Genomic DNA, 56,967 nt, shown 5'->3' with positions numbered 1-56,967 from the left:
TCTTCTTCCTCCGCCCGCGTGACATCGCCACGTATGTGGCGTCCGGTGCCCTCGACGTCGGCATCACGGGCCGGGACCTGCTGCTGGACGTCCAACAGCCTGCCCGCGAGATCGAGCAGCTCGGCTTCGGCGCATCGACGTTCCGGTTCGCCGGCCCTCCGGGTCGGTTCCGCACGGTCGAAGACCTCGACGGCGTCCGCGTCGCGTCTGCGTATCCGGGCCTCGTCGGAGCGTTCCTGCGCGATCACGGGGTCTCCGCCGAGCTGGTGCAGCTCGACGGCGCGGTCGAGTCCGCCGTGCGTCTGGGCGTGGCGGATGCCGTGGCCGACGTGGTGTCGACCGGCACCACGCTCCGCCAGGCGGGTCTGGAGATCTTCGGCCCCGTCATCCTCGAATCCGAGGCGGTGCTGATCAGCCGGCCCGGCGATGCCGAGGGCACGGAGACGCTATTGCGCCGGCTCCGCGGCGTCATGGTGGCGCGCCGATACGTCCTTCTGGACTACGACCTGCCGACCGAGCTCGTCGACCAGGCCGTGGCGATCGCGCCCGGCCGCGAATCGCCGACGATCTCGCCGCTGAGAGACCCCGCGTGGGTCGCCGTCCGCGTCATGATCCCGCGGCGCCGCGTGAACCAGGTCATGGACGATCTCTACGCGCTCGGCGCCCGCGCGATCCTGGTCACCGCCATCCACGCGGCGAGGCTGTGATGACGCTCGCAAGCCGTGTGATCCCGTGCCTCGACGTCGCAGGCGGACGGGTGGTCAAAGGCGTCAACTTCGAGAACCTGCGCGACATGGGCGACCCGGTCGAGCTCGCACGTCACTACGCGGCGCAAGGGGCTGATGAGATCACGTTCCTCGACGTGACCGCGACGGTCGATGAGCGCGCGACGACCTACGAGGTCGTCCAGCGCACGGCGGAGCAGGTGTTCGTGCCGCTCACCGTCGGCGGCGGAGTGCGCACCGTCGACGACGTCTCGCGCCTGCTCTCGGTCGGCGCCGACAAGGTCGGGGTGAACTCCGCAGCGATCGCCAGGCCTGACCTCATCGGCGAGATCGCCGATCGCTTCGGCGCCCAGGTGCTCGTGCTGTCGCTCGACGTCAAGCGCGCGTCGACCACGCCGTCCGGTTTCGTCGTCACCACGCACGGCGGCCGCACGGAGACGACCCTCGACGCACTGGAATGGGCGCGCGAGGCCGTTGAACGCGGCGCGGGCGAGCTGCTGGTGAACTCGATCGACGCCGACGGCACGCGAGACGGCTTCGATCTCGAGCTCGTCCGGCTGATGCGCGAGGTCGCGGCCGTGCCGGTGATCGCGTCCGGCGGAGCGGGTGCCGTGGAGCACTTCGCGCCAGCCATCGCGGCAGGTGCGGATGCCGTGCTCGCCGCCAGCGTGTTCCACACGGGCGCGCTCACCGTGGGCGACGTCAAGGACGCGCTGCGTGCGGAAGGGGTGCTGGTCAGATGAGCGACGTGGAGGATCGCATCTCCCTGGTCGCGTTCAACTCCGACGGGCTGGCACCGGTCATCGTGCAGCAGTGGGACACGCGCGAGGTGCTCATGCTGGCGTGGATGGATGCCGAGGCGCTGCGCCGCACCCTGACCACCGGCAGGGCCGTCTACTGGTCTCGCTCACGCCAGGAGTACTGGCGGAAGGGCGACACCTCGGGCCACATCCAGGTGGTGCGCGAGGCGCGGCTCGACTGCGACGGCGATGCGATCCTGCTGCGGGTGGATCAGACCGGTCCCGCCTGCCACACCGGCACGAGGACCTGCTTCGACACCACCGATCTCGGCGCCGTCGACGGAGGCGCATCCACATGAGCCTCGCCCAGCGCGGACGGTCGATCGCGGTGTCCGGGTTCCTCCTCGGGGGAGCCGCCGGCATCATCTCGTCGACGCAGACGTGGCTCACCGTGCAGCGCGCCGACGCCGGCGCGGAGATCCTCGTGCCTGGTGCATCGGCCCTGCCGCTGCTCGCGCCGCTGAGTCTCGCCGTGCTCGCGCTCGGCGCGGCCCTCGCCATCGTCGGACCGGTGCTCCGTCTCGTGTTCGGGGTCCTCGCCGCCGCGGCGGCGCTCTTCCTCGGATGGACGACGCTCCAGGTGCTGATCGCCGCGCCACTCGGAACCGTCGCGCCCACCGTGACCGAGACGACAGGGCTCGCCGGAGACACGGCTCTGCACGACGTCGTCGCCGCGATCGTGCCCTCGGCGTGGCCGGCGATCGCGCTGGCAGGGTGGGTCGTCCTGCTCGGAGCGTCCATCGTCACCGTTCTGACCTGGCGCGGCTGGAAGCGCGGCGGGCGCCGCTACCGCACCGACGCCGGGCCGGCGCCGCGGCGCTCCGGTCCCGTCGATCCCGTCGATTCCTGGGACGACCTGTCACGCGGAACCGATCCGACTCGCTGACCCCGATAGACTGGGGACGTCCATCACGCCGTCCCCGGAGGAGAACATGACCAACTCGATCGCTGACCCCGGCCACGGACACTCGCCTGCAGCCTGGACGGCCGTGATCATCATGCTCCTCGGCTTCACCCTCGGCACGGTGTTCTACTGCCTCGAGATGCCCGCGCTCGTGTGGGCCTCCGTCGTCCTGATCCCGGTCGGCGCTCTGGTGGGCTGGATCCTTGCGAAGGCCGGTTACGGCGTGAAGGGCCCCAAGTACCAGCCGAAGGGCCACTAGTGGTGCTCGCCGACCTGACGGCCGGCGCAGTCGCAGACGCTGAGCGCCGCGCGCTCTCCCGGCCGCTCGCGGTCGTGGAGCGCGACGCCCTGGCGCGTCCGGCCGCGAAAGATGCGCTGTCGTTCCTCGCACCGGCCGAGCGGGTCAAGATCATCGCCGAGGTCAAGCGCGCCAGCCCGTCACGCGGAGCTCTCGCCGAGATCCCCGATCCCGCGCTGCAGGCGTCGCTGTACGAGACCGGGGGTGCGTCCGCGATCAGCGTCCTCACCGAGGAGCGCCGGTTCGGGGGCAGCCTCGCCGATCTCGAAGCGGTCACCGCGCGCGTCTCACTGCCGGTGTTGCGCAAGGACTTCATCGCCACCCGCTATCAAGTCCTCGAGGCGCGGGCCGCAGGCGCGGACCTCGTGCTCCTCATCGTCGCCGGCCTCGAGCCCGACGTGCTGCGGGACCTGTACGCGTTCATCCTGGAGCTCGGCATGACCCCCCTGGTCGAGACGCACTCGGCGGAGGAGCTCGACGTCGCGATCGACCTCGGCGCCTCCCTCATCGGCGTCAACGCACGCGACCTCACCACGCTGGAACTCGACCGCGATCTGTTCGGCCGCCTCGTCGACCGCATTCCCAGCACTGCGGTGAAGATCGCGGAGTCGGCCGTGCTGACACCCGCCGACGTGGCGCGCTACCGGTCGGCCGGCGCCGACGTCGTGCTCATCGGCGAGGCGCTCGTGACGGGCGACCCCGTCGCGACGCTCACGAGTTTCCTGGAGGTCTGAGTGAGTCTGCGAGACCAGCACGGTCCGCTGTTCGGCGACTACGGCGGCCGCTACATGCCGGAGTCCCTCATCGCGGCCATCGACGAGCTCACGGTCGCGTACACCGAGGCGATCGCCGACCCCGCGTTCCGCCAGGAGCTCAGCCGCCTGCTGAGCTCCTACGCCGGTCGCCCGTCGCCCCTCACGGAGGTGCCGCGGTTCGCCGAGCACGCCGGTGGCGCACGCGTGTTCCTCAAGCGCGAGGACCTCAACCACACCGGATCACACAAGATCAACAATGTGCTCGGCCAGGCTCTGCTGACCAAGCGCCTGGGAAAGACGCGCGTCATCGCCGAGACGGGTGCGGGCCAGCACGGCGTTGCCACGGCCACCGCGGCAGCGCTGTTCGGGCTCGACTGCACCATCTACATGGGCGAGGTCGACACGGAGCGTCAGGCCCTCAACGTCGCTCGCATGCGCCTGCTCGGCGCGGAGGTCGTCGCCGTGACCTCCGGCTCGCGCACGCTCAAGGACGCGATCAACGACGCCTACCGCGACTGGGTCGCCTCGGTCGAGACGACGAACTACATCTTCGGCACGGCCGCGGGGCCGCACCCGTTCCCCGCCATGGTGCGCGACTTCCAGAAGATCATCGGCGAAGAGGCGCGTCAGCAGCTGCTCGACGAGGTGGGTCGCCTTCCCGATGCCGTGGTCGCCTGCGTCGGCGGCGGGTCGAACGCCATCGGCATGTTCGACGCCTTCCTCGACGACGAGGGCGTCAAGCTCTACGGCGTCGAGGCGGCCGGCGACGGCGTGGACACCGACAGGCATGCCGCGTCGATCGAACGGGGGCGTCCCGGCATCCTGCACGGAGCGAAGACGTACGTCCTGCAGGACGAGGACGGCCAGACGATCGAGTCGCACTCGATCTCCGCAGGCCTCGATTACCCCGGAGTGGGCCCGGAGCACTCGTGGCTCGCCGACATCGGCCGCGCCGAGTACATCCCCGCCACCGATGACGAGGCCATGCAGGCGCTGCGCCTGCTCAGCCGCACCGAGGGCATCATCCCGGCCGTCGAGTCGGCGCACGCCCTCGCCGGCGCGATCCGGATCGGTCGCGAGCTGGGGCCGGATGCCGTGCTCGCCGTGTGCCTGTCCGGACGCGGCGACAAGGACATGGACACCGCCGCGCGGTACTTCCACCTGTACGACGAGGAGGCGCGCGCATGAGCCGCGTCGAAGAGGCGATCGCCGCCGCCCACGCCGCCGGACGGACCGCTTTCGTGGGGTACCTGCCCGTCGGGTTCCCCGATCTGGAGACGAGCATCCAGGCCGCCATCACTCTCGCGAACAACGGCGTCGACATCATCGAGCTGGGTCCGCCGTACAGCGACCCGGTCATGGACGGCGCCGTCATCCAGGAGGCGACCACGGCAGCGCTCGCGCGCGGCTTCCGCATGAAGGACCTCTTCACCGCGGTGCGAGCCATCACACAGGCCGTGGACGTCCCCGTGCTCGTCATGACGTACTGGAACCCGGTCTTCCAGTACGGCGTCGACCGCTACGCCGACGATCTCCTCGCGGCGGGTGGCGCCGGCCTCATCACGCCGGACATCACGCCGGATGTCGCGGGGGAGTGGATCGCAGCCAGCGAACGCACCGGCCTCGACCGCATCTTCCTCGCAGCGCCCACGTCGACCGATGAGCGACTAGACCTCGTGGTTTCGGCATCCACCGGCTTCGTCTACACGGTCTCGACCATGGGCATCACGGGGGAGCGCGCGGAGCTCGACCGCGCCGCGCGCACGCTGGTCGGACGCCTGCGTGAGCACGGAGCGGCCCGCGCGTGCGTCGGCATCGGCATCTCCACCGCCGAGCAGATCGCCGGCGTGTCCGAGTACGCCGACGGCGCGATCGTCGGCACCGCCCTGGTGCGCGCCCTCCGCGACGGAGGGCTGGAGGCCCTCGCAGACGTCACCCGAACCCTGGCCGCCGGCACGTCGTCGGCGAGCCCCGTACACGAGAACTAGAATCGCACTCATGTCCCTCGCGCTTCACAGCACCGTCACCGGCGTGCTCGCCAGCATCCCGAGCCCTCCCGTCTCCTATATCGACCTCGGGGCGTTCCGGATCCACTTCTACGCGCTCTGCATCATCGCCGGCATCATCGTCGCCGTGCTCATGACGAACCACCGCCTGACGAAGCGCGGAGCGGAGCGCTGGGTCGTGATCGACATCGCGATCCTCGCGGTGCCGCTGGCCATCATCGGCGCACGCATCTTCCACGTGCTGACGCACCCGAACTTCTACTTCGGGCCGGACAAGAACACGTGGAACCCCTTCCAGCCCGGCTCCGTGTGGGCGATCTGGGAAGGCGGCATCGCGATCTTCGGCGCGCTCATCGGCGGCGCCGTCGGCGCCTACCTCGGATGCCGCTGGACCGGCATCCGCTTCTGGACGTTCGCCGACGCCCTGGCCCCCGGCCTCCTGCTCGCGCAGGCGATGGGGCGCTTCGGCAACTGGTTCAACCACGAGCTCTTCGGACTGCCGACCGATCTGCCGTGGGGGCTCGAGATCGAGTCCACCAACTCGGCGTTCCCGCCCGGCCTCCCTGAAGGGACGCTGTTCCACCCCACATTCCTCTATGAGGTGATCTGGAACGGGATCGGCGTTCTCGTGCTGCTGTGGCTCGGTCGCAAGGTGTACTTCCAGTGGGGCCGCCTCTTCGCGGTCTACCTGATCTGGTACAGCGCCGGCCGCATCGTGTGGGAGTCGATCCGCATCGATCCGAGTGAGATCATCCTCGGCCTCCGCAGCAACGTCTGGGCGGCGATCATCGGCGTCGTCGTCGGTGTCGTCATCCTCATCGTGCAGCATCGTCGTCACCTCGGGATCGAGCCGTCGCCGTATCGGCCCGGTCGCGGCCGGAACGTCGCAGACGCTGATGTAGAATCGCAGGACAATACCTCCGATTTCGTGGACGTGAGCGAGCCTCCGTCCGATGAGATCCCCGCAGGAGCCAGCGCCACAAGCACCGCTCCCACGGACGCGTGAGGCTCCCGATCGCCTCCGCCACCGTGAGGACCCCACTGCAATAGCCCGGCCAATGACGTCCCCGGGTCATCCGAAGATCTGAGGACGGTACAGGTGTATTTTCAGCCTCCGTACGGCGCGTCCGGCGCCTACCCCCCGAAGCAGGGAATGTACAACCCCGCGTTCGAGAAGGACGCATGCGGCCTCGCCATGGTCGCGACCCTGCGCGGTGAAGCCGGACACGACATCATCGCCCTCGCGCTCGAGGCGCTGAGAAATCTGGAGCACCGGGGAGCGATCGGCTCCGACGCCGGCACCGGAGACGGAGCGGGCATCCTCACGCAGATGCCGGACGCCTTCCTCCGCGCCGTCTGCGACTTCGACCTCCCGCCGCTGGGGGAGTACGCCGCCGGACTCGCCTTCCTCCCGCGCGACTCCGGAGAACGACGCCAGCAGAAGGCGGGCATCGAAAAGATCGCGCGCGAAGAGGGCCTGCGCGTCCTCGGATGGCGCGAGGTGCCGACCGCGAACGAGAACCTCGGCAAGCTCGCCGACGAGGCCCGTCCCGCTTTCGAGCAGCTGTTCGTGAGCGCCGGCGGAACCACGCACGCCGATGCACCCCTGACCGGCATCGCCCTCGATCGTGTCGCGTACCGCCTGCGCAAGCGCGCGGGACACGAGCTCGGCGCCTACTTCGTCACACTCTCCAGCCGCACGCTCGGCTACAAGGGCATGGTGACGACGCTGCAGCTCGAGCCGTTCTACCCCGACCTGCAGGACGAGCGGTTCGCCTCCGAGCTGGCCGTCGTGCACTCCCGTTACTCGACCAACACGTTCCCGTCGTGGCCGCTCGCGCAGCCGTTGCGCATGCTCGCCCACAACGGCGAGATCAACACGGTGGGCGGCAACCGCAACTGGATGCGCGCCCGCCAGTCGCAGCTCGAGTCGGAGCTGCTCGGCGACATGGCGCCGCTGCTGCCGATCTGCACGGAAGGCGCCAGCGACTCGGCATCCTTCGACGAGGTGCTCGAGCTCCTCACCCTCACCGGACGCAGCCTTCCGCACGCCATCATGATGATGGTCCCCGAAGCGTACGAGAAGCAGTCGGACATCTCACCCGAGCTGCGCGCGTTCTACGAGTACCACGCCAACCAGATGGAGCCGTGGGACGGTCCGGCCGCACTGATCTTCACCGACGGCACACTCGTCGGAGCCACGCTCGACCGCAACGGACTCCGCCCCGGCCGTTGGACCGAGACCACCGACGGGCTGATCGTGATCGGCTCGGAGACGGGTGTGCTCACCTTCGAGCCCGAGCGCATCAAGCGTCGCGGCCGACTCCAGCCCGGGAAGATGTTCCTCGTCGACACCGCACAGCGGCGCATCATCGAAGACGAGGAGATCAAGAACGAGCTTGCTCACCTGCACCCCTGGCAGGAGTGGCTCGACGCAGGATCGGTCCGGCTCGCAGACCTTCCGGAGCGCGAGCACATCGTGCATCCGCCCGCGTCGATCACCCGTCGTCAGCGGACCTTCGGGTACACCGAAGAAGAGGTGCGGCTCCTTCTCACGCCCATGGGTCAGAACGGCGTGGAGCCGCTCGGCGCCATGGGCTCGGACACCCCGATCGCCGTGCTGAGCAAGCGGCCGCGCCTGCTGTTCGACTACTTCACACAGCAGTTCGCGCAGGTGACGAATCCTCCACTGGATTCGATCCGCGAGGAGGTCGTGACGAGCCTCAAGCTGGGTCTCGGCCCCGAGCGGAACCTGCTGAGCTGGGGCCCGGAGCACACGCGCACGGTGTCGCTCGACTTCCCGGTCATCGACAACGATGAACTGGCGAAGATCCGGCACATCGACAAGGCGCTGCCCGGACGGTTCAGCGTCACGATCAAGGGCCTCTACCACTTCGACGCCGGCCCCCACACGCTCGCGGAGCGCCTGACCGAGATGTGCGCCGAGGTCGATGAGGCCATCGAGCGCGGCGCGGAGTTCATCATCCTGTCGGACCGCGACTCGAACAAGGACCTCACGCCGATCCCGTCGCTCCTCATGCTCTCGGCCGTGCATCACCATCTGATCCGCCGCGAGAACCGCATGAAGGTGGGTCTGATCGTCGAGGCCGGAGACGTCCGCGAAGTGCACCACGTCGCGACCCTCATCGGCTACGGCGCCTCCGCGATCAACCCGTATCTGGCGATGGAGACCGTCGAGCACCTGGTGCGCACCGGCTACATCACGGGCATCAGTCCCGAGAAGGCCGTGCGCAACCTGATCTACGCGCTCGGCAAGGGCGTGCTGAAGATCATGTCGAAGATGGGCATCTCCACGGTCTCGTCGTACGCCGGCGCGCAGGTCTTCGAGGCCGTCGGGCTGAGCCAGGAGTTCATCGACACGTACTTCACCCGCACCGAGTCGAAGCTCGGCGGGATCGGCATCGAGGAAATCTTCGCCGAGAATCAGGCGAGGCACGACTACGCGTACCCGGAGGACGCCGCCGCGCGTGCCCACGAACGGCTGTGGACCGGTGGCGAGTACCAGTGGCGCCGCGACGGCTCGCCGCACCTGTTCAATCCGGAGACGGTGTTCAAGCTCCAGCATTCGACCCGCGAGCGACGCTACGACATCTTCAGGCAGTACACGAAGCTCGTGGACGACCAGGCTGCCGAGCTGAAGACCCTGCGCGGGCTGTTCCGCCTGCGCACGGGCACGCGCAAGCCTGTTCCCCTCGACGAGGTCGAGCCGGTGTCGTCGATCGTGAAGCGGTTCTCCACGGGTGCCATGAGCTATGGCTCGATCTCGAAAGAGGCGCACGAGACCCTCGCGATCGCCATGAACCGGATCGGCGGCAAGTCGAACACCGGCGAGGGCGGCGAGGATCCCGACCGGCTCGTCGACCCCGAGCGGCGGAGCGCGATCAAGCAGGTCGCGTCGGGTCGCTTCGGCGTCACGAGCCTCTACCTCACCGAGGCCGACGACATCCAGATCAAGCTGGCGCAGGGTGCCAAGCCCGGCGAGGGCGGGCAGCTTCCGCCGCAGAAGGTGTATCCGTGGGTCGCGCGCACGCGCGGCGGCACCCCTGGAGTCGGTCTCATCTCGCCGCCTCCTCATCACGACATCTACTCGATCGAGGATCTCAAGCAGCTCATCTTCGATCTGAAGAGGGCGAACCCCGGTGCGCGCATCCACACCAAGCTCGTCAGCCAGTCGGGCATCGGCGCGGTCTCGGCCGGTGTCGCCAAGGCTCTCAGCGATGTGATCCTCGTGTCGGGCCACGATGGGGGCACCGGGGCGAGCCCGCTCAACTCCCTCAAGCACGCCGGCACACCGTGGGAGCTCGGCCTCGCCGAGACCCAGCAGACGCTCATGCTCAACGGCATGCGAGACCGCGTCGTCGTGCAGGTCGACGGTCAGCTCAAGACGGGCCGCGACGTCATCATCGGCGCGCTGCTCGGCGCGGAGGAGTTCGGTTTCGCGACCGCGCCCCTCGTCGTCAGCGGATGCATCATGATGCGCGTGTGCCATCTCGACACCTGCCCGGTCGGCGTCGCGACGCAGAATCCGGTGCTCCGGGAGCGCTTCACGGGCAAGCCGGAGTTCGTGGTGAACTTCATGGAGTTCATCGCGGAGGAAGTGCGCGAACTGCTCGCCGAGCTCGGATTCCGCTCCCTCGACGAGATCATCGGGCGCTCGGACCTCATCGAGGTCGACGCGGCTGTCGCGCACTGGAAGGCACAGGGACTCGACCTGTCGCCGATCCTCGAAGGCCCGGCGTCCCCGGCGGGGGAGCCGCGCCGGAGCCGGCGCGCCCAGGACCACGAGCTCGAGAAGCACTTCGACGTGCAGCTCATCGACGTGGCGAAGGATGCTCTGCTCAACGGCGACCCCGTCGTGGTCGAGCTGCCGATCGCCAACACCGAGCGAGCGGTGGGGACGATGCTCGGCCACCAGGTCACCGCGCGCTACGGTGCTGCCGGCCTGCCGCGTGAGACCATCGACGTCACGCTTCGGGGAACGGCCGGACAGTCGCTCGGAGCCTTCCTTCCTTCGGGGATCATCCTCCGGCTCGAGGGCGATGCGAACGACTACGTCGGCAAGGGCCTCTCCGGCGGAGACATCACGATCCGCCCGCCGCGCGGAGCGACGATCCGGCCGCACGAGAACGTGATCGCCGGCAACGTCATCGGCTACGGCGCCACGTCGGGGACGATGTTCATCTCCGGCATCGTCGGCGAGCGTTTCCTGGTGCGCAACTCCGGTGCGACCGCGGTCGTCGAGGGCGTGGGCGACCACGCGCTCGAGTACATGACCGGCGGTGTCGCGGTGATCCTCGGTCCGACGGGGCGCAACCTGGGTGCAGGCATGTCCGGGGGAGTGGCGTACGTCCGCGGCCTCGAGACGGCCAAGGTGAACGCCCAGTCGCTCGGCAGCGGCGAGCTGCTGCTCGAGCCGCTGGACCGCGCCGACCTCGAGGTGCTGCGGAGCCTCATCTCCGAGCACGTCGAGCGCACATCCTCGCCGCTGGGCGCGGAGATCCTCGAGCGGTTCGACGAGACCGCGTCCGAGTTCGTCAAGGTCCTCCCGCGCGACTACGCCGCCGTGCGCAGCATGCGCGAGGAGGCCGTGGCCGAGGGGATCGATCCCGACGGCGACATCGTGTGGAACCGCATCCTGGAGGTGACCGGTGGCTGATCCCAAAGGTTTTCTGAAGGTCACCGAGCGTGAGCTTCCCGCGCGCAGGCCGGTGCCGGTGCGCATCATGGACTGGAAAGAGGTGTACGAGCCCGGCGACCAGGCCGTGCTCCGCCGTCAGGCCAGCCGCTGCATGGACTGCGGTGTGCCGTTCTGCCACCAGGGGTGTCCACTGGGCAACCTCATCCCGGAGTGGAACGACCTCACGTGGCGCGGCGAGGGCCGCGCGGCGATCGAGCGCCTGCACGCGACGAACAACTTCCCCGAGTTCACCGGGAGGCTGTGTCCTGCTCCCTGCGAGAGCGCGTGCGTGCTCGGCATCAACCAGCCGGCCGTGACGATCAAGCAGATCGAGGTCTCGATCATCGACGAGGCGTTCGCGAAGGGCTGGGTCGAGCCGCAGCCGCCTGAGCGGCTCACCGGGAAGACGGTCGCCGTCGTCGGCTCCGGCCCGGCGGGACTCGCCGCAGCCCAGCAGCTCACCCGAGCGGGTCACACGGTCGCGGTGTTCGAGCGTGATGACCGCATCGGCGGTCTCCTGCGCTACGGCATCCCGGACTTCAAGATGGAGAAGACGCAGCTCGAGGCGCGCCTCCGCCAGATGCAGGAGGAGGGGACTCGCTTCCGCGCCGGTGTCGAGATCGGCAAGGACATCTCGTGGGCCGACCTGCGCGCGCGGTACGACGCCGTCGTGATCGCGACGGGTTCGACGGTTCCTCGCGATCTGCCGATCCCCGGCCGTGACCTCCACGGCGTGCATTTCGCCATGGAGTACCTCGTCGAGTCCAACCGTGCCGTCGCTGGCGACACGGTTCCCGACCAGATCACCGCCGCGGGGAAGCACGTCGTGGTGATCGGTGGTGGTGACACCGGTGCCGACTGCATCGGCACCGCGCACCGCCAGGGTGCGCTCAGCGTGACGAACCTCGCCATCGGCCGCCAGCCGAGCACGGAGCGGCCGCCCCACCAGCCGTGGCCGATGACGCCGACCGTCTTCGAGGTGTCGTCCGCTCACGAAGAGGGCGGTGAGCGCGTGTTCCTCGCCTCCACGGTCGAGTTCCTCGGGAACGAGGTCGGCGAGGTGCGTGCGCTGCGCGTCGCGGAGACCGAGTACGTCGATGGCCGCCGCGTCCCGAAGAGCGGGACCGAGCGGGAGATCCCGGCCGATCTCGTGCTGATCGCCATGGGCTTCACCGGCCCGGAGCAGCACGGATTCACCGATGATGTCCGTCCGCAGTTCACCGACCGGGGCAACTTCCAGCGCGACTCGTCCTACGAGTCGACGATCCCCGGCGTGTTCGTCGCCGGCGATGCCGGCCGCGGCCAGTCGCTCATCGTGTGGGCTATCGCCGAAGGGCGCGCGGCTGCGGCGAACGTGGATCGCTTCCTGATGGGGGAGACGGTGCTTCCCGAGCCGGTGCGTCCCACGGATGTCGCGATCGGGCTCCAGCCCGCGTAGGCTGAGCCAGGCACCGTCGCCTGATTTCTATCCCCCTCTACCCTGGAGAATCTGTTGAGACGCGCGAAAATCGTCGCCACCCTGGGACCAGCCACGTCCACGTACGAGACCGTGCGGGCCATCATCGAGGCCGGAGTGGATGTCGCCCGACTGAACCTCAGCCACGGTGACTACTCCGTGCACGACGCGAACTACGCCAACGTGCGTCGCGCCGCCGAGGACACGGGCCGTGCCGTTGCGGTTCTCGTCGACCTGCAGGGGCCGAAGATCCGTCTCGGGCGGTTCGAGGACGGCCCGTACGAACTCGCCGTCGGCGACACCTTCAAGATCACGACCGAGGACATCATCGGGAACCGGGAGATCTGCGGCACCACCTTCAAGGGCCTCCCGCAGGATGTGAAGCCGGGCGACTTCCTGCTCATCGACGACGGCAAGGTCCGCGTCGAGGTCGTCGAGACCGACGGCGTGACCGTCACGACGCGCGTCGTCGTCGCCGGCGCCGTCTCGAACAACAAGGGCATCAACCTGCCAGGAGTGGCCGTCAACGTGCCCGCCCTGAGCGAGAAGGACGAGGAAGACCTGCGCTGGGGCCTGCGGACCGGCGCCGACCTCATCGCGCTGTCGTTCGTGCGCAACGCCGCCGATGTCACGCGCGTGCACGAGATCATGTCGGAAGAGGGCGTGAAGATCCCCGTCATCGCCAAGATCGAGAAGCCGCAGGCGGTGGACGCGCTGGAGGAGATCGTCGACGCGTTCGACGGCATCATGGTCGCCCGTGGCGACCTCGGCGTCGAGCTCCCGCTGGAGGCCGTCCCGATCGTGCAGAAGCGCGCCGTCGAGCTCGCTCGCCGCAACGCCAAGCCCGTGATCGTCGCGACGCAGATGCTCGAGTCGATGATCTCGAGCCCGGTGCCGACTCGCGCGGAGACCTCGGACGTCGCCAACGCCGTGCTCGACGGCGCCGACGCCGTGATGCTGTCCGGCGAGACGAGCGTGGGGGAGTACCCCGTCGTCGTGGTCGAGACGATGGCCCGCATCATCGAATCGACCGAGGAGCACGGTCTGGAGCGCATCCCACCGCTCACCACCAAGCCACGGACCCAGGGCGGCGCGATCACGCTCGCCGCGCTCGAGGTCGCCGAGTTCGTCGAGGCGAAGTTCCTCTGCGTCTTCACGCAGTCCGGCGACTCGGCACGGCGCCTGTCGCGCCTGCGCTCGCGCATCCCCATGCTCGCCTTCACACCGGAGCCCGGCATCCGCCGCCGCATGGCGCTCACCTGGGGTCTCCGCTCGACGCTCGTCGAGATGGTGCAGCACACCGACCTGATGTATCACCAGGTCGACGAGTACCTTCTCGAGAACGGACTAGCGGCCGAGGGTGACAAGGTCGTCGTCATCTCCGGCTCGCCTCCTGGGATCATCGGCTCGACCAACGACCTGCGCGTGCACAAGGTCGGTGACGCCGTCCGCGGTGCTGCTCCGATCTACAAGACGGGGGTCTGAGGTCTCGTACGGTGCGCCGCGCTCTTCTGGGGTGCGGCGCACCGTCGTATCCGGACTCGGGAGGTCCGGGCATGCACCCCGGGTACGGTAGGGTCGTTCAGGGCCGGCGTGGCGGAATGGCAGACGCGGAGCACTCAAAATGCTTTGTCCGAGAGGGCGTGTGGGTTCGAGTCCCACCGCCGGCACCATACGAGAAGTCGCGGCGACGACGTCACGGGCGCGCCGCGCCCTCACCGCGTCGCCGAACTGCGTCCGATAGAATGAATCCGTGACCGAGCAAGAACAGGCTGAGCCCACGGCATCCGCACCCCGACGCGTCGTCGTCGCAGAAGACGAGTCGCTGATCCGTCTCGACATCGTCGAGATCCTCCGCGACAACGGCTTCGATGTGGTCGGCGAGGCAGGTGACGGCGAGACTGCCGTCGCGCTCGCGACCGAACTGCGTCCCGACCTCGTCATCATGGACGTGAAGATGCCTCAGCTCGACGGCATCAGCGCCGCTGAGAAACTGCACAAGGGCAACATCGCTCCGGTCGTCCTGCTCACCGCATTCAGCCAGAAGGAGCTGGTCGAGCGGGCGAGCGAGGCCGGCGCCCTCGCATACGTCGTCAAGCCCTTCACGCCCAACGACCTCCTCCCCGCGATCGAGATCGCGCTGGCGCGGCACGAGCAGATCATCACGCTCGAGGCCGAGGTCGCCGACATGGTCGAGCGCTTCGAGACCCGCAAGCTCGTCGACCGCGCGAAGGGTCTGCTGAACGAGAAGATGGGGCTCAGCGAGCCCGAGGCGTTCCGCTGGATCCAGAAGGCGTCGATGGACCGCCGCCTCACGATGCAGGACGTCGCCAAGGCGATCATCGAGCAGCTCGCGCCCAAGAAGTAGTCGTGCGTCCGCTCGGCGCGGAGCACCTTCTGCGCCCCGTGCAGGGCGGAGACGGTGCGGTTCCCGCGCGAGCGCACACGTCCAACCGTGAGCATCTCGCTCCCTGGGATCCGCTGCGGTCCCCAGCGGATCCTCGTCTCGTGGGCTCTCAGGCGTCCTGAGGGAGATCCTTGATCATGTTGGTGATGCGGATCGTCGAGCATCGCCGGCCCTGATCATCGGTCACCACGATCTCGTGCACCGTGATGCTGCGACCGAGATGCACAGGTGTGCAGACTCCGGTCACGAAGCCGGAGGTCGCCGACCGCGTGTGCGTCGCGTTGATGTCCACCCCGACCGCGAGCCGTCCAGGCCCGGCGTGGAGATTGGCTGCCATGGAGCCGAGCGACTCGCCAAGCACGACATAGGCGCCTCCGTGCATCAGGCCGACGGGCTGGGTGTTGCCTTCGACGGGCATGGTCGCCACGCAGCGCTCGAGGCTGAACTCGGTGAATCGCATGCCCATCTTCTCGGCGAGGGCACCCATTCCGCGGGCCGTCGCCCATTCGAGTCCTTCGCTCATCGCGACGTCGCTCATGCATCCTCCTCAGCGGGTGTCTGTCGTCCTCGTTAGGCTGACAGGGTGACGGACTCCGCAAAGCCTACCCTCATGGTCGTCGACGGCCACTCTCTCGCCTACCGGGCCTTCTTCGCCCTGCCGGTGGACAACTTCACCACCAAGGACAACCAGCACACGAACGCCATCTACGGCTTCCTCTCGATGCTGGTGAACCTCATCAAGGCCGAGAAGCCGACGCACATGGCGATCGCCTTCGACACGTCGCGGCACTCCTTCCGCACAGACGAGTACCCGGAGTACAAGGCGACGAGATCCGAGACGCCGCAGGAGTTCAAGGGGCAGATCCCGCTCCTGCAGGACTGCCTCGCGGCCATGTCGATCCCCGTGCTCACGAAGGAGGGCTTCGAGGCAGACGACATCCTCGCGACCCTCTCGACGCAGGGGGCCGCACAGGGGTACGACGTGCTCGTCGTATCGGGAGACCGCGACACGATCCAGCTCGTCACCGACGAGATCACCCTTCTCTACCCGTCGGTCCAGGGTGTGTCGCAGCTCAAGCGCTACGATCCGACGACCGTGATGGAGCGCTACGGCGTGCGCCCGGAGCAGTACCCCGACATCGCCGCGCTGGTGGGCGAGACGAGCGACAACCTCCCCGGCGTGCCCAAGGTGGGCGAGAAGACCGCGGTCAAGTGGCTGAGGCAGTTCGGCTCCCTCGACGAACTGCTGTCAAGGGCCGACGAGATCAAAGGCGTGGTGGGCGGCAATCTTCGCGAGCACATCGACGACGTCCGGCGCAATCGCAAGCTGAACCGTCTGCTCACCGACATCGAGCTGCCCGTCGGTCCGGGCGATCTCGGCGTGCAGCCGATCGACGCGCAGGCGGTCCGTGACATCTTCGCGCGACTCGAGTTCCGCACTCTGCTCCCGCGCGTTTTCGAGGCGGTCGGCGCCGGCGAGGTCGCCGACGACCCCGCGTCGGTCGTCGAGCTGCCGGTACCGGCTGAGGTCCCCGCGGCCGAGTTGGCGGAGTGGGCGGCGACGCGGTCCGGCGACGTCGCACTTCGGATCACGACCGTCGGCGGCCTGCCCGCGCGCATCGGCGCCGCCACCGAGTCCGAGCTCCGCGAGGTCGACTGGAACGACGAGACGGCCGCGGCTCTGCGGGAGTGGCTCGAGTCCGACCACCCCAAGGTGCTTCACGACGCCAAGCCGCAGGTGAAGGCCCTCCTTCGCGATGGCGTGCGCCTCGGTGGCCTCGCCTACGACACCAGCCTGGCCGGCTGGCTGCTGCGGCCGAGCTTCCCCGACAAGACGCTCAGCGACCTGGTGCAGCGGTACCTCGGCGAGAAGCTGCCCGAGGCCGATCCCTCGCAACTCGTCCCCGAGACGGAGGGGGCGACCCCGTCGCAGGAGGCGTGGTTCGCCCTCCGAGTCGCGACCGCTCTCCGCGACGACCTGCCCGCGGACGTCGCGAGAGTCCTGACCGACATCGAGCTGCCCACTCTCGTCACGCTCGCCGATATGGAGGTCGCCGGCGTCACCGTGTCGCACGATGTGCTGTCGACGTTCTCGGCGGAGCTGGGCGCGCGTGCGGACGGGCTCGCGCAGGAGGCCTTCGCCCTCGTGGGGAGGGAGTTCAACCTCGGCTCGCCCAAGCAGTTGCAGGAGGTGCTCTTCGACGACCTGCAGCTTCCCAAGACGCGGAAGACGAAGACCGGGTACTCCACGGATGCCGCGGTGCTGGCCGATCTTCAGGAGAGCCACCCGCATCCCTTCCTCGGCCTGCTTCTCCAGCACCGGGAGGCGACGAAGCTGCGTCAGATCATCGAGTCCCTCGACACGGCGATCGGCGCCGACCGCCGGATCCGGACGACCTACGTGCAGACCGGGAGCCAGACCGGGCGCCTGTCGAGCACCGATCCGAACCTGCAGAACATCCCGGTGCGCACGGAGGAGTCCCGCCGCATCCGCAGCGCGTTCCAGGTGGGAGAGGGGTACGAATCCCTGCTCACGGCGGATTATTCGCAGATCGAGATGCGCATCATGGCGCATCTCTCCGGCGACGAGGGCTTGATCGAAGCGTTCAACAGCGGTGAGGATCTGCATCGCTTCGTCGGTGCGCGGGTCTTCGGCGTCGCCCCGGCCGACGTGACGCCTGCCATGCGAACGAAGGTCAAGGCGATGTCGTACGGTCTCGTGTACGGGCTCTCGGCCTTCGGGCTCTCCAAGCAGCTTCGCATCGAGCAGGCCGAAGCCAAGCAGCTCATGGTCGAGTACTTCGCGCGATTCGGCGCCGTGCGCGACTATCTGCGAGCGTCGGTGATGAAGGCCAAGGAGGTCGGCTACACCGAGACGATCTTCGGACGACGCCGCCCGTTCCCCGACCTCTCTAGCCCCAACCGGGTTCTCCGCGAGAACGCGGAGCGCGCCGCCCTCAACGCTCCCATCCAGGGCAGCGCCGCCGACATCATGAAGATCGCGCTCTTCCACATCCACGACGACCTCCGCGCCGAGGGGCTGCGCTCACGCGTGCTGCTCCAGATCCACGACGAGCTCGTGGTGGAGGTCGCTCCGGGGGAGTGGGATGCCGCAGAGAGGATCGTGCGCACGCGCATGGGCGATGCCGCAGAGCTCTCGGTGCCGCTCGATGTGCAGGTCGGTCGCGGTCAGGACTGGAACGAGGCCGCCCACTGAGCGACGCGTGCTCGAACGTGCCGCAGCCCCAGAGCGGTGCACCAATATGATGCGACGGATGCCGCGGGCTAGGCTGGAGCGATGACTTCCGTACCTCGCACTCCGTCTGCCATCGACAAGGTCGCCGAGGCCTGGGTCGACAAGCTCACCGTCCTCGCACCGACCCTGGGCACGTACATCGGACGCACCGAGGTGAACGACCGCTTCGGCGACCTCAGCCCCGAAGGGCACGAGGAGATCGCCTCGGCGACACGCGCCACCGTCGCGGAGCTGACGGCCCTCGAGCCCGTCGACGCCATCGATGAGGTGACGAAGACCGACCTGCTGTCGGAGCTGACGCTCGACCTGGAGCTGCACGAGGCCGGCTGGCACCTGCGGGACCTGAACGTCATCGCCTCCGCCGCGCAAGACGTCCGCTCGGCGTTCGACCTCATGCCCACGGCGACCGCCGACGACTGGAGCGTCATCGCCACACGCCTGGCTGCGGTCCCTGATGCGCTCCGCGGGTACATCGAGACCCTGCGCGCAGGCATTGCAGCAGGCGTCACACCGGCCCGCAGGCAGGTGACGGAGGTGGCCACTCAGATCGACCGGTACACCGCCGACGACGGCTTCTTCGCCGCCTTCGTCGCGCACGCCGCCCCCGACGAGGGGAACCTCCCCGCCTCGCTCGCTCGCACGCTGGCCGACAACTCGGCCGCGGCACGGGTCGCCTACGACGGGTTGCGTCGTTTCCTCGCCGAGGAGCTCGCACCCGTCGCATCCGAAGACGATGCGGTCGGACGCGAGCTGTATGCCCTCAATTCCCGCCGTTTCCTGGGCGCCACCATCGATCTCGATGAGACGTACGAGTGGGGTCGTGACGAGCTGCAGCGCATGATCGCTGAGCAGACCGCGATCGCGAACGAGATCCTGCCAGGGGCGAGCGTCGAGGAGGCGGTGGCCCATCTGGAGGCGGATGCGTCCCGCAAGCTCGTGGGCACCGACGCTCTGCAGCGGTGGATGCAGGAGACCAGCGATCGGGCGGTGGCGGAGCTCGGAGCGACGCACTTCGACATCCCCGACGAGATCCGCACGCTGGAGTGCATGATCGCGCCGACTCAGGAAGGCGGGATCTACTACACCGCCCCGACGGATGACTTCTCCCGCCCTGGGCGCATGTGGTGGTCCGTCCCTGAGGGCGTGAACGAGTTCGACACGTGGCGCGAGCTCACGACCGTGTATCACGAGGGCGTGCCGGGGCATCACCTGCAGATCGCCCAGGCCGTGTACAACCGGGCCGAATTGAACTCCTGGCGTCGCCTTCTCGCCGGCACGTCCGGCCACGCGGAGGGCTGGGCTCTCTACGCCGAGCGCCTCATGGAGCAGCTGGGGTACCTCGACGATCCGGGCGACCGCCTCGGGATGCTCGATGGCCAGCGCATGCGTGCGGCCCGCGTGGTGCTCGACATCGGCGTGCACCTCGGCAAGCCGCGTCTCGAGGGTGACGGTGTGTGGGACGCTCCGTATGCGCTGGAGTTCATGCGCCGCAACGTGAACATGCCCGATCAGTTCGTGCAGTTCGAAGTGAACCGCTACCTCGGGTGGCCGGGCCAGGCGCCCTCGTACAAGGTCGGCCAGCGCATCTGGGAGCAGGTGCGCGACGCCTATCGCGCAGCGCGCGGCGACGCCTTCGACATCAAGGAGTTCCACAAGCGCGCCCTGGACATGGGTGGTGTCGGCCTCGACACGCTGCGCTCGGCGCTGCTGAACTGAGCCGGGAATGCGTCGGATCGACCCGATGTTCATTCACCTGAATAGGAAGGGCTGACATGGACATCGAGTTCGGTCTCGACACGTTCGGAGACATCACGCGCGGTCCCGACGGCGAGCTGCTCAGCGGTGCGCAGACGATCCGCAACATCGTGGCGCAGGCGGAGCTGGCGGATGCCGTCGGCGTGGAGTTCTTCGGGGTGGGGGAGCACCACCGCCCGGAGTTCGCGGTGTCGGCACCCGAGATGGTGCTCGCGGCCATCGCCTCGCGCACGCAACGGATCCGGCTCGGCACCGCGGTCACCGTGCTCTCGTCGGACGATCCCGTGCGGGTCTACGAGAGGTTCGCGACGCTCGACGCGGTCTCGAACGGTCGCGCGGAAGTCGTTCTCGGGCGAGGCTCGTTCATCGAGTCGTTCCCGCTCTTCGGCTACGACCTGCGCGATTACGATGCCCTGTTCGAGGAGAAGCTCGAGCTGTTCGTCGAACTCCTGAAGGAGAAGCCCGTCACCTGGTCCGGGACGATGCGGGCGCCACTGGAGAACGCCGACGTGTTCCCGAAGACGGAGCGCGGGCTGCGGACCTGGGTGGGCGTCGGCGGGAGCCCCGAGTCCGTCGTCCGCGTGGCCCGGCACGGTCTCGGACTCATGCTCGCGATCATCGGCGGGCCCGCCGGCAGGTTCCGGCCGTTCGTTGACCTCTACCACCGTTCGGTGGCGACGTTCGGCACGCGGTCCCACCCGGTGTCCGTGCATTCGCCGGGCCACGTCGCCGAATCGGATGCCGAGGCCTGGGACGCGGCGTACTCGGGGTTCGAGGCGATGAACGACACGATCGGTCGGGAACGCGGCTGGCCACCGTACAGTCGCGCTCGCTTCCAGAACGACGTGGGGCCGGAGGGCGCCCTGTACGTCGGCTCACCGGACCGGGTCGCCGCGAAGATCGCCGACACCGTCACCACGCTCGGGCTGGGGCGGTTCGACCTCAAGTACGCCACCGGCACCCTGTCTCATGAGGCGATGATGCGCAGCATCGAGCTCTACGGCACCGAGGTCATCCCTCGCGTCCGTCGTCTGCTCGCTGCTCACGACTGAGCTCGTAGGGGCGGTAACCGCCCCTACGATGAGTGTCATGGCCGACACCGTGCTGCCCAGCCGCGCCTCGCTCGCTGGCCGCCTCGACGATCTTCCGTTCACGCGCAGGCATCTGCGCCTGCTCACGGGCTCCGGCGTCGGCTGGGCGCTCGACGCGATGGACGTCGGGCTGATCTCGTTCGTGCTGGCTGCGCTCACGCAGCAGTGGGATCTCAGCAAGACCGAGGCGGGCTGGGTGGCGTCGGTCGGCTTCATCGGGATGGCCGTGGGCGCCGCACTGGGAGGTCTGATCGCCGATCGGCTCGGCCGACGGCAGGTCTTCGCGCTCACGCTGCTGATCTACGGCGTAGCGACCGGAGCGAGCGCGCTCGTCGGTTCGCTGGCCCTGCTCCTCATGCTGCGGTTCTTCGTCGGACTCGGGCTCGGCGCCGAACTGCCCGTGGCGTCGACGTATGTGAGCGAGTTCGCCCCTGCTCGCATCCGAGGTCGCCTCATCGTCGTCCTCGAAGCCTTCTGGGCCGTCGGGTGGACCGCATCCGCGGTCATCGGCTTCCTGGTGATCCCCGCGTCCGCCGAGGGCTGGCGGTGGGCGTTCGCGCTCGGTGCGCTGCCGGCAGCATACGCAGTGATCGTGCGATGGGTGATGCCGGAGTCGCCCCGCTGGCTGGCCTCGCGCGGACGCATCGCACAGGCCGACCGGATCGTCGCGGAGTTCGAAGCGGATGCCGGCATCGTCGCAGGTCCCGCCATCCGCAAAGAGCCCCCGTCACGGGCGATCGCCGTCACGGCTCGCGCGCGGCTCACCACACTGTGGAAGCCGGAGTTCCGCGTGCGCACAGCATCGCTGTGGCTCGTGTGGCTGTGCGTGAACTTCGCCTACTACGGCGCCTTCATCTGGATCCCGAGCATCCTCGTCGACGCGGGCTTCGGCCTCGTACGGTCGTTCGGCTTCACTCTCATCATCACTCTTGCGCAGATACCGGGGTACGCGGCTGCCGCCTGGCTGATCGAGGTGTGGGGGAGACGGGTGACGCTGTCGGTCTTCCTCGCAGGCTCGGCTGTGTCGGCCGTCGTCTTCGGCACCGCGTCGTCGGAGGTCGGCATCATCGCGGCAGGCATGGCGCTGTCGTTCTTCAACCTCGGCGCCTGGGGCGCTCTGTACGCCGTGTCGCCGGAGATCTATCCGACCTCGCTGCGCGCGACGGGAAGCGGCTGGGCTGCGGGCGTCGGACGCATCGCCTCGATCGTCGCACCGCTGACCGTGCCGGTGCTGCTCGCCGCAGGCGGAGCACCCACGCTGTTCGCCGTCTTCGCGATCTGCTTCGTGGTCGCGGCGATCGCCGCGTGGGGGCTCACCGACTCACGAGGCGCCGCACTCGACGACCGCTGAGCGATGCACGCGCCGGGGCGCCCCACGTGCGGCATAGGCTGGGGGCGTGACCGAAGTGCGTTTCGTGGCGATCGGAGACTCGTTCACCGAGGGGGTCGGGGACGTGCTCCCCGATGGGCGGGAGCGAGGCTGGGCCGACATCGCCGCCCAGGGATGGGCCGACGCGGCCGGGCACCCGATCAAGTACGCGAACCTCGCGATCCGCGGCAAGCTCGCCTGGCCGATCGTGGAACAGCAGCTGGAACCGGCCCTCGCGCTGCGGCCGACCCACCTGTCGTTCAACGGCGGCGGGAACGACATGCTTCGCCCGCGCACCGACATGGAGCACATCGCCGACGCGTTCAGCCGGGTGCTGCGCCGATGTGATGAGGAGGGCGTCACGTTGATCCTCCTGTCCGGCGCGAACCCCAGCGGCCAGCTGCCGATGGGACCGCTGATCCAACGCCGCGGCGACCAGCTCTCCGATGCGGTGCTCCGCCGGATCGAAGGCCGACCTGACGTCGTCCGTGCGCTGAACTGGGGCGACGCTGAGCTGTCGAAGCCGCAGTACTGGTCTGAGGATCGGCTGCACATGAACGCCGCGGGGCATCATCGCGTCGCGGCTCGTGTGCTGCACGCACTCGGCTTCGAGCCGCCGCAGTCGTGGTGGTCGCCCGCGGCCGCGGCGGCCGCGGGACCGAGCGGGCTGGCGTACTACCGGGAGTTCGTCGCACCATGGGTGCGACGACGCGTCACGCGGACCTCGTCGGGCGATGGGCGGACCGCGAAGTACCCGACGTGGGTCGACCGGACGCCGCAGGCATGAGAAACGCGCCGAACCGGCGGACGCCGTGAGCGACATCGAGCTGCAGCGCATCCCCGGGGGAACCGTGACGCTGCACGATGCCCGCCGCCGGGTGCAGCGGACGGTGGTGCTGGACGATTACGAGATCGGCGTGTTCCCGGTGACCGAAGAGCAGTTCGCCGAGGTGCTTCCGTTCCCGTCGCAGCATCCGCGGCGCCCCGCGTCGGGCGTCAGCTGGCAGCGCGCCGTTCGTTTCTGCAACGCCGCATCCGAGTGGGAGGGGTGGGATCCGGTCTACCGCTTCGACGGGGAAGAGGTCTTCTGGGACGTCACGGCCGACGGCTATCGGCTGCCCACCGAGGCCGAGTGGGAGTACGCCTGCCGCGCCGGTTCGACGGGGCCGCACTACGCGCCCCTCGCGGATGCCGCATGGACCGCCGCGGATGGCGTCTCGACGCCGCAGCCCGTCGGCGCGAAGCTGCCCAACCTGCACGGACTCTTCGACACCCTCGGGAACGTGTGGGAATGGTGCTGGGACCTGCTCGACCCTGCCCGATACGCGGACTACCGTGTGTTCCGCGGCGGCGGGTTCGCCGACGACGCATGGAGCGTCCGAGCATCGGTGCGACGCGGGTCGCTGCCTCGCGCGGAGCATGAGGACGTCGGTCTGCGCGTCGCCCGCGGCGCGTTCGAGACGCCGGGGGAGGCGCAGGGGTGGTCGGCCCGAGCGGACGACGAACGAGCGGTCGTCGACGGCGTGGTCCCCTTCGGCTGGACACCCCTCAGCCGCGGCCCGCGGTGACGATGCAGCCTCGGGTCTGCGGGGGAGAGGTGAGCGTCAGCGGCGGCGTTCCGGGTCGAGTCCCATCCGGATCCGCGTCCGCTTGCGTTCGACGAGGATGAAGATCGTCCCGATCACCCATAGGGGGAGCGGCATGAGGAAGGCCACCCGGAACGCGTCGAGAGAGTAGGTGTCCGGCGTGCCGGCGCCCTGCAGGTCGAGGACGAATCCGATGAGGAAGATCGCGATGAGCGCCGCGATGAAGCCTCCGGCGTTCGTGACTCCCGTCGCCGTGCTCAACCGGTGGGTCGGGTTGTGCGTGCGCGCATGGTCGAATGCGATCATCGATGCCGGGCCGCCCGTCGCCAGCGCGACAGCGAGGACGTAGAGCAGCCAGAGCGGCGCAGGACCGGGGAATGCGATCACCGCCACCCACGCGACGACCTGCACGCCGATGGCCGGGAGGACGAGAGCGAGGGAGCGGTGGTTCGGCAGCCGCCGTGAGAGATCACCGATGACAGGACCGAGCGCCATGCCTGCCACGACGTAGACCGAGATGATGCCGGCGGCGTGCCCGGTGTCGAGCCCCTGCGCCGCCGTGAGGAACGGCATCCCCCAGAGGAGCACGAACGCGGTCCCGGCGAACGGCGTCGTGAAATGCGACCAGAACGCCAGGCGCGTTCCGGGGTGCGCCCACGCGGCGCGGATGCCGACACCCGTGTCGATGGCGGACGTCACGACCCGGACGAGTCCCGTGTCTGTGTTGACGGTGACATCGGCACCGCGCTCCGGCGGGTGATTCCGGATGACGACGGCGACGAGGATCGTGAACAGCACGCCGAGACCGGCGATGCTCCCGAAGGTCACGCTCCACGTGGTGGCGTGCAGGAAGGCGGCAAGGGGCACGAGGGCGACGAGCTGCCCGGCCTGGCCGATGATGCCGGTGAACTGGACCATGAGAGGTCCGCGTTGAGCGGGGAACCACGTGGCGACCAGGCGCAGCACGGCCGGGAAGATGGCTGCGTCGCCGGCGCCGAGCAGCACCCGGGCGACGATCGCGATGCCGATGCTGGGGGAGAGGGCCATGGTCAGCTGCCCCGCTGCCATGAGCAGCATCCCGACCGTCATGACCGGGCGGGAGCCGTGGCGGTCCAGGAGCACGCCGATCGGGATCTGCATGCCTCCGTAGACCGCCAGTTGCACGACCGCGAAGAGCGCGAGCGTCGACGCATCCGCTTGGAATCTATCGGCCGCCTCGACGCCGACGGCCCCCAGGGACGTGCGGTTGGTGATCGCCAGCACGTACGCGGCCACGCCCACAGACCAGATCAGCCAGGCGCGCCACCCTGGTTCGGAGGAAAGAGAAGGGGAGTCGCGCTGCACCCTTCTACGCTACTCCTGCGCACGCCGCGCTCTGGACGAGCGCCGCCTGGCGCGTTTCAGTCCCATGACCTGAACATCAGGGGAGAGGAGCCCAAGCCCCCGCCATCCGCTCCGCTCGTAGAGCCGCACGGCGGCATCGGCGGCGTCGGTTGTCGTGCTCAACAGACACCGTCCCGTCACGCCATCGAGGAGCGCGTCATGGAGTGCTCGCCCGATTCCAGCACCGCGCTCGGACGACAGGACACCGAGTTCTACGAACTCGAAATGACCACCCACCCATTCGTCGGCGATGTGCGCGGGAAGGCTCAGGTTGACGAGGTCGGTCCAGTACTGCCCCGGTCGGCCTGTGTACCCCCAGCTGAATCCCAGCACCGTGTCGCCCTCGGCGGCGATCGCAAGTCTGAATCCGTCGCGCTGCGAGTGGCGCGTGAACATCTCGCGGTTCCAGGTGTCGTAGTCAGGGCTGTCGTCGAACACCGATGAATAGCACCGCCACACCGCAGCACTCATTGCAGCGGCCTCCGCGCCATTGAACAGGACGAGCTTCGAGGCGTCGAACGGAGCTTCAGACATCGCGGCAGACGTCGATCGTTCGCACTCCCATGCTTCTCTCCGCTCCGTGTCCTTTCTCAAAGCCCGAGCGTCTCACAGTTGCTCGCGCTCGGGCGCGGGGGAGGTCGCCATCGTGTTGCCGCTTCGGGCGGCGCTGGTCGCTATGATCCGGTTGTTCTGACATAATGTGCATTATCGGCTAATGCTCATCCGACGGGAATGCCGGATTCCCGCAGGCCGGTGGCGATCTGGCGCACCGTCGCCAGTACACGCACGGCGGCGTCTCGGCCTGTCGCGCTGACGGCGTCGTCGATCCGCGAGGCCACGTACGAGGTCTTGACCCGCGCCGCGTGCAGTGCTGCGCGCCCTTCGTCACTGAGCCGCACGCGACCACCCTCCCGCACCAGCAATCCCACGACGGACATCCGCTCGAGGGCCACGTCGACGTCGCGCGACCGCGCAACGACCGCATTCCGCAGATCCGCGATCGCCGATGGCCCAGCACTGAGGGTGTTCGCCACCACCCATTCCGCCATGGACGCGAACGGGCTGTCTGCGAGGACGCGCTCCGCAAGCAGTGCAGCGAGCGTCCGCTCCGTGTGACCGATCTCTTGTTGCAGTGGTGTGCGCATCTCAGCTCCTATATCGTTGGTACAGCCAACATAACATAATGTTGGTGACACCAATAGATGGATTGCTGATGCCTTTCACAGAGCTGCCCACATGGATGCTGAGCCAGGCGCACCAGCGCGCACACAGCATCCTCGCCGCGAAGCTCGGCGAGGTCGATGCCCGCGGGTACGACTTTCGAATCCTGGACGTCCTCGCCGACAGCCCCACTCCCCTCTCCCAGATCGCGATCGGCTCACGTGCTCGCCTGGACCGCCGCGATGTGGCCGTCACGCTTACCGCTCTGGAGGAGCGGGGGTTCGTCGCGCGCCACCCGGATCCCGATGACGCACGTCGCAACCTCGTCTCGCTGACGGACGCGGGCCTGGATCGCCGGCAGCTTCTCGAAGCGCTGGCCGCTGATGCGCAGGAGGAGCTGCTCTCCGCTCTCGACACCGAGGCCCGCGAGGCGTTCCTCGGTGCTCTCCGCCTCGTCGCAGGCAGCAGCGGGCGCGAGCGCGGCTCCACGGCGCCCACCTCGAATGCGTGAAGTTCCCTGATGGGAATGGGCCGTCGCTGAGTCAGCGCGGCCGACTCGACAGCGCTGACCGACGACAGGTCAGGCGCCGACGTACTCGGCGAGATGCTCGCCGGTGAGAGTCGAGCGCGCGGCCACCAGTTCCGCAGGCGTGCCTTCGAACACGACACGTCCGCCGTCATGCCCCGCGCCAGGCCCGACGTCGATGATCCAGTCCGCATGCGCCATGACGGCCTGGTGATGTTCGATGACGATCACCGTCTTGCCCGAATCCACCAGACGGTCGAGCAGCCCGAGGATGTTGTCGACATCGGCGAGATGAAGACCTGTGGTGGGCTCGTCGAGCACGTACACGTCGCCCTTCTCCCCCATTTGGATGGCCAGCTTGATGCGCTGGCGCTCACCACCCGACAGGGTCGACAACGGCTGTCCGAGCGACAGGTAGCCGAGCCCGACGTCTTCGAGCCGGCCCAGGATCGCCGCTGCCACGGGAAGCTTCGCCTCGCCCTCCGAGAAGAACGCACGTGCCTCCGACACCGGAAGGTCGAGGACCTCGGTGATGTCCTTGCCTGCGAGCTTGTACTCGAGAACCGCCGCCTGGAAGCGCTTGCCACCACAGTCCTCGCACGGAGTCTCGATCGTGTCCATGAACCCCAGCTCGGTGATGATCACCCCGGCGCCCTTGCAGGTGGGGCACGCGCCCTCGGAGTTCGCGCTGAAGAGCGCGGGCTTGACGCCGTTGGCTTTCGCGAAAGCCTTGCGGATCGGCTCCAGGAGGCCCGTGTACGTCGCGGGGTTGCTTCGACGCGAGCCCTTGATCGCGCTCTGGTCGATCGACACGACCCCGTCGCGCGGCGTGACCGATCCGTGGATCAGTGAGCTCTTGCCTGATCCCGCGACGCCGGTGACGACGGTGAGCACGCCCTTCGGGATGTCCACGTCGACGTTCTGCAGGTTGTTGGTCGACGCACCCCGGACCTCGATCGTCCCGTTCCCGCGCCGCACTTCAGGCTTGAGGCTCGCGCGATCGTCGAGGTGATCACCTGTCAGGGTGCCGCTGCGCTTCAGCCCGTCGACCGTGCCTTCGAAACAGATCTCACCGCCCCGGCTGCCTGCGCCCGGCCCGAGGTCGATCACATGATCGGCGATCGCGATCGTCTCGGGCTTGTGCTCGACGACGAGCACCGTGTTGCCCTTGTCCCGCAGTTGCAGAAGCAGGCCGTTCATCCGCTGGATGTCGTGCGGGTGCAGGCCGATGGTCGGTTCGTCGAACACGTAGGTCACGTCGGTGAGCGATGAGCCGAGGTGGCGCAGCATCTTGATGCGCTGCGCCTCTCCCCCGGACAGCGTGCCTGAGGGACGCTCCAAGCTGAGGTATCCGAGGCCGAGCGTCACGAAGGCGTCGAGATTGGCGCTCAGCGCGGCAAGGAGCGGCGCCGCACCGGGGAGGTCGAGTCCGCGCACCCAGTCCGCGAGGTCCGTCACCTGCATGCGGCAGGCATCCGCGATGCTGATGCCGTCGATCTTCGACGAGCGCGCACCCTCGGTCAGGCGGGTGCCGTCGCAGTCCGGACACGTCTTGAACGTCGCCACGCGTTCCACGAACGCACGGATGTGCGGCTGCAGCGCGTCGAGGTCCTTCGAGAGCATCGACTTCGTGATCTTGGGGATGAGCCCCTCGTACGTCATGTTGATGCCGGAGATCTTGACCTTGGTGACCTCGCCGTAGAGGAAGAGGTGCCGTTGCTTCTCGGAGAACTCCGCGATCGGCTTGTCCGCCGGATAGAAGCCGGACTCGGAGAATCCCTTCACCATCCAGCCGTCCGCCGTGTACCCCGGCACCATGATCGCGCCGTCGTTGAGCGACTTCGACTCGTCGACGATCTTACTGAGGTCGAGATCGGAGACCGCTCCCCTGCCCTCGCACCGAGGGCACATGCCTCCGAGATAGATCGCGTCCTTCACGATCTTCTTCTCGCCCCCGGGGCCCGTCATCACACCGCTGGCCTTCTGCGTCGGGATGTTGAACGAGAACGCCGTCGGCCCGCCGATGTAGGGCCGGCCGAGCTTGGAGAAGAGGATGCGCAGCATGGCGTTCGCGTCCGTCACCGTGCCGACGGTGGACCGACGGTTCGCCCCGAGGCGCTCCTGGTCGACGATGATCGCGGTCGTCAGTCCCTCGAGCACGTCGACGTCGGGACGCGGCACAGAGGGCATGAAGCCCTGCACGAACGCGCTGTACGTCTCGTCGATCATGCGGCGCGACTCCGCCGCGATCGTGTCGAAGACCAGCGAGCTCTTGCCCGAGCCCGAGACGCCTGTGAACACGGTCAGCCGGCGCTTCGGGATCTCGACGCTGACGTCCTTCAGGTTGTTCTCCCGCGCGCCCTGCACGCGGATGAGGTCGTGGGTGTCTGCGGGGTGCTGCGGCATGCTCGGGTGTTCCTCTCGATCAGGCGGTCTGCTGCAGACGCACCATGTTGCCGGCGGGGTCGCGGAAGGCACAGTCCCGGATGCCGTACGGCTGGTCGATCGGCTCCTGCACGACGTCGGCGCCCTTCGCCTCGATCTCAGCGTACGCGGCGTCGACGTCGGGGGTGGCGAGCACGATGCCGCCGTAGCTGCCCTTCGCCATAAGCTCGAGGATGGTCGCCCTCTCACTCTCACTGATGCCGGGGTCGACGGCAGGAGGAGTGAGAACGATGGCCGTGTCCGGCTGACCGACGGGGCCGACGGTGATCCAGCGCATCTGCTCGTAGCCGACGTCCTTGCGGACCTCGAAGCCGAGCACGTCGCGGTAGAAGGCGACGGATGCCTCGGCATCCGTCTGCGGGAGGAAACTGGCGTTGATCGTGATGTCCATGTCCTCGACGCTACCGATCAGAGCGCGACGAGACTTCTCGATTCCTGATCGGTCTCGTGGCCTGCTTCTCCACCCACGACGGGATGCCAGGGCCGGGCTCGGGATGACGTCGGTATTCGCGCGGCGAACGCCCGACGAGCTCGGAGAAACGCGTGCTGAACGTGCCGAGTGACTGGAAGCCCACTTCGAAGCACACCTCGGTCACACTCAGATCGCCTCGCCGGAGCAGAGCCATGGCGCGTTCGATGCGGCGCGTCATCAGATACGCATAGGGCGATTCGCCGTACGCCTCCTTGAAACGGCGGCTGAGGTGACCGGCGGACATGTGCACCCCCGCCGCGAGTGCCGCGACGTCCAGCGGCTTGGCGTACTCACGGTCGATGCGGTCTCGGACCCGGCGCATCGCGGAGAGCTCGCGCAGGCGCGCATCGTCCACAGGTGTCACGTCACGATCCTGCCATGACAGTCCGTCGCCCCGTGCGACCCACCATGGCGGCGTGTGTGCCACGAGAGCATTGCTCGCGCCGCTCCCCCGCTCCGCGGAACAGAGCGCTACCCTGTGAGCAACCCGCACAGGGTCTTCTCAGAAAGGGTCCTCGCCATGTCTGAAGCACTCTCTGCCGCCAAGTCGGCGTTCTCCGCGATCCGCATCTCCCTGGCAGTCTCCGGCGCGATCGCCCTCATCGCGGGCATCATGCTGCTCGTGTGGCCGGTCAAATCGGCAATCATCGTCACCGGCATCGTCGCCACATACCTCATCATCGCCGGCGTGGTGTACGCCGGACTCGGCGTCTTCTCCAGCTCCAAGGGCGGCTGGGCAAGGGCGGGCCACATCGTCCTCGGCCTTCTCTACATCGTCGCCGGCGTCATCGCGTTCACGAATCTCCAGGCGACGACGGCGCTGCTCGCCGTCTTCACCGTCGTGTTCATCGGCGTCAGCTGGGTCGTCGACGGCGTCGTGTCCCTCACCCTGCTCACCGGCGACGGATCGCGCGTGTGGACGATCCTCTACTCGGTGCTCAGCATCATCGCCGGCGTGTACGTGCTCTTCAACGTGCTGGCAGCCGGTGTCGTGCTGTGGATCTTCCTCGGCGCCTCGCTCGTCGTGCTCGGCGTCATCCAGATCGTCCGTGCCATCACGCTCGGTCGCGACGCGAAGGCCGCCGCGGGAGCGATCGGGGCCGACCGACTCTGAACCGCCGCGCATCACGATGGCCCCGGCGCGCTTGGCGTGCCGGGGCCATCGTCGTCAGCGGGAGCGTGGCGCGTCTGCGCGTCTCACTCGGCGGCGAAGTCGCTCACGTCGCCGACGAGCCGCGTGTTGTCCGCCGGGACAGGGTCGACGACCGCACGCGCCACCTCGGCAGCGAACTCCGACACGTTGTAGAGCTTGCCCGCGGACTCGCGTCGCTCGGCGATCGCACCCGGATTCGCCCGTTCGAGCAGGGTCGCGGTGATGGTCCCTTCGATCATGTCCCCGGATACGACGGTGAAACCGATGCCCCTCTCAGCGAGTTCTGGGATGCGCTCGCGCAGGGCGTCCTCGCCCGCACGCTTCGACAGCGCGACGGGCTCGTACTCGGGCATGGTCGGCGTCGTCCGGATGAAGTGAGCCTGGTGGCTGGTCACGAACACGACGCGTGAGCCATCGGAGAGGAGCGGGGTCGCGGCGTCCAGCACGTTCAGCTGTGCGTCACGGTTGAGAGTGAGCGCGTAGTCCTCGGCCATCCCTGACTCCATTCCACCCGACGCGTTGAGAACGAGCACGTCCAGACGGCCGAACTGCTCCTCCACCTGGGCGAACATCGAAGCAACCGATGCCGGGTCGGTGAGGTCGGCACCGACCACCAGCACGGTGCGCCCGAGCTCGCGCAACTGCGCGGCGAGCTTCTCCGCGCGAGGCGCCTTGTTGCGGTAGTTGATCACGACGTCGGCGCCCGCCTCAGCCAGGTAGCGGACGGTGTCGGCCCCGATCCCCCTGGACGATCCGGTGACAAGGGCGACCTTGCCTTCGAGGGAACCTGCGGGAAGAACGTCGGACACGGTGACTCCTCATGGTGCGTGATGCGCCGCGGTCACGCGGCTCACACACACTATCAAGCGGCCCCCGGAGCGCCCGCGCTCGGCACGGCACGCGTGATAGGTTGACCGCAAAGGAGGGCGCATGGACAACTTCACGTCTTTCGTCGCGTTCATCGACCAGTGGGCGTGGATCGGCTGGCTGATCCTCATCGCCGCGTTCCTCGTCATCGAGATGCTGTCGCTCGACTTCACCTTCCTCATGCTGAGCTTCGGCAGCGCCGTCGGACTGGTCACCGACCTCGTCGGGGTCCCGGTCTGGGTGCAGGTGATCGTGGCTGCTGCCGCCGCTGCGCTGTTCATCCTCTTCTTGCGCCCGCCGCTGCTGCGCAGATTGCATCGCGGCGAGGACCCGACCAAGTCGAACGTCGACGCCCTCATCGAGATGCGCGGCCTGGCACTGCAGGACGTCACCCAGGTGTCGGGGCAGGTCAAGCTCAGCAACGGAGACACCTGGACGGCGCGCGCCGCCTCGCCGGTTCCGATCCCCCAGGGCGCCAGGGTCGCGGTCACCGCGATCAACGGCGCCACCGCCATCGTCCGCCCCGCCAACGACTAGGAGACCACGTGGACGACTCCTCGTTCATCCCCACCGCCATCGGGTGGATCCTCGCGATCGCGATCATCATCTTCGTGGTGGTCACGCTCGCCCGGTCCATCCGCATCATCCCCCAGGCCACCGCCGGCATCGTCGAGCGCCTCGGCCGATACCACAAGACGCTCAGCCCCGGCCTCAACCTCCTGGTGCCCTTCATCGACAGGCTGCGCCCCCTCATCGACATGCGGGAACAGGTCGTGTCGTTCCCGCCGCAGCCGGTGATCACCGAAGACAACCTCGTCGTCTCGATCGACACGGTCGTCTACTTCCAGGTCACCGACGCGCGTGCCGCCACGTATGAGATCGCGAACTACCTCGGAGCGGTCGAGCAGCTCACGACCACAACGCTGCGCAACGTCGTCGGCGGGCTGAACCTCGAAGAGGCCCTCACCAGCCGGGACGAGATCAACGGTCAGCTCCGCGTCGTGCTCGACGAGGCCACCGGCAAGTGGGGCATCCGCGTGAGCCGTGTCGAGCTTAAGGCCATCGACCCGCCCATCTCGATCCAGGACTCGATGGAGAAGCAGATGCGCGCGGAGCGCGACCGGCGCGCGGCCATCCTCACCGCCGAGGGGTCCAAGCAGTCGCAGATCCTCGAGGCGGAAGGTCGGCGTCAGGCCGAGATCCTGCGCGCAGAGGGCGACAAGCAGGCCGCCGTGCTGCGCGCACAGGGTGAGGCAGAGGCCATTCAGAACGTCTTCAGCGCGATCCACCAGGGCCGTCCGGATGACAAGCTGCTCGCCTACCAGTACCTCCAGATGCTGCCGAAGATCAGCGAGAGCCAGTCGAGCAAGCTCTGGATCATCCCCAGCGAGCTCACCGAGGCGCTCAAGGGCATCGGGAGCGCGTTCACGCCGAAGCCGGGACAGCCGCCGTCGAGCACCCCGGGCGCGTGACGCACCCCTACTTCGCGAAGACCTCGCATCCCCGAGTCCTCGCCCACCGCGGTCTCCTGACCGCCGCGGGCGAGGACTCCGGTGTGTGGGAGAACACGGCTGCCGCCTTCGCCGCAGCGCACGCCGCCGGCGCCGAGTACATCGAGACCGACTGCCGGGTCACCAGGGACGGCGAGGTCGTGCTGTTCCACGACGAGACGCTTTCCCGCCTCACCGGCGATGACCGCGCGATCGCCGATGTGCCGTCCCGCGAGCTGCGCGCTCTCTTCGCGGATCACGGCGGCCTCCTTTCGGTCGCAGAAGCCCTCGACCTCTTCCCGGCCACCCGTTTCAACATCGATGTGAAGGTCGAGGCCGCAGCCGCACCGCTCGGCCCTGTCCTCGCCCCCTACACGGAACGCGTGCTCGTCACGAGCTTCTCCGATCGCCGACGACGCACCGCCGTCGGGGCCGTCCTGGCCGCAGGCGCGGTCATGCGCCCTGCGACATCGGCCGGCAGCTCCGGTATCGCAGCTCTGCGCGCACTGTCCTCCGCACGCCTCTCCCCCGCTCGATCGCTTCGCGGCATCGACGCCGTGCAGATACCCGAGCGGCGTCGCGGCATCCGCGTGCTCACCCCGGCGCTCATCCGTGCCGCGCACCGTCACGGCATCGAAGTCCACGTATGGACGGTCAACGACGCCGACGACATGCGACGCCTCGTCGCATCCGGCGTCGACGGCATCGTGACGGACCGCGCTGACACAGCCGTCGGCGTCTTCCGCTGAGGCGCCGGCGGCCTGAGATTCCGCTGTGAAAAGCGTCAGGAATCAGCCGACGTGGATGAACCGCACAGGCTCGAGCGTTATACCTGACAGCGACGAGAGGACCACACAATGGCAGATCGCAGCCTGCGCGGCATCCGACTCGGCGCCCAGAGCCTACAGAGCGAAGAGGGCGTCGTTTTCATGGAGCGCCGTGAGACCAAGTACACGTGTGACGCATGCGGCCATGTCACGAGCCTGATGTTCGCGGCCGACGCCGAGGCGCCGCAGACCTGGGAGTGCCGCTCGTGCGGCGCGGAGGCCCGGCTGAACGTCGACGGCCAGGCCGTCACGCTCGACTCCGGCGAGGAGAAGGCCGCCCGCACCCACTGGGACATGCTGATGGAGCGCCGGACGCGCGCAGAGCTCGAGGAGCTCCTCGAAGAGCGCCTCGCCTACATCCGCAGCCGTCGCGGTGCCGGCGAAGACCCGACCCGCCAGAAGATCGGGGCCTAGCGCCGACGGGCGCGCCACCACCCGATCACGAGCGCGCCCAGACCGCCCCAGAGGAGCACCAGCTGCACCCAGGGGCCCAGGATGATTCCCGCCGTGAGGCCGGAGCGCAGTTCGACGTCGTCGAGCATCGTTCCGGCCTCATCCGCGTCCAGGCTCGTCACCGTGGTGCCGTCGGCCCTGATGATCTGACTCGTGCCGACGGTCGACACGTTGACGACGCTGCGCCCCGACTCGATCGCGCGCATCCGCGCCATCGCCAGCTGCTGCAGATTCTCGTCCGTCCCTCGGAAGTCCGCGTTGTTCGTCTGGAACACCAGAACCTCCGCACCTCCGTAGATGCCCTGTGCGATCACGTCGTCATAGATCACGTCGAAGCAGATCGCCAGGCCGACCCGCACTCCGGCGACCTCGACGAGCGGCGGATTCGTCCCCGGCGTGTACTCGCGCTGCAGGAGGCCGATCAGGTCGGGCGCCAGCGCGTTGTAGAACGCGCGGTCGGGGACGTACTCGCCGAAGGGAACGGGATGCCGCTTGTCGTGGCTCTGCCCGGTCGCGCCGTCGCTCCCCCACACGAGCGACGTGTTGTAGTACCGACCATCCCGTCCGGTCGCGGTGTTCGCCAGGACAGGCGCACCGATCCTCGTCGCCACCAGGCTGAGGCGCCGCGCGAGAGCATCGCTCTGGAACGGATCGCCGTCGAGCGATCCCTCCGGCCACACCAAGAGGTCGACGTCTTCGCCGTAGAGGGGTTCCGTGGCCTGCGTCTGAGCCTGGATCACCGAGAACGGCTCACGCTCGTCGAAGTATCCCGTGGGGCCGTTGCCCTGCACCGCGGCGATCCGCATCGATCCGCTCGCCGTGGTCGGGAACAGGGGCGTGGCCACGAGCACCACCGCGAGCACCGCGGGCAGCGCGAGCGCGATCGGGCGACGCCGACGTCGCAGCCGGACGACTTCCGCGATCGCCGCCACGGTGACGACCATGAGGAATCCCAGTCCGCCGACCCCGAGCCACGAGGCCACCGGCGCGAGCGGACTCGACGCCTGGCTCATCCCGAGGCGTGCCCAGGGGAAGCCGCCGTACGGCCACGAGCCGACGAAGGCCTCGCGCCCGACCCAGAGCGCCCCCACCACCGCCGGCAGGACGACGAGGCGCGCGAGAGCCCGTGGGAACGCCACGGGGATCCATCGGTACGCGAGCGTGATGGGCACGAGCGCGACAGCCGTCAGCCCGCCCTCAACGACGCTGAGCGCCGCCCACGGGATCGGTCCAAGATATCGGGAGGTCCACGCCACGAGCAGGGCGAAGAACAGGATGCCGTAGACGGCACCCACCAGGAGTGACGACCAGGTCCGCCGTCCGACGAGCGCCACGAGCAGCAACGCCGTCGCAGGGAAGGCGAGGATCCAGACCGCGGGCGCAGGGAACGCCAGTCGCATGAGAACCGCGGCCACGGCTGCCGCGAGCAGTGCGCTCCACAGCGGCAGGATCGGGCGCGTGCGCACACGGGTCGGGGTCATGCGGTGCGTTCCCCTCACATCGACGAGTAGGCGACGATGCCGCGGCGCACGCCCTCGAGGGCGAGCCGGGCGGTACGGGCCAGTGCAGCGTCGTCAGCCACGAGCGAGAGCTGGTCGAGGAGGTCGATCGTCTGCTTCGCCCAGCGCACGAAGTCGCCGGCCGCCATGTCCGCGTCGATGAGCACACGGTCGAGGAGAGCTCCGCGCGCCCAGGCGTGCATGGCGCCGGCCAGCCCTGGCGCCAGAGGTTCCGATCCAGGGAGGTGGTGATCCTTCTCGAGCTCGTCGAGCTCCGCCCACAACGTCGTGGTCTTCTGGTAGGCCGCGCGGAACGGCCCGCGGGGCAGCCCGTGCTCCCCCATGCCGTTCTCGTCGCGACGGGGCTCGTAGACCAGACAACATGCCATGGCGGCGAGGGATGGAGCATCGAGCCCCTCCCAGAGCCCCTGGCGCAGCGACTCTGCGACGAGCAGGTCGCGCTCTCCGTAGATGCGGCGCATCGTGCGGCCGGCATCCGTCAGCGTCGTGTCCCCGTCGCGCTCGGTGACGTAGTCGAGCGTGTGCAGCACCTCGACCACGCGATCGAACACCCGAGCGACCGTGCCGGTTCGGTTCTCGATCTGCCGCCGGATGCGGTCGGTCTGGCGCTTCAGCTTCCAGTACCGTTCCGCCCAGCGCGCATGGCTCTCCCGGTCGGGGCAGCGGTGGCAGGGGTGGCGCTGCATCTGGGTGCGCAGAGACTGGATCCGCTTGAGGCGCCGGTCGCGGGCGGCTCGCGGCGCCTGAGCATCCTGTCGGTTCTTCTTCTCGAGGTCGCTGAGCTCGCGGCGGATCGCGCTGTACTCCGCGAAATCGCCATGCTCGCATTCCATCGACTTCTGGTACCCGGCGAGTGAGTGCTCGGCTTCGCGCACCTGCCGCGCCAGGCCGACGACAGCGCGGTCGGCCTGGAACTGCGCGAACGACGACTCGAGGATCTGACGTGCACGGTCGACGCCGAAGAGGTCGATGAGGTTGACCGCCATGTTGTACGTCGGACGGAAGCTGGAGTTGAGAGGGTACGTGCGGCGCGAGGCGAGAGCGGCGACGGCCTGCGGATCCATCCCCTCGCTCCACTGCACGACGGCGTGTCCCTCGACGTCGATGCCGCGCCGGCCCGCGCGCCCCGTGAGCTGCGTGTACTCCCCCGAGGTGATCGCGACGCGGGACTCTCCGTTGAACTTCTCCATCTTCTCCAGCACGACGGTGCGCGCCGGCATGTTGATCCCCAGCGCCAAGGTCTCGGTCGCGAACACGGCCTTCACGAGCTTGCGCTGGAACAGCTCCTCGACGACCTCCTTGAACGCGGGGAGCAGACCGGCGTGATGCGCCGCGCCCCCGCGCTCGAGGTTCTCCAGCCACTCCCAGTACCCGAGAACCGCGAGGTCCTCGTCCTGAAGCGACCGCGTGCGATCCTCGACGATTGCGCGTATCTCGCGACGCTCCTCCGGTGACGTGAGGCGCAGACCGGAGCGCCTGACCTGCTGGACGGCCGCGTCGCAACCGGCACGACTGAAGATGAAGAAGATCGCCGGAAGCAGGTTGGCCCTCTCAAGGAGCCGCACGACGTCGGGCCGATCGAGCCGTTCGATCCGGCGCGCGTTCGGCCGGTGCCCGCCGCGCTGCGGACGCTTGGCCTGGCGGCCTGCGTGACGCGCGCTGCGATACTCCTGGGCGCGCCGGTTGCTCTCGAACGTCGAACCGGTGAAGGAGCGGATGCGCATCAGCTCCTGGTTGACGGCCGAGGTGGCGACGCCCGCGCGATCGTCGAAGAGCGGCAGCAGGTCGTCGCGCACCAGCACGTGCTGCTCGAGCGGCACCGGACGGATCTCCGACACGATGACCTCGGTGTCCCCGCGCACGGTGTCGAGCCAGTCGCCGAACTCCTCGGCGTTCGACACGGTGGCACTCAACGACACGAGACGCACATGGGCCGGGAGGTGGATGATCACCTCTTCCCATACCGCGCCGCGGAACCGATCGGCCAGATAGTGGACCTCGTCCATCACGACGTAGCGGAGGTCGCGGAGCGCCGCCGAGTCGGCGTAGATCATGTTCCGCAGCACTTCGGTGGTCATCACCACGATGCGCGCACCACCGTTGATGTTGGTGTCGCCGGTGAGAAGACCCACCTGCTCAGCCCCGTAGACGTCGACGAGCTCCCGGAACTTCTGGTTCGAGAGCGCCTTCATCGGCGTGGTGTAGAACGCCTTATCGTTCGGCGATTGCATGGCGAGGTGGATGGCGAACTCGCCGACGATGGTCTTGCCTGCCCCGGTGGGAGCAGCGACGAGCACGCTGTGGCCTCGTTCGAGGGCGTGGCACCCAGCCACCTGGAAAGGATCGAGGTCGAAGCGCTGTCGCGCAGCGAAGGCTGTGGTCTGCGGATGTTCAGCGGCCTCGCGTGCAGCCGCGAAGCGCTCGGCCGGGGAGCTCATGCCTGCTCTGGCAGGAGACCCGCCGCGTCCGCGCGCTTGCGCTTGCGTCTGTCGAACATCATCGAGACGAGAGTCGCCGCGAAGTACAGGACGACCATCGAGGCCATGAGCAGCAGCATGGAGAACACGTCGGCCGGCGGCGTGGTGATGGCTGCGAAGACTGTGCAGACCAGGATCGCGACGCGCCATCCCTTGAGGATCTCCCGTCCCGTGATCACGCCGGCCAGGTTGAGCGCGACGAGGAAGACCGGGAGCACGAAAGCGATGCCCACGACGAGCAGGAACTTGAACACGAAGTCGTAATAGCTCGAGTAGTCGAAGAACTGCGCCATCCCCGTCGGCACGAAATCTGCCATGATCTCGATGACGTGGGGCATGACGAAGAAGGCGACCGTGCACCCTGCGAAGAACAGCGGGATCGCCGCACCGAGGAATCCCCAGGTGTATCGGATCTCCTTCTTCGTGAGGCCCGGCATGATGAACGCCCAGACCTGCCAGAGCCACACCGGAGCCGAGATGAGCAAGCCGATCGCAAAGGCGATGCGCATGCGCAGATCGAAACCGCTCGTGACGGTGGTGAAGTTGAGGCCCGTGTACTCACGGCCCTCCTTCTCGGCGATGATCCGGATGGGAACCGAGAGCAGCTCGATCACCGGCTCCGAGATGAAGAACGCGATGACCATGCCGACGACCAGCGCGGCGGCGGCGATCACCAACCTCTTGCGCAGCTCGAGGAGGTGCGCACCCAGCGACATCCGCCGATCGCGATCGGGCGTCTGCTGACCCGCGGAATCCAGCGCAGACACGGATTACGCGGAGCGAGGCGGCTGGCTCGAATCGCTGTCGCTGCGTACGACCGTGCCGTCCGTCGACGGCGCGGGAGCGCCGGTCGTGCCGGCAGCGTTCGCGTCGTTCGCGTCGTCGTTCTTCATCGCCTTCATCTCACCCTTGAACACGCGGGCGGACTGGCCGAGGCTCTTGGCCAGCGCCGGGAGCTTCGCCGCGCCGAAGAGCAGCAGGATGACGGCGAGGATGATGAGCAGGTGAGGCCAACCGAATGCGCCCATGATTCTCCTTCGAGTTTTCTCGAGTCTACCCGGCGGCGGCGCCGTCCGGGTGGTGATACAGCGCGAGTCCGGCAGCGGCCCACTCGCGGGCTGCTGTCCGGGCGACCTCCGGTTCGAGCACTTCGAGCACTCCGCCCAGTCTCGCGGCGATCCGCTTGATCCCCCGGGGATCTGCCATGTGCAGGCGTGCGGTGACCACGCCGTCCGACTCCTCCACGTCGTCCGCCGAGAGGAAGGAGCCGAGGAGCGGGGCGAAACGCGCCGGCACCCGCACCGAGACCTCTCCCTCGTGGGCCGCGGCCGAGAACGCCTCCGGCACGTGATCGCCCGCATGCGTGATCGGGATGTCGGTGAGCCTGGCGTCGCTGACACGGTCGAGGTGAAAGGTGCGCATCGCCTGACGGAGGTGGCACCAGCCCTGGAGGTACCACTGGCCATTCGTGATGAGGATCTGCACGGGGTCGACCGTGCGCGTCGTCGGCTCGGCGTCGGGCGCCTGGTAGGTGAACGACACCGCGACGCCCTCCTGGACGCCTCGCGCCACCACCTCCCGCACCTCGTCGACCGTGCCGGGTGCGACGACGACCTCGGCGGGCGCGTCTGCCGCGCCGCGGGACAGCTTGGAGATCAACCCGGCGACGAGCCCGGAGTCCGACACCGCCGGCACGGCGGCGACCATCTGCAGCCCGGCGAGAAGAGCCGCTGCCTCGCGGGCGGTGAACCGCGGCACGCGGCGCAGAGCGACGTCGTTCGTGATCTCGATGACGTCCTCGTCGTCGAGGAGATCCCAGTTGATGTCGAACAGCTCCTGGGGCTGCTGCCAGTACCCCGAGTCGCCGGGAAGACCGATCACGGTGAGTTTCTCGACCATGGCGCGCATCTCCTCGCGCCCGACGCCGAACTCCCGCGCCGCCTCGTCGAGCGAGACCGGACCGTGCTCGAGCAGATACGGCACCAGTGTGAGGTACACGCGCACGCGATCCGCTGCGAGGAGCGGCTTCTGTTGAGCGCTCATCCGGCGTCCTCCCCACGTTCGACGTTCGCCTCGACGACGGCGCGCAGACGCGCGATGACCGCATCGCGCAGGGGCGCCGGCTCGACGACCCGCACCTCGGGCCCGTACGAGGCGAGTTCGTCGGCGAGGATGTGGAGGTCGACGAAGGGCACGCGGATGCCCTGCGCCGCGGGTGTCGCCCGGCGACCGAGCCGCAGGGCCGCTTCGGTGCCCGGCGTCACCTCGAGCAGCGCGGAGTTGCTCGCTGCGACGGCCTCGAGACCTGCGAGCGCCCGCTCCCCCGCTCCTTCGCGCAGCGCAGGGTCGAACGTGGCCGCCGTGACCTTGACAGCGCCGACGATCCGGCTCAGCAGGAACATCCGATCCGCATCCGCGTCGACGTCCACACCGAAGACATGCCACCGCGCCTCGTAGTCCACGAGCGCGAGCGGCCGGACCCGACGGCGCCGCGGGGAATCCTCACCGGGCTTCAGGTAGTCGAAGACCACCACGCGGCTCTTCTCGATCGCGTCCTGGAGCGGCGCGAACGCGGCGTCCCTTGCGGTGATGCGGGGCGCGAAGCCGATGATCGGCTCGTCGCCGTCGATCCCCAGAGCACGGATCTTGCGTACGCCCGCCTGTGCGTCCGCGGATGCCGATTCGGCGCTCCACACGCTGCCTGCGAGCTGCAGCACGGCGAGCTCCGCCGGGCTGAACTCTATGTCGCCCGGAAGGTCGTATTCCGCTTGCGGAATACGATAACGCGCTTCGCGCAGGTCGTTCGGGTCCGCGGCGTCACCGATCGTCTCGATCGGGATGCCGAGGGCGCGGAGCTCGTCCTTGTCGCGCTCGAACATCTTCTCCAGCGCATCCGTGCGGGTGCCCGCATCCGCCCGTTGGCGGTACCCCGACACGCTGTCGAGGATCTGCTGCTTGGTGAGCCCGATCTCCGTGGCCATGAGCGCCACGACGAGGTTCGTGAGGCGCTCCTCCGCGGGAATCCGGGCGGCCATCACGGCGCCGGTGCCGATGTGATCCCGAGGACGTCGATCACCACGGCCGTCGCAGCCCCGCCATCGGCGCCGGGGATCACGACGAGGACCTGCGAGCCGACCGTCGCGCCGACGAGCTGTTCCGCCGCCGCTGCCACGCTGGGCTCCTTCCCCCACGTGGAGTTGGTGACCTTCTTCGTGTCCCAGTTGACGCCGGTGAAGTTCGTGACGACGGTGTCGCCCTTCTTCACGACGGGTCCGTCGCCCTTGATGAGCGTCTGCGTGACGTCCTTCTTGGGTGCGGCGCTGTCGGGGACGATGATGCCCGGCGTACCGTCAGCCGCGCGCACGACGGTGGGCATTCCGCTGGCGTCGTTGAACTGCAGCGCACCCTCGGCCTTCGGCAGGTACACGTCGACCATGTCGATGACGAACACGGCCGTGTCGTCCTTGGCGAAGCCGAACCCCTGAGAGTTCTGCTCGCCGAAGTCCTTCGCCGGGAGGGCGGCGACGATGCGCGATCCCTGGGTGGCGCACGGGAGCACCGTCGCGAGGCCCGGCGACAGGCTCGCCCAGTAGTCGATGGTGTGCACGGCGGAGCGCGACGGGTCGTAGGCCGACTGGAACACCTGCTCGCCGGTCGCCCCGTTGAAGATCGTGATCTCGGCGACGAAGCCCTGCGACGCCGACACCACCGCCGGGCCGTCGCCGGTGATGAGATCGGCATACGTGGTCTTGGATGCGCGCACGGGTGCGAACACGTCGGCGTCTGGCTTCTCGCCGATCGCACCGTCGGCGGTCACCGACGCCGCGACACCTGTCGACCCTGACGGGCGGTCGCACGACGCGCCGTCGTAGCTCGGCGCGGACGAGCACCCGGTCAGAGCGAGCACGGCGAGGCTGAGTGTGGCCAGAACGGCGGACGTTTTACGCACGCGCTCCAGTCTATTCCGTCGCGGCCTCCGATTCGCGCGACGCGGCGGCACGACGCGCACCCTCAGCGGCCTTGGCTGCTTCCCTCGCGCGCTTGCGGAGGTTCTTGTCGGTGATATCGCGGTCTCCGACAGCGCCAGGGGTCCACAGCTCCACGTCGTCATCTCCATAGCTCGACTTCGAAGCGCGCCGCTTCACCGTCGGAGCGACGGCTCCGGGGGCGAGCCGACGCGCGGTGAGGAGGAAACCCGTGTGCGCGACCATGCGGTGGTCCGGGCGCACGGCGAGGCCTTCGACATGCCAACCGCGGACCATGGTCTCCGACGCATCGGGGTCGGTGAAGAGGCCCGTATTCCTGATGTACTCGGCGACGCGTGAGAGCTGCGTGGCGGTCGCGACATAGCAGAGCACCACGCCTCCCGGTGCGAGCGCATCGGCGACCGCATCAATGCACTCCCATGGCGCCAGCATGTCCAGCACGACGCGGTCCACCGTGCCTGCTGCGAAACGCTCGGGAAGCTCCTCTGCGAGGTCTCCGACCGCGACCTCCCACGTGTCGGGGATCCGTCCGAAGAACGTCTCGACGTTGGCGGTGGCGACGTCCGCGAACTCCTGGCGCCTCTCGAACGACACCAGGCGGCCGTCGGCGCCGATGGCTCGCAGCAGGGCAAGCGACAGCGCCCCGGAGCCCACTCCCGCCTCGACGACCACGGCACCGGGGAAGATGTCGGCCTGCATGACGATCTGCGCGGCGTCCTTCGGGTAGACGATCGCGGCACCCCGCGGCATCGACATCGCGAAATCCCGCAGCAGCGGCCGGAGCGCCAGGTACTCGTGGCCGGAGCTGTTGGTGACGACCGATCCGTCGGGGAGACCCACGAGGTCGCGGTGGAAGAGCACACCGTGGTGCGTGTGCAGCTCGCCGTCGGCGGTGAGGGTGATGGTGTGCATGCGCCCCTTGGGGCCGGTGAGCTGCACGCGGTCGCCCTCTCGGAACGGTCCGCTCGGCCGCTTCGCGGTGGGTTCGGTCATCGGGCGGCTCCTGTCAGCGTGCTCAGGCGGTCGAAGAGGTCGGACAGATCTGCGGCTGTGCGCGAAGCGAGCGTCGGCCACAGTTCGTGCGCGCCGAGTCCCGCCAGCGGGACGATGTGCGGGACGCCGAGCGTGACCGCGCCGGACGACAGGCCGGCCCGCAGGCCCGTCGGCGAGTCTTCGATGACGACGGCATCCGTGATGTCGACGCCCAGCAGCTCCGCCGCGCGCAGGTAGGGCTCGGGGTGCGGTTTCGGCTGGGCGACGTCGTCTCCCGCGACGACATGGTCGAACGCGTCGAAGTCGATGAGGTCGACGACGCCGAGCGCCATGCGTCGCAAGGACATCGTCACGAGAGCGGTGGGGATGCCGGCGCGACGCAGATCCTGCAGGAGCTCCCGTGCACCGGGCCGGAAGGGGACGCCCTGCGTCCGCAACGCCTCCTGCACCGCATCGGTCAACTGCGAGACGATCGCGTCGGCTTCCATGTCCACCCCGGCGCGCTGCAGGATGAGGGCGCTGTCGATGAGCCCGTTGCCCACCAGCTGAAGCGCGTCCTCGTGCGTCCACGTCCCGCCGTAGGACTCCACGAGCGCCGTCTCCGCCGCCATCCAGTGCGGCTCGGTGTCGACGAGTGTTCCATCCATGTCCCAGAGGACCGCGCGGGGCTGTCTGCTCACCGGACCATGTTAGCCGTGGCGCCGCCCCTCCCCGGCCGACGCGGACTAGCCTGGAGGGATAGCGTCTCGATACCGCCGCGGAAGGAGCCCCCGATGGATGTTCTCGGATCTCGGATCATCATCGCAGCCTTCGACGGCTGGAACGACGCCGGAGAGGCTGCCAGCGGAGCCATCGCCGCACTGCGCGCGATGACCGACTACGACCTCGTGCACTCGGTCGACCCTGAGCTGTACTTCGACTATCAGTACACGCGACCCGCGACCACGATGGACGCCGAAGGGCACCGGCAGCTGACCTGGCCGGAAGCCGGGCTCTGGCGGCCGCGCGATCCCGGGTCCGGCCCGGAGCTCTGGTTGCTCACCGGGGTCGAGCCGGCTCGCACCTGGCAGGCATTCGCGGCCGAGTTCGTCGACGTGATGCTCAGAGACGATGTCTCGGGCCTGGTCACCCTCGGTGCCATGCTGTCCGACGTCCCGCATACGCGTCCGATCTCGGTCTTCGCATCGAGCCAGAACGAGGACGTCCGCGAGGCGCACGGGCTCGAGCGGTCGCTCTACGAAGGTCCTGTCGGCATACTCAGCGTCTTCGAGCACTTCGCCGAGAACGCCGGGATCCCGACGGCGAGTCTGTGGGCGAGCGTGCCGCACTACGTCGCGTCCGCCACCCCTTCACCGAAGGTGACCCTCGCGCTTCTCGATCGGCTCGAGGAGCTCACCGGCGTCGATGTGCCGCGGGAACGTCTGCGTACGGACGCGGCGGCCTGGGAGGCGTCGATCGACGCCGCTGCGGCCGACGATGAAGACATGACCGAGTACATCCGGCAGCTGGAGCGGACCCGAGACACGTGGGACTCCCCCGAAGCCTCGGGAGACGCCATCGCCCAGGCGTTCGAGCGCTATCTCCGCCGGCGCGGAGACGACCCGGGCGACCGCAAGCGCTGAACCGAGGGCCAGCGCACCGCGTTCGCCGCGTTCGTGTGCGCGCCGCTCAGGCCGGGATCACTCCGGCGGCGAGCAGGACAAGCAGCGCGGTTCCGAGCAGGATGCGGTAGATGACGAAGGGCATGAAGCTGCGCTTCGAGATCCAGTTCATGAAGAACGCGATGACACCCAGTGCGACGACGAACGCGATTCCGGTGGCGGCGAGGGTCTCACCGAACGTGAAGAACTGCCCCGGTTCGTCCCAGCTCTTGAACACCTGGTAGAAGCCGCTGCCGAACACCGCGGGGATCGCCAGCAGGAAGGCGTAGCGCGCGGCGGCCGCGCGCTCATAGCCGAGGAACAGACCCATCGTGATCGTCCCGCCCGAGCGCGAGACGCCGGGGATGAGCGCGAGCGCCTGTGCGAACCCGTACGCCACGCCGTGGGGATACGTGAGGTCGTTCAGCGAACGACGCTTGGCGCCGACTCGGTCCGCGACGCCGAGCAGGATGCCGAAGACGATGAGCATGACGGCGACGATCCACAGCGAACGGAGCACGCTCTCGATCTGGTCCTGGAAGAGCAGGCCGAGCACGACGATCGGGATGCTGCCGATGATGATCATCCACCCCATCCGAGCGTCCGGATCCGTCCGCGGAGCCTTGCCGACGAGCGACCGGAACCACTGACCGATGATGCGCACGATGTCGCGCCAGAAGAAGACGACGACCGCCGCTTCTGTTCCGATCTGCGTGATCGCGGTGAACGCCGCTCCCGGGTCCTCCCCCGACGGCAGGAAAGTGCCGAGGATGCGCAGGTGCGCGCTGGACGAGATGGGCAGGAACTCGGTGAGTCCCTGCACGATGCCGAGGATGAGCGCTTCGAGCAGGTGCATGGAGGGCCTTCTGGTAGTGGACCGCGCGGAGGACGAGCCGCGGCTCAGTACGTGCGCAGGAGATCGGCCAGAACCTGCTGACCGAAGACAAGAGAGTCTACGGGTACCCGCTCGTCGACACCGTGGAACATGCCCGTGAAGTCGAGATCGGCAGGGAGTCGCAGCGGGGCGAAGCCGTACCCGGTGATCCCGAGCGTCGCCAACGCCTTGTTGTCGGTGCCTGCGCCGAGGAGGTACGGGATGACAGGCACGCCCGGGTCGAACCGGCCGATGCTCGCGACCATGGCGTCGACGAGGTCTCCGGAGAACGACGTCTCCATTCCGATGTCGCGCACCACGGTCTCGATCACGATCTCGTCGCCGACGATCTGCTGCAGCTCAGCGAGCACATCGTCCTCCGTGCCCGGGAGGACACGGACGTCGACAAGGGCCTCGGCGCGTTCAGGGATCACGTTGTGCTTGTACCCGGCCGTGAGCGCCGTGGGATTGGCTGTGGTGCGGAACGTCGAACGCAGGAACGCCTCGGCGGGACCCGCCGCGGCTGCAAGCGCATCTGGGTCGTCCGTTGGCCGGCCGGTGAGGTCTCCCAGCCCTGCGAGGAGCGCTTCGGTGGTGGGCGTGAGGCGCACGGGCCAGCGCGTGCGCCCGATGGCTGCGACGGCCTCGGCCAGCTTCGTCACGGCGTTGTCGTCATGGAGGCGGCTCCCGTGCCCTGCCTGCCCCTTCGCCACGAGCCGGAGCCAGATGAGAGCCTTCTCCCCCACCTGCAGCAGATAGGCACGACGGTCGTCGACGGTGATCGAGTAGCCGCCGACCTCGCTGATCGCCTCCGCGGCACCCGCGAACCACTCGGGACGGTCGCGGACGACGAGCGCGGACCCTTCGACGCCGCCGTTCTCCTCGTCCGCGAAGAACGTCAGGATCAGGTCGCGCTCCGGCTGCTCCCCCGACCGGAGGATGTCGCCGACCGCCGTGAGGATCATGGCGTCCATGTTCTTCATGTCCACGGCACCGCGTCCCCACAGCAGGCCGTCCCGCACGATGCCTGCGAACGGGTCGACGCTCCATTCCTCCGCCATGGCCGGCACGACGTCGAGGTGACCGTGCACGACCAACGCCGGTTTCGCCCTGTCGCGTCCGGGTACACGCGCCATGACGTTGGTCCGGCGCGGGGCCGGCTCGTAGTACTCGACGGGGAGGCTGAGGTCCTGCAGATACGCCCCCACGTACTCCGCCGCCTCGCGTTCGCCGTTGGCGCGCCCCCCGCCGTAGTTGGAGGTGTCGAAGCGGATGAGGTCACGCGCGACACGCACGACCTCGGGAAGCGAGGGATCAGACATGGACCCAGGCTATCGAATCGTCATGGCGCGCCCGGGCGACGGCGTCGGTTTCAGGCGGAGGTCCGGCTCGTGCTAATGTAAATCCTCGTTCGGCACACGAACGTCCATCACCTGCGCGGGTGGCGGAATGGTAGACGCGCTAGCTTGAGGTGCTAGTGCCCGATAGGGCGTGGGGGTTCAAGTCCCCCTCCGCGCACAGGAAGAAGAGAGTCCCGCTCCGTCTGGAGCGGGACTCTTTTCGTGTCGGCCCCCGTTCCGTGTCGGCCCGTTTCGTGTCGGCCCCGCGGTGTGCATTGCGGGGCCGCTCCGCCCTCTACAAGGCGCTCACTCCGAACACGAGCCCGAGCGCGTAGGTCACGGCGGCCGCACCGAACCCGATGGCCAGCTGACGCAGCGCGCGCTTCAGCGGAGGACCGCCGGAGAGGATGCCGACCATCGCGCCCGTGGACAGAAGCGCCACGCCGACCAGGATCAGCGCCACCACGATCGCGGTGGTGCCGGCGAGTCCGAAGAGCCACGGCAGCACCGGGACGATCGCACCGGATGCGAACAGGAGGAAGCTCGACAGTGCGGCGGTCCAGTCGCTGCCGACGATCTCGTGGTCGTCCCCGCCGTGGACGTGGATCGGTCCTGTCACCGAGCGCTGGACGCCCGCGCGCGCTGCTGCCACGATGCGCCGTGCACGCTCGAGAGCCTCGTCCGGGTCCATGCCGCGCGCCCGGTACACGAGCGCGAGCTCATTCTCGTCGATGTCGAGGTCTGCCGCGGACGCAGCGGCATCCTCGTTCGCCTCCGTCGCCGCCAGCAGCTCGCGCTGTGAGCGCACCGAGACGAACTCACCGGCCCCCATCGACAGCGCCCCTGCCAGCAGACCTGCGATGCCGCTGAAGAGCACGAAACCCGAGCTGACTCCGGTAGCGCCGATGCCGAGCACCAGGGCGAGGTTGCTCACGAGACCGTCGTTCGCGCCGAAGACCGCGGCGCGGAACGAGCCGGACAGGCGACGACGTCCCCGCGCTGCCAAACCGCGGACGACCTCGTAGTGCACCCTCTCATCGGCCCGCATGGCGGGCGTCGCCCACCTCTCCTCGTCATACGGCGAACGCGCTTCCGCGCTCTGCGCCAGTGCGAGGACGAAGATCGACCCGAATCGCCCGGCCATCCATCCGAGCAGCCGGGAACGCACGCCCGCCTTCGGCAGCTTCACCGGCTCGTCGCCGAGCAGGTCGAGCCAGTGCTGTTCGTGCCGACGCTCGGCATCGGCGAGGCTGAGCAGGATGTCACGCTCCTCCCCCGTGCGGCGCTGCGCGAGCCGTTGGTACACGGCTCCCTCCGCGCGCTCCTCGACAAGGTAGCGCGCCCAGCGGCGGCGATCGGCCGGGGTCGGTTCGGCGGGAGCGGGGGCTGTCATGCGTCCTCCAGATCGTGCGTGCCCCGGGGTGCGGGCAACCGTTCCACGCTATCCGCGCCCTGCACCAGCCAGCGCGCTGAACCGAGGATTGCCAGGATTTCGGGGATCCGAAGCGCGGCGTCCCGTGCAGCCCACGCTCGGACGCTCCCCAGTGCGGCAGGCGGGCGCACCCTGCCGTTCACAGGCGGGCCCTACGAACGGACGCGCTTGCGCAACACGTCGATGCGCGCCTGCAACTGGGCCACGGTCGCTTGCGCGACAGCAGGACCTCCGCACATGCGCCGGAGCTCGGCGTGCACCGCGCCGTGCGGCTCACCCGACTGCCGCGCGTACAGACCGACCAGGCTGTTGAGGAGCTGGCGTTGTTCGCGCAGCGTGCGGTGCAGCGGTGGCGGAAGCGTCGTGGCCTCGGCTGCGCCCGCCTTCGCTTCGCGCGCCTCACGCAGCCGCGACTGCCTCGCCTGACGCTGCATGAGCAGTTCGTGCACGTGCTCGGGTTCGAGAAGGCCGGGGATGCCGATGAACTCCTCCTCCTCCGGTGTGCCCGGCTCGGCGAGCTGGCCGAACTCCTTGCCCTCGAAGACGACTCTGTCGAAATGCGCCACGGACGAGATCGCCTGGTAGCTGAACTCCTGCGTGAGGGCGTCGGAGGCCTCCTCCTCACGGTTGGCGCTCTCGAGCAGGGAGTCGTCGAGGCCGTCGTCATCCTTGTCGTGACGATCGAGGGCGTGATCGCGCTGCTTCTCCAGCTCGTTTGCGAGGGTCATCAGCACCGGCACGTTCGGAAGGAACACGCTCGCGGCCTCGCCGCGGCGTCGGGCGCGCACGAAGCGCCCGATCGCCTGCGCGAAGAACAGCGGTGTCGACGACGACGTCGCGTACACGCCCACTGCCAGCCTGGGCACGTCGACGCCCTCGGACACCATGCGCACGGCCACCATCCAGCGCTCATCGCTCGCGCTGAACTTCTCGATGCGCTCCGAGGCCGACGCATCATCGGAGAGCACGATCGTCGGCTGCCTTCCGGTGATGCCGTGCAGGATCTTGGCGTATGCGCGGGCGACGGTCTGGTCGGACGCGAGTACGAGCCCCCCGGCATCCGGAACATGATGACGGATCTCGGTGAGGCGCCGGTCGGCCGCCGAGAGCACGGCGGGCATCCAGGACCCTTCCGGATCGAGCGCGGTGCGCCACGCCTGCGCATTCACGTCTTTCGTGTTGTCCTGCCCGAGATAGGCTTCGAGCTCGTCTCCGGCGCTCGTGCGCCACCGCATCTTGCCCGCGTACATGTGGAACAGGACGGGACGCACGACACCGTCGGCGAGGGCCCGCCCGTATCCATACGCGTAGTCGGTGCTCGAGACCCTGGCGCCGCTCTCGTCAGGGATGTACTGCACGAACGGGATCGGAGCGGTGTCGCTGCGGAATGGCGTACCGGAGAGGAGAAGGCGTCGAGTGGCCGGACCGTAGGCGTCGCGGATGGCGTCGCCCCAGCTGAGCGCATCGCCGCCGTGATGCACCTCGTCGAGGATCACCAGCGTCTTCGCGCCTTCGGTGAGATGACGGTGGACGGAGGATTTCGCCGCCACCTGTGCGTAGGTGACCACGACGCCGTGGTAGTGCCGCGCCGGCGCCCAGTGGCTGTTCTTGAAGCGCGGATCGAGGCGGATGTGCACCCGTGCCGCGGCGTCTGCCCACTGCGTCTTGAGGTGCTCGGTGGGCGCGACGACGATGACCCGATTGACCTCGCCCATGCGCAGGAGCTCGACGGCCAGGGTGAGCGCGAACGTGGTCTTACCTGCGCCGGGGGTGGCCGCCACGAGGAAATCGCGCTGATCGGCCTGGAAGTACTTCTCGAGCGCCTCCTGCTGCCATGCCCGGAGTTTGCTCGCCGTGCCCCACGGGGCACGCTGAGGAAAGGACGGAGAAAGCATCACTCACAACGATAGGCGAGGCGTCCGACACTTCAGCGCGCCCTCCTCCGGCTGATGCGCCGGCGGGTAGGCTCTGTCTCTGTGCTGCTGCGACCAGCGGTCGGCGCGTTTGCGAAGGAGAGCTGGATGACCGACCAGGATTCGACACGCACCCCGTACGTCCCGAACGACACCCCGCACCCCTGGCGGCGGTTCGTCGCCGTGGGCGACTCCTTCACCGAAGGGATCGGCGACCCGGATCCGAACGTGCCGGGCGGGCATCGAGGGTGGGCGGATCGCGTCGCCGAGGTGCTGTCGCAGCAGGTCGACGACTTCGCGTACGCCAACCTCGCGGTCAGGGGGAAGCTGATCGCCCAGATCGTGCAGGATCAGATCGAGCCGGCTGTCGCGCTGCGCCCCGATCTGGTCTCCATCTGCGCAGGCGGCAACGACGTCATCCGTCCTGGTACCGATCCCGATGCGATCGCCGCCCAGCTGGAGGATGCCGTCGCGCGGCTCGCATCGACCGGCGCAGCCGTGGTGCTGTTCACCGGCATCGACACCGCCTTCACGCCGGTGTTCCGGCCGTTCCGCGGCAAGGTCGCGATCTACAACGAGAACGTTCGGGCCATCGCCGAACGCCACGACTGCATCGTCGCCGATCAATGGGCGCTCAAGGTCGTGCAGGACCCCCGCTTCTTCGACGACGACCGGCTGCACTACAACGCGCTCGGACACCACGAAGTCGCGCGCATGGTGCTGCGCGCCCTCAACGTGCCGAACGACCTCGAGGCCATGCAGCCGGAACCGCTGCCCGTGCGGACCTGGCGCGAGGCGCGCAGCGAGGACCTCGGCTGGGCCCGTGAGCACCTCGTCCCGTGGGTGCTGCGGCGGCTGCGCCACCAGTCGTCTGGTGACAACGTCGCGGCGAAGCGCCCAGAGCCGGCTCCTGTCGTCCGTCGGTCCGAGCCGCAGGACTGACCGTCAGTGGCGCAGCGCCCACATCGCCACGGCTGCCGCTGACGCCACGTTGAGCGAGTCGACGCCGCCCGACATCGGGATGGTCACGGCGACATCCGCCGAGGCGATCGTCTCCTCGGAGAGCCCCTCCCCCTCCGACCCGAGGACGAGGGCGACCTTCGGCGGGCGCTGCCGGACGAAGCGGTCGAGCGGAACCGCGTCGTCTCGGAGAGCCAGCGCCGCGATCGTCACGCCGGCTGCGTGCAGTTCCGCGATGCCGGACTCCCACGTCTCCATGCGCGTCCACGGGACGTGGAACACCGTGCCCATGCTCACCCGCACGCTGCGTCGATACAGCGGATCCGCGCAGCGGGGCGAGACCAGCACGGCATCCGCCCCGAGCCCGGCGGCGGCGCGGAAGGCCGCGCCGACGTTGGTGTGGTCGCCGAGACCGTCGAGCACGAGCACCAGGGTGGCGTGCTGCACGAGCCCGGCGACGGGCGGCAGGTCAGGACGATGCATCGAGGCGAGCGCGCCACGGTGCACGGCGAAGCCGGTCACGCCCTCTGCGACCTCGTCCGGCACGACGTACACCGGGACGTCGTGACCATGCAGCAATGCGCGGATGCCGTCGAGCCACCGCCGCTGCACCATGAGCGATCGCGGCCGATGCCCCGCCGCGACGGCGCGCTGGATGACCTTCTCCGACTCTGCGATGTACAGGCCGCCCGCGGGCTCGGTCCGCTGCCGCAGCGCGGTGTCGGTGAGCGAGCGGAAGTCGTCAAGACGCGGGTCGTCGGCGCGGCCGATCTCGATGATCTCCATAGACCTCCACTGTGGCATGCGCGCGGCCGTGCCGTGCGAGGGCACCGTAGACTCGCGGAGGGAGGTACTGTGATCGCGATGCCAGACGACGAGTTCCGTGCTCGGATCTCGCAGGCGGCCGACCTCCTCCGCGGGCGCCGGATCGCCCTCCTCACCGGGGCGGGCATCTCCACCGATTCGGGCATCCCCGCGTATCGCGGAGAGGGTGCGCGCACACGCTCCGACCCGATGACCATCGACCGCTACCTCGGAGACGAGGCGGCCCGTCGGCGCTACTGGGTCGGCGGCCACCTGGGATGGCGGGCCTTCGCCGCCGCCGAGCCGAACCCTGGCCACCTCGCTCTCGCCGCGATGGAGGCGGAGGGCGTGGTCTCAGGTGTGATCACCCAGAACGTGGACGGCCTGCATCTGCGGGCAGGCAGCTCACACGTGATCGAAGTCCACGGCACCATGCGCCGTGTGCTGTGCCTGCACTGCGGCCAGGTCTTCGACCGGCGCGACGTCGCAGCGCAGATCGAAGACCTCAACCCCTGGATCTCCGTGCCCGAGAACGTGGCGCTCGCGCCCGACGGCGACGTGCTGCCGGAGAGCACCGATGGCTTCATCGTCCCGACCTGCACCGTGTGCGGCGGGACGCTGAAGCCCGATGTCGTGTTCTTCGGCGAGTTCGTTCCGCGCGGGCGGTTTGCTGCGGCGGAGTCGCTCCTGCGCGCGAGCAGCGCCTTGATCGTCGCGGGGTCGTCCCTGGTCGTGAACTCGGGCGTCCGGCTCGTCGAGCGCGCCCGCCGGCGCAGCATCCCGCTCGTGATCGTGAACCGCGAGCCCACGCGGGCCGACGCCTGGGCCGACCTCACCATCCCTGCAGGCACGAGCGAGGTGCTCCCGGCGCTGCACGACCTGATGTCTCCGACGAGCGACCGGACGCCGACGACGGAAAGGAGCGGCACGCCGTGACACTTCTCACCCTCGTCCGCCACGGACAGACCGACTGGAACCTGGAGCGACGCATCCAAGGGACGACCGACATCCCGCTGAACGACACGGGTCGCGCCGACGCTCGCGTGGCGGCCGATCGGCTGTCGGGCACCGCGCATCACCGCATCTACTCCAGCCCGCTCTCCCGGGCACGGGAGACCGCGGAGATCATCGCCGAGCAGCTCGGGCTGGAGCCTCCGACGATCGTGCACGATGTGCGGGAACGCGAGTTCGGCGAGGGCGAAGGCATGCTCGTCGCGGACTACATCGAGAAGTACGGCGACTGGCACGCCGAGGTCCCCGGAGCCGAGTCGCTCCACGAGGTGGGACTCCGCGCCATGTCGGCGCTGCACCGCATCGCCCGTGAGGCGCGCCGGCGTTCTGCGCCCATCGCCGAGTCCGTGATCGTCGTCGCGCACGGCGGCGTCATCCGCGCGCTCATCGACCACGTCTCCGGCGGCACGCTCCCCCGGCATGGCGAGGTGCTCGCGAACGGCTCGGTGCATCGGTTCGAAGCGTCGCCCGACTCGCTCCGCCTTCTCGAGGAGTCCGTGCTCCTCTGAGTCGGCTGTCCTGACGCGCTCGGCGGCAGCAGCCGCGCGCGTCAGGCCCCTTCTGCTCGCGCCAGCACCGAGCGCGCGTGCCGCAGCACGGGCTCGTCGACCATCCGGCCGTCGAAGCGGAAGACTCCCCTCTCGTGCTCGGCGGCAGCCAGCACGGCACGTGCCCAGCCGAGCGTCGCGTCGTCCGGGCGGTATGCGGCACGGATCACCGGCACCTGGCGGGGGTGGATGCAGGCCGTCGCGCGGAAACCGGACGCGGCCGCGTCCTCGGCTTCCGCGGCGAGGCCATCGAGGTCGTCGATGTCGATGTGCACCGCGTCGATCGCCGCCTTCCCGTACGCACCGGCCTCCAGGAGCACGCGTGAACGCGCGTATCGTGCGATGTCGCGGTACGCGCCAGCCGACGAACGGCTCGACGTCCCGCCCAGGGAGGCGACGAGGTCTTCCGCACCCCACATCATCCCGACGACGAGAGGATGCGCTGCGATCGCGTCGGCCGCGTGCACGCCGCGCGCGGTCTCGCACAGGGCGAGCAGGGCGAAGCCGTCGTCGAACGCGTCCAGGCTCTCGGCGCTCTCCGTCTTGGCGACCATGACCGTTCGGAAGCGCGTCTTCGAGAGAACGGCGAGGTCTGCGTCGAAAGCCTCCGTGCCTGGCGCGTTCACCCGGACGATCACCCGGTCGGGGTCGAGGTCGGCCTCGAGGAGATTGCTCCTGGCGGTCGCCTTCGCATCGGGGAGCACGGCGTCCTCGAGATCGATGATCACGGCGTCGGCCTTCTCGAGCGCTCCGTGGAAGCGCTCAGGCCGGTCGGCCGGGCAGAAGAGCAGCGCGGGACCGAGCTCGAACGTCACGATTCCTCCTCGATGGGTCGCCGGTGCACGAGCACGGTCCGCGTGGCGGTGGCCACCACCGTGCCGTGCTGATTGCGCCCGGTGTGCTGGATGGTCACGATGCCCTGGGCCGGTCGTGATGAGGAGGGCCGGACGGCGGTGACGACGCTCTCGGTGTACAGCGTGTCGCCCGCGAACAGCGGATGCGGGAACGAGATGTCGCCGAGTCCGAGCTGCGCGACCAGGGTTCCCTGGGTCAGCTGCGCGACCGACGATCCGACCATCGTGGACAGCGTCCACATCGAGTTCATGAGCCGTGCGCCGAACTCCTGTGTCTCGGCGAACGCCGCATCGAGGTGGAGGGCCTGCGTGTTCATGGTGAGTGTCGTGAACAGCACGTTGTCGGCTTCGGTCGCGGTGCGACCAGGCCGATGCAGGTAGCGGGCGTCGACCTCGAACTCCTCGAAGTAGAGCCCGCGCTGGACGATCTCGCGCGCGGTCATGCTGCCACGCTACCCGGCAAGGCCCAGCGCCCGTGCGATGACGAGCAGCTGCACCTCGGTCGTGCCTTCGCCGATCTCGAGGATCTTCGAGTCGCGGTAGTGGCGGGCGACGGGGAACTCGTTCATAAAGCCGTTGCCGCCGAAGATCTGCGTCGCGTCGCGTGCGTTGTCCATTGCGGCTTCACCCGACACCAGCTTGGCGATCGCGGCCTGCTCGGCGAACGGACGACCCGCGTCGCGCAGGCGCGCCGCGTGGTGCCACGCCAGACGCGCGGTGTGCACACGAGCCCTCATGCGGGCGAGCGTGAACTGCGCGTTCTGCCGTGTGCTGAGCGCACTGCCGAAGATGGTGCGGCTCTTCGCGTATTCCACCGCGGCCTCCAGGCATCCCTCGGCGGCGCCCGTGGCGAGGGCGGCGATCGCGATGCGGCCCTCATCGAGGATGCTGAGGAAGTTGCGGAACCCGCTTCCCCGCTCACCGAGCAGGTTGCCCGCCGGCACGCGCGCTCCGGTGAAGGTGAGGGGGTGGGTGTCGGACGCGTTCCACCCGACCTTGTCGTAGGCGGGCTCGACGGTGAACCCGGGCGTGCCGTTGGGGACGATGATCGTCGATATCTCCTTGCGCCCGTCGCGAGAGCCGGTCACGGCCGTGACGGTGACGAACCGAGTGATCGGGGTACCGGAGTTGGTGATGAACTGCTTGGACCCGTCGATCACCCATTCCTCTCCGTCGAGCCGCGCGGTCGTGCGCGTGGCTCCGGCGTCGCTGCCGGCCTCCGGTTCGGTCAGGCCGAAGCCCGCAAGCGCCCGCCCGGCCAGGAGATCCGGCAGGAGCTCCTTCTTCTGCTCCTCCGTGCCGAACCGGAACACGGGCATGGCACCGAGGCTGACCCCGGCCTCCAGGGTGATCGCGATCGACTGGTCGACGCGGCCAAGCGCTTCGATCGCGATGCCGAGCGCCATGTAATCGCCGCCCTGTCCCCCGTACTCCTCGGGGAAGGGGAGACCGAACAGCCCGAGCTCTCCCATCTGGCGGACCACGTCCATCGACAGGGTGTGCGTGCGATCGGCCTCGTACGCCTGCGGCGCCACGACGCTCTCGGCGAAATCTCGCGTCATGGCCGCGAGATCGCGTTCCTCCTCGGACAGATCGTCCATCATCGCTCCTCCTGGGTCGTAACACGGGCGACCGGTTGGTCGCGCCGCACCTGGTCGCCCACCGCGACCAGCAGCTGCACCGTGCCGTCGTGCGGCGCGAGCACCTGGTGCTCCATCTTCATCGCCTCGAT

Annotated in this window: 55 protein-coding genes and 2 tRNA genes (2 of these 57 cut by a window edge); 31 read left to right on the top strand and 26 right to left on the bottom strand. The window is 68.7% G+C overall.

All coding sequences use genetic code 11. The features are described from left to right. The 14 genes from hisG to AB663_RS12260 form a co-directional block, all read left to right on the top strand. Positions 1-707: the 3' portion of an ATP phosphoribosyltransferase gene (gene hisG, locus AB663_RS12325; protein ID WP_067199510.1), read on the top strand. Its footprint begins 133 nt before the window's first position; the window shows 707 of its 840 coding nt (coding positions 134-840); the start codon falls outside the window, past its left edge; it ends in the stop codon at positions 705-707. Then, positions 707-1,468, top strand: a complete 762-nt coding sequence (gene hisF / locus AB663_RS12320) for an imidazole glycerol phosphate synthase subunit HisF (RefSeq protein ID WP_067199506.1) — start codon at positions 707-709, stop codon at positions 1,466-1,468. Before hisG ends, hisF begins: the two co-directional genes overlap by 1 nt. Continuing rightward, positions 1,465-1,824 (top strand): phosphoribosyl-AMP cyclohydrolase, encoded by a 360-nt coding sequence (hisI, locus tag AB663_RS12315; RefSeq protein WP_067199502.1) that lies wholly within the window; start codon positions 1,465-1,467, stop codon positions 1,822-1,824. The genes hisF and hisI overlap by 4 nt, the downstream gene beginning before the upstream one ends. After that, positions 1,821-2,411, top strand: coding sequence for a Trp biosynthesis-associated membrane protein (locus AB663_RS12310; RefSeq protein WP_067199499.1), 591 nt, complete (start codon positions 1,821-1,823; stop codon positions 2,409-2,411). Before hisI ends, AB663_RS12310 begins: the two co-directional genes overlap by 4 nt. Before the next feature lie 46 nt (positions 2,412-2,457). Further along, complete coding sequence (locus AB663_RS12305) at positions 2,458-2,688, top strand: DUF6704 family protein (RefSeq protein WP_067199495.1); 231 nt, start codon at positions 2,458-2,460, stop codon at positions 2,686-2,688. Between the two features lie 2 nt (positions 2,689-2,690). Continuing rightward, positions 2,691-3,461 (top strand): indole-3-glycerol phosphate synthase TrpC, encoded by a 771-nt coding sequence (gene trpC / locus AB663_RS12300; RefSeq protein WP_067202696.1) that lies wholly within the window; start codon positions 2,691-2,693, stop codon positions 3,459-3,461. Beyond that, complete coding sequence (gene trpB / locus AB663_RS12295; protein WP_067199492.1) at positions 3,462-4,670, top strand: tryptophan synthase subunit beta; 1,209 nt, start codon at positions 3,462-3,464, stop codon at positions 4,668-4,670. It abuts the gene before it with no gap. Further along, positions 4,667-5,470 carry a tryptophan synthase subunit alpha gene (trpA, locus tag AB663_RS12290; RefSeq protein WP_067199488.1) on the top strand — a complete coding sequence of 268 codons (804 nt, stop codon included), beginning with the start codon at positions 4,667-4,669 and terminating at the stop codon, positions 5,468-5,470. The genes trpB and trpA overlap by 4 nt, the downstream gene beginning before the upstream one ends. 10 nt (positions 5,471-5,480) lie before the next feature. Further along, entirely contained in the window at positions 5,481-6,494 is a 1,014-nt protein-coding gene (lgt, locus tag AB663_RS12285) for a prolipoprotein diacylglyceryl transferase (protein ID WP_067199485.1), read from the top strand. Between the two features lie 147 nt (positions 6,495-6,641). Next, on the top strand, positions 6,642-11,165 hold the full coding sequence (gene gltB, locus AB663_RS12280) for a glutamate synthase large subunit (protein ID WP_157541052.1): 4,524 nt from the start codon (positions 6,642-6,644) through the stop codon (positions 11,163-11,165). After that, positions 11,158-12,624 carry a glutamate synthase subunit beta gene (locus tag AB663_RS12275; protein WP_067199477.1) on the top strand — a complete coding sequence of 489 codons (1,467 nt, stop codon included), beginning with the start codon at positions 11,158-11,160 and terminating at the stop codon, positions 12,622-12,624. Before gltB ends, AB663_RS12275 begins: the two co-directional genes overlap by 8 nt. Before the next feature lie 54 nt (positions 12,625-12,678). Then, positions 12,679-14,127 (top strand): pyruvate kinase, encoded by a 1,449-nt coding sequence (gene pyk, locus AB663_RS12270; RefSeq protein ID WP_067199474.1) that lies wholly within the window; start codon positions 12,679-12,681, stop codon positions 14,125-14,127. A 102-nt stretch (positions 14,128-14,229) separates the two neighbouring features. Beyond that, positions 14,230-14,315, top strand: a tRNA-Leu gene (locus AB663_RS12265). A gap of 80 nt (positions 14,316-14,395) precedes the next feature. Beyond that, entirely contained in the window at positions 14,396-15,010 is a 615-nt protein-coding gene (locus AB663_RS12260) for an ANTAR domain-containing response regulator (RefSeq protein ID WP_067199471.1), read from the top strand. A gap of 148 nt (positions 15,011-15,158) precedes the next feature. Here AB663_RS12260 and AB663_RS12255 read toward each other — a convergent pair whose 3' ends face one another. Continuing rightward, a complete protein-coding gene (locus AB663_RS12255; protein ID WP_067199468.1) occupies positions 15,159-15,587 on the bottom strand; it encodes a hotdog fold thioesterase in 429 nt (142 codons plus the stop codon). Between the two features lie 45 nt (positions 15,588-15,632). On the opposite strand from AB663_RS12255, the gene polA reads away from it, so the two are divergent. The 6 genes from polA to AB663_RS12225 all read left to right on the top strand — a co-directional run bounded on the left by polA (position 15,633) and on the right by AB663_RS12225 (position 24,088). Next, complete coding sequence (gene polA, locus AB663_RS12250; protein WP_067199465.1) at positions 15,633-18,266, top strand: DNA polymerase I; 2,634 nt, start codon at positions 15,633-15,635, stop codon at positions 18,264-18,266. A gap of 81 nt (positions 18,267-18,347) precedes the next feature. After that, positions 18,348-20,021: a DUF885 domain-containing protein gene (locus tag AB663_RS12245; protein WP_067199461.1), complete on the top strand. Its 1,674-nt coding sequence runs from the start codon at positions 18,348-18,350 to the stop codon at positions 20,019-20,021. Positions 20,022-20,077: 56 nt separating this feature from the next. Further along, the gene (locus tag AB663_RS12240; RefSeq protein WP_067199457.1) at positions 20,078-21,112 is read left to right on the top strand and encodes an LLM class flavin-dependent oxidoreductase; all 1,035 of its coding nucleotides are present in this window, start codon (positions 20,078-20,080) and stop codon (positions 21,110-21,112) included. 37 nt (positions 21,113-21,149) lie between these two features. Next, positions 21,150-22,502: an MFS transporter gene (locus tag AB663_RS12235; RefSeq protein ID WP_067199454.1), complete on the top strand. Its 1,353-nt coding sequence runs from the start codon at positions 21,150-21,152 to the stop codon at positions 22,500-22,502. A 55-nt stretch (positions 22,503-22,557) separates the two neighbouring features. Further along, positions 22,558-23,307, top strand: a complete 750-nt coding sequence (locus tag AB663_RS12230; RefSeq protein WP_067202693.1) for an SGNH/GDSL hydrolase family protein — start codon at positions 22,558-22,560, stop codon at positions 23,305-23,307. Positions 23,308-23,332: 25 nt separating this feature from the next. Beyond that, positions 23,333-24,088, top strand: a complete 756-nt coding sequence (locus AB663_RS12225; protein ID WP_067199449.1) for a formylglycine-generating enzyme family protein — start codon at positions 23,333-23,335, stop codon at positions 24,086-24,088. A gap of 36 nt (positions 24,089-24,124) precedes the next feature. Here AB663_RS12225 and AB663_RS12220 read toward each other — a convergent pair whose 3' ends face one another. From AB663_RS12220 to AB663_RS12210, 3 genes are all read right to left on the bottom strand, one after another. Next, positions 24,125-25,399 (bottom strand): MFS transporter, encoded by a 1,275-nt coding sequence (locus tag AB663_RS12220; RefSeq protein WP_198147978.1) that lies wholly within the window; start codon positions 25,397-25,399, stop codon positions 24,125-24,127. A 60-nt stretch (positions 25,400-25,459) separates the two neighbouring features. Then, positions 25,460-26,023, bottom strand: a complete 564-nt coding sequence (locus tag AB663_RS12215; protein ID WP_067199441.1) for a GNAT family N-acetyltransferase — start codon at positions 26,021-26,023, stop codon at positions 25,460-25,462. Positions 26,024-26,208: 185 nt separating this feature from the next. After that, positions 26,209-26,634, bottom strand: coding sequence for a hypothetical protein (locus tag AB663_RS12210; protein ID WP_067199438.1), 426 nt, complete (start codon positions 26,632-26,634; stop codon positions 26,209-26,211). Positions 26,635-26,702: 68 nt separating this feature from the next. On the opposite strand from AB663_RS12210, the gene AB663_RS12205 reads away from it, so the two are divergent. After that, the gene (locus tag AB663_RS12205) at positions 26,703-27,161 is read left to right on the top strand and encodes a MarR family winged helix-turn-helix transcriptional regulator (RefSeq protein WP_067199435.1); all 459 of its coding nucleotides are present in this window, start codon (positions 26,703-26,705) and stop codon (positions 27,159-27,161) included. 69 nt (positions 27,162-27,230) lie between these two features. Here AB663_RS12205 and AB663_RS12200 read toward each other — a convergent pair whose 3' ends face one another. From AB663_RS12200 to AB663_RS12190, 3 genes are read right to left on the bottom strand one after another with little or no spacing between them, the layout of a single operon-like run. Then, a complete protein-coding gene (locus AB663_RS12200; protein ID WP_067199432.1) occupies positions 27,231-29,582 on the bottom strand; it encodes an ATP-binding cassette domain-containing protein in 2,352 nt (783 codons plus the stop codon). Positions 29,583-29,601: 19 nt separating this feature from the next. Then, positions 29,602-30,012, bottom strand: a complete 411-nt coding sequence (locus AB663_RS12195; protein WP_067199429.1) for a VOC family protein — start codon at positions 30,010-30,012, stop codon at positions 29,602-29,604. A 10-nt stretch (positions 30,013-30,022) separates the two neighbouring features. Continuing rightward, positions 30,023-30,415: a helix-turn-helix transcriptional regulator gene (locus tag AB663_RS12190; RefSeq protein WP_067202691.1), complete on the bottom strand. Its 393-nt coding sequence runs from the start codon at positions 30,413-30,415 to the stop codon at positions 30,023-30,025. Positions 30,416-30,613: 198 nt separating this feature from the next. Here AB663_RS12190 and AB663_RS12185 point away from each other — a divergent pair, with 198 nt between their 5' ends. Next, on the top strand, positions 30,614-31,207 hold the full coding sequence (locus AB663_RS12185) for an HdeD family acid-resistance protein (RefSeq protein ID WP_067199425.1): 594 nt from the start codon (positions 30,614-30,616) through the stop codon (positions 31,205-31,207). Between the two features lie 83 nt (positions 31,208-31,290). Here AB663_RS12185 and AB663_RS12180 read toward each other — a convergent pair whose 3' ends face one another. Beyond that, positions 31,291-32,055, bottom strand: a complete 765-nt coding sequence (locus AB663_RS12180; protein WP_067199422.1) for an SDR family oxidoreductase — start codon at positions 32,053-32,055, stop codon at positions 31,291-31,293. A gap of 121 nt (positions 32,056-32,176) precedes the next feature. Here AB663_RS12180 and AB663_RS12175 point away from each other — a divergent pair, with 121 nt between their 5' ends. From AB663_RS12175 to AB663_RS12160, 4 genes are all read left to right on the top strand, one after another. Continuing rightward, the gene (locus tag AB663_RS12175) at positions 32,177-32,650 is read left to right on the top strand and encodes an NfeD family protein (RefSeq protein WP_067199419.1); all 474 of its coding nucleotides are present in this window, start codon (positions 32,177-32,179) and stop codon (positions 32,648-32,650) included. Between the two features lie 8 nt (positions 32,651-32,658). Then, positions 32,659-33,585, top strand: a complete 927-nt coding sequence (locus tag AB663_RS12170) for an SPFH domain-containing protein (RefSeq protein WP_067199415.1) — start codon at positions 32,659-32,661, stop codon at positions 33,583-33,585. Further along, positions 33,582-34,352, top strand: coding sequence for a glycerophosphodiester phosphodiesterase family protein (locus AB663_RS12165; protein WP_067199411.1), 771 nt, complete (start codon positions 33,582-33,584; stop codon positions 34,350-34,352). Before AB663_RS12170 ends, AB663_RS12165 begins: the two co-directional genes overlap by 4 nt. Positions 34,353-34,460: 108 nt before the next feature. Beyond that, positions 34,461-34,844, top strand: coding sequence for an RNA polymerase-binding protein RbpA (locus AB663_RS12160; RefSeq protein WP_067199408.1), 384 nt, complete (start codon positions 34,461-34,463; stop codon positions 34,842-34,844). Here AB663_RS12160 and lnt read toward each other — a convergent pair. Genes lnt through AB663_RS12115 form a run of 9 tightly spaced genes read right to left on the bottom strand, consistent with a single transcriptional unit; the run spans position 34,841 to position 44,539 of the window. After that, complete coding sequence (lnt, locus tag AB663_RS12155) at positions 34,841-36,364, bottom strand: apolipoprotein N-acyltransferase (protein WP_067199405.1); 1,524 nt, start codon at positions 36,362-36,364, stop codon at positions 34,841-34,843. The two genes, AB663_RS12160 and lnt, sit on opposite strands and share 4 nt — an antisense overlap. Positions 36,365-36,378: 14 nt before the next feature. Then, positions 36,379-38,841, bottom strand: a complete 2,463-nt coding sequence (locus AB663_RS12150; protein WP_067199401.1) for a DEAD/DEAH box helicase — start codon at positions 38,839-38,841, stop codon at positions 36,379-36,381. Then, the gene (tatC, locus tag AB663_RS12145; RefSeq protein WP_067199397.1) at positions 38,838-39,596 is read right to left on the bottom strand and encodes a twin-arginine translocase subunit TatC; all 759 of its coding nucleotides are present in this window, start codon (positions 39,594-39,596) and stop codon (positions 38,838-38,840) included. Before tatC ends, AB663_RS12150 begins: the two co-directional genes overlap by 4 nt. 54 nt (positions 39,597-39,650) lie before the next feature. Next, on the bottom strand, positions 39,651-39,908 hold the full coding sequence (gene tatA / locus AB663_RS12140; protein ID WP_067199393.1) for a Sec-independent protein translocase subunit TatA: 258 nt from the start codon (positions 39,906-39,908) through the stop codon (positions 39,651-39,653). Positions 39,909-39,933: 25 nt separating this feature from the next. Then, positions 39,934-40,923, bottom strand: coding sequence for a helix-turn-helix transcriptional regulator (locus AB663_RS12135; RefSeq protein WP_067199390.1), 990 nt, complete (start codon positions 40,921-40,923; stop codon positions 39,934-39,936). Then, positions 40,920-41,915 (bottom strand): helix-turn-helix transcriptional regulator, encoded by a 996-nt coding sequence (locus AB663_RS12130; protein ID WP_067199387.1) that lies wholly within the window; start codon positions 41,913-41,915, stop codon positions 40,920-40,922. Before AB663_RS12130 ends, AB663_RS12135 begins: the two co-directional genes overlap by 4 nt. Then, positions 41,915-42,829: an FKBP-type peptidyl-prolyl cis-trans isomerase gene (locus AB663_RS12125; protein ID WP_067199385.1), complete on the bottom strand. Its 915-nt coding sequence runs from the start codon at positions 42,827-42,829 to the stop codon at positions 41,915-41,917. Before AB663_RS12125 ends, AB663_RS12130 begins: the two co-directional genes overlap by 1 nt. Positions 42,830-42,839: 10 nt before the next feature. Then, positions 42,840-43,859, bottom strand: coding sequence for a tRNA (adenine-N1)-methyltransferase (locus AB663_RS12120; RefSeq protein ID WP_067199380.1), 1,020 nt, complete (start codon positions 43,857-43,859; stop codon positions 42,840-42,842). After that, positions 43,856-44,539: an HAD family hydrolase gene (locus AB663_RS12115; protein ID WP_257720781.1), complete on the bottom strand. Its 684-nt coding sequence runs from the start codon at positions 44,537-44,539 to the stop codon at positions 43,856-43,858. The genes AB663_RS12120 and AB663_RS12115 overlap by 4 nt, the downstream gene beginning before the upstream one ends. A gap of 93 nt (positions 44,540-44,632) precedes the next feature. On the opposite strand from AB663_RS12115, the gene AB663_RS12110 reads away from it, so the two are divergent. Next, entirely contained in the window at positions 44,633-45,481 is an 849-nt protein-coding gene (locus AB663_RS12110) for a PAC2 family protein (RefSeq protein WP_067199375.1), read from the top strand. Between the two features lie 46 nt (positions 45,482-45,527). Here AB663_RS12110 and AB663_RS12105 read toward each other — a convergent pair whose 3' ends face one another. Together AB663_RS12105 and AB663_RS12100 are read right to left on the bottom strand one after the other, a co-directional pair. After that, entirely contained in the window at positions 45,528-46,355 is an 828-nt protein-coding gene (locus tag AB663_RS12105) for an undecaprenyl-diphosphate phosphatase (RefSeq protein WP_067199372.1), read from the bottom strand. Between the two features lie 44 nt (positions 46,356-46,399). After that, on the bottom strand, positions 46,400-47,695 hold the full coding sequence (locus tag AB663_RS12100) for a M20/M25/M40 family metallo-hydrolase (RefSeq protein ID WP_067199369.1): 1,296 nt from the start codon (positions 47,693-47,695) through the stop codon (positions 46,400-46,402). A gap of 113 nt (positions 47,696-47,808) precedes the next feature. On the opposite strand from AB663_RS12100, the gene AB663_RS12095 reads away from it, so the two are divergent. Further along, positions 47,809-47,891, top strand: a tRNA-Leu gene (locus AB663_RS12095). Between the two features lie 117 nt (positions 47,892-48,008). Here the strand turns inward: AB663_RS12095 and AB663_RS12090 are convergent. Beyond that, entirely contained in the window at positions 48,009-49,106 is a 1,098-nt protein-coding gene (locus AB663_RS12090; protein WP_067199366.1) for a VIT1/CCC1 transporter family protein, read from the bottom strand. Positions 49,107-49,297: 191 nt separating this feature from the next. Beyond that, the gene (locus AB663_RS12085; RefSeq protein WP_067199363.1) at positions 49,298-51,040 is read right to left on the bottom strand and encodes a DEAD/DEAH box helicase; all 1,743 of its coding nucleotides are present in this window, start codon (positions 51,038-51,040) and stop codon (positions 49,298-49,300) included. 126 nt (positions 51,041-51,166) lie between these two features. Between AB663_RS12085 and AB663_RS12080 the strand changes: the two genes are divergently transcribed. Continuing rightward, positions 51,167-52,000, top strand: coding sequence for an SGNH/GDSL hydrolase family protein (locus tag AB663_RS12080; protein WP_067199360.1), 834 nt, complete (start codon positions 51,167-51,169; stop codon positions 51,998-52,000). A gap of 3 nt (positions 52,001-52,003) precedes the next feature. Here the strand turns inward: AB663_RS12080 and AB663_RS12075 are convergent, their stop codons facing one another. Further along, on the bottom strand, positions 52,004-52,804 hold the full coding sequence (locus AB663_RS12075; RefSeq protein ID WP_067199356.1) for a TrmH family RNA methyltransferase: 801 nt from the start codon (positions 52,802-52,804) through the stop codon (positions 52,004-52,006). 78 nt (positions 52,805-52,882) lie between these two features. On the opposite strand from AB663_RS12075, the gene AB663_RS12070 reads away from it, so the two are divergent. Both AB663_RS12070 and AB663_RS12065 read left to right on the top strand, forming a co-directional pair. Next, the gene (locus AB663_RS12070) at positions 52,883-53,758 is read left to right on the top strand and encodes a Sir2 family NAD-dependent protein deacetylase (RefSeq protein WP_067202688.1); all 876 of its coding nucleotides are present in this window, start codon (positions 52,883-52,885) and stop codon (positions 53,756-53,758) included. Beyond that, a complete protein-coding gene (locus tag AB663_RS12065) occupies positions 53,755-54,342 on the top strand; it encodes a histidine phosphatase family protein (RefSeq protein ID WP_067199353.1) in 588 nt (195 codons plus the stop codon). The genes AB663_RS12070 and AB663_RS12065 overlap by 4 nt, the downstream gene beginning before the upstream one ends. A gap of 41 nt (positions 54,343-54,383) precedes the next feature. Here the strand turns inward: AB663_RS12065 and AB663_RS12060 are convergent, their stop codons facing one another. The 4 genes in view from AB663_RS12060 to AB663_RS12045 are tightly spaced (at most 9 nt apart) and all read right to left on the bottom strand, a layout consistent with a single transcriptional unit that may run on beyond the window. Next, on the bottom strand, positions 54,384-55,196 hold the full coding sequence (locus tag AB663_RS12060) for an HpcH/HpaI aldolase/citrate lyase family protein (RefSeq protein ID WP_067199348.1): 813 nt from the start codon (positions 55,194-55,196) through the stop codon (positions 54,384-54,386). Next, positions 55,193-55,678, bottom strand: a complete 486-nt coding sequence (locus AB663_RS12055; RefSeq protein WP_067199344.1) for a MaoC family dehydratase — start codon at positions 55,676-55,678, stop codon at positions 55,193-55,195. The genes AB663_RS12060 and AB663_RS12055 overlap by 4 nt, the downstream gene beginning before the upstream one ends. A gap of 9 nt (positions 55,679-55,687) precedes the next feature. Then, a complete protein-coding gene (locus AB663_RS12050) occupies positions 55,688-56,836 on the bottom strand; it encodes an acyl-CoA dehydrogenase family protein (protein ID WP_067199341.1) in 1,149 nt (382 codons plus the stop codon). Continuing rightward, on the bottom strand, positions 56,836-56,967 hold the 3' end of the coding sequence (locus tag AB663_RS12045) for an acetyl/propionyl/methylcrotonyl-CoA carboxylase subunit alpha (RefSeq protein ID WP_067199337.1). It continues 1,776 nt past the right edge of the window; only the last 132 of its 1,908 coding nucleotides appear in the window; its start codon lies off the right edge, out of view; its stop codon occupies positions 56,836-56,838. The genes AB663_RS12050 and AB663_RS12045 overlap by 1 nt, the downstream gene beginning before the upstream one ends.

Origin of the sequence: Microbacterium sp. XT11 (assembly GCF_001513675.1) — a bacterium.
Lineage (GTDB): Bacteria > Actinomycetota > Actinomycetes > Actinomycetales > Microbacteriaceae > Microbacterium.
This window is presented reverse-complemented; position numbering and strand designations above follow the sequence as displayed.

Bases quoted from the DNA above. Each gene is read 5' to 3' on its own strand.
- AB663_RS12245 (WP_067199461.1), top strand. From the start codon at position 18,348: ATGACTTCCGTACCTCGCACTCCGTCTGCCATCGACAAGGTCGCCGAG.
- AB663_RS12135 (WP_067199390.1), bottom strand. From the start codon at position 40,923: ATGAGCGCTCAACAGAAGCCGCTCCTCGCAGCGGATCGCGTGCGCGTG.
- AB663_RS12090 (WP_067199366.1), bottom strand. From the start codon at position 49,106: ATGACAGCCCCCGCTCCCGCCGAACCGACCCCGGCCGATCGCCGCCGC.
- AB663_RS12205 (WP_067199435.1), top strand. From the start codon at position 26,703: ATGCCTTTCACAGAGCTGCCCACATGGATGCTGAGCCAGGCGCACCAG.
- AB663_RS12235 (WP_067199454.1), top strand. From the start codon at position 21,150: ATGGCCGACACCGTGCTGCCCAGCCGCGCCTCGCTCGCTGGCCGCCTC.
- AB663_RS12200 (WP_067199432.1), bottom strand. From the start codon at position 29,582: ATGCCGCAGCACCCCGCAGACACCCACGACCTCATCCGCGTGCAGGGC.
- hisI (WP_067199502.1), top strand. From the start codon at position 1,465: ATGAGCGACGTGGAGGATCGCATCTCCCTGGTCGCGTTCAACTCCGAC.
- tatA (WP_067199393.1), bottom strand. From the start codon at position 39,908: ATGGGCGCATTCGGTTGGCCTCACCTGCTCATCATCCTCGCCGTCATC.
- AB663_RS12070 (WP_067202688.1), top strand. From the start codon at position 52,883: ATGCCAGACGACGAGTTCCGTGCTCGGATCTCGCAGGCGGCCGACCTC.
- AB663_RS12130 (WP_067199387.1), bottom strand. From the start codon at position 41,915: ATGGCCGCCCGGATTCCCGCGGAGGAGCGCCTCACGAACCTCGTCGTG.
- tatC (WP_067199397.1), bottom strand. From the start codon at position 39,596: ATGTCGCTGGGTGCGCACCTCCTCGAGCTGCGCAAGAGGTTGGTGATC.
- AB663_RS12055 (WP_067199344.1), bottom strand. From the start codon at position 55,678: ATGACCGCGCGCGAGATCGTCCAGCGCGGGCTCTACTTCGAGGAGTTC.
- hisF (WP_067199506.1), top strand. From the start codon at position 707: ATGACGCTCGCAAGCCGTGTGATCCCGTGCCTCGACGTCGCAGGCGGA.
- AB663_RS12210 (WP_067199438.1), bottom strand. From the start codon at position 26,634: ATGCGCACACCACTGCAACAAGAGATCGGTCACACGGAGCGGACGCTC.
- AB663_RS12175 (WP_067199419.1), top strand. From the start codon at position 32,177: ATGGACAACTTCACGTCTTTCGTCGCGTTCATCGACCAGTGGGCGTGG.
- AB663_RS12085 (WP_067199363.1), bottom strand. From the start codon at position 51,040: ATGCTTTCTCCGTCCTTTCCTCAGCGTGCCCCGTGGGGCACGGCGAGC.
- lnt (WP_067199405.1), bottom strand. From the start codon at position 36,364: ATGACCCCGACCCGTGTGCGCACGCGCCCGATCCTGCCGCTGTGGAGC.
- trpA (WP_067199488.1), top strand. From the start codon at position 4,667: ATGAGCCGCGTCGAAGAGGCGATCGCCGCCGCCCACGCCGCCGGACGG.
- AB663_RS12150 (WP_067199401.1), bottom strand. From the start codon at position 38,841: ATGAGCTCCCCGGCCGAGCGCTTCGCGGCTGCACGCGAGGCCGCTGAA.
- AB663_RS12120 (WP_067199380.1), bottom strand. From the start codon at position 43,859: ATGACCGAACCCACCGCGAAGCGGCCGAGCGGACCGTTCCGAGAGGGC.
- AB663_RS12240 (WP_067199457.1), top strand. From the start codon at position 20,078: ATGGACATCGAGTTCGGTCTCGACACGTTCGGAGACATCACGCGCGGT.
- AB663_RS12110 (WP_067199375.1), top strand. From the start codon at position 44,633: ATGGATGTTCTCGGATCTCGGATCATCATCGCAGCCTTCGACGGCTGG.
- AB663_RS12050 (WP_067199341.1), bottom strand. From the start codon at position 56,836: ATGGACGATCTGTCCGAGGAGGAACGCGATCTCGCGGCCATGACGCGA.
- AB663_RS12305 (WP_067199495.1), top strand. From the start codon at position 2,458: ATGACCAACTCGATCGCTGACCCCGGCCACGGACACTCGCCTGCAGCC.
- AB663_RS12160 (WP_067199408.1), top strand. From the start codon at position 34,461: ATGGCAGATCGCAGCCTGCGCGGCATCCGACTCGGCGCCCAGAGCCTA.
- lgt (WP_067199485.1), top strand. From the start codon at position 5,481: ATGTCCCTCGCGCTTCACAGCACCGTCACCGGCGTGCTCGCCAGCATC.
- AB663_RS12190 (WP_067202691.1), bottom strand. From the start codon at position 30,415: ATGCGCCGGGTCCGAGACCGCATCGACCGTGAGTACGCCAAGCCGCTG.
- AB663_RS12195 (WP_067199429.1), bottom strand. From the start codon at position 30,012: ATGGACATCACGATCAACGCCAGTTTCCTCCCGCAGACGGATGCCGAG.
- AB663_RS12100 (WP_067199369.1), bottom strand. From the start codon at position 47,695: ATGTCTGATCCCTCGCTTCCCGAGGTCGTGCGTGTCGCGCGTGACCTC.
- AB663_RS12185 (WP_067199425.1), top strand. From the start codon at position 30,614: ATGTCTGAAGCACTCTCTGCCGCCAAGTCGGCGTTCTCCGCGATCCGC.
- AB663_RS12075 (WP_067199356.1), bottom strand. From the start codon at position 52,804: ATGGAGATCATCGAGATCGGCCGCGCCGACGACCCGCGTCTTGACGAC.
- AB663_RS12080 (WP_067199360.1), top strand. From the start codon at position 51,167: ATGACCGACCAGGATTCGACACGCACCCCGTACGTCCCGAACGACACC.
- AB663_RS12105 (WP_067199372.1), bottom strand. From the start codon at position 46,355: ATGCACCTGCTCGAAGCGCTCATCCTCGGCATCGTGCAGGGACTCACC.
- gltB (WP_157541052.1), top strand. From the start codon at position 6,642: ATGTACAACCCCGCGTTCGAGAAGGACGCATGCGGCCTCGCCATGGTC.
- AB663_RS12255 (WP_067199468.1), bottom strand. From the start codon at position 15,587: ATGAGCGACGTCGCGATGAGCGAAGGACTCGAATGGGCGACGGCCCGC.
- AB663_RS12310 (WP_067199499.1), top strand. From the start codon at position 1,821: ATGAGCCTCGCCCAGCGCGGACGGTCGATCGCGGTGTCCGGGTTCCTC.
- AB663_RS12215 (WP_067199441.1), bottom strand. From the start codon at position 26,023: ATGTCTGAAGCTCCGTTCGACGCCTCGAAGCTCGTCCTGTTCAATGGC.